Below are 57,671 nucleotides of genomic sequence, written 5' to 3' on the forward strand. Positions count from 1 at the left end.
ACTGTACTTTGTTCCTATATTGTTAATGATCATTTTGCCCATTATTATCTGGATTGCCTGGAACGTAAAGACCGGCAGATATACTAATATGGATGTTTCCAACCGAAGGCAAAGGAAGAGCTTGTATTTTTTCATTGCCGCATGTGTGATCTCTTATCTTCTTTTCAATTATTTTGAGAACGGCTACATTGATTTTGTTATGCTTTTCATCCTGATTTTACTTTTTGCCATGCAGATCAGCAATTATTTTATTAAAAGTTCCATGCATACGGCATTTAATATATTTGTTGCGGCATTATTTTTTGCTATGGATACAGGCATAGGTCTTCTATGGTTGGGAATTGCAATTCTTGTAGGTATTACAAGGATTATTTTAAAAAGACATACCCCAAGGGAAGTCCTGATGGGCGCCGGGATTGCTTTTGTGGTATCTTTTCTCTATCTTTATTGCAATATTCAGTTTCAACATTAAGAATTTTATATGAAAATAAATCATCTTACATCTGCAGAAGAAAACTTAATGAGGCTATTGTGGAAACTCGGATCTTTTTACCTGAAAGACATAATGGAACAGCATCCGGATCCTAAGCCTCACCAAAATACAGTTTCCACTTATCTGAAAATATTGGTTGAAAAGGGATATTTATCCACAGAAAAGGAAGGAAGAATATTCAGATATCATACGGTTGTCCCTTTTGAAGAATACAGAAAATTTTTATTGTCCGAACTTTGCGATCATTTTTTTAATGGTTCAGGCAAAGAAATTTTAAATTTTATGATTCATGAAAATCTTGTTTCTGCTGAAGATCTGAAAGGCTTCAATATCGAAATAACTCCAATACAAAAGAAAGAACCTGATTTTAAATATGCAAATGAAATTCTTAATCCTAAAAAAGACAAAAAGAAAAGCAAGGATAAGAAAAAGAAGAAAAAGAAAGAAAAGGAATAAAATATATTGTAATAAAAAAGCGGCTTCAAATTGAAGCCGCTAGTATTTTTTACCAACGTTTTCCGCCACCGTTACCGCCACGATCTCCACCGCCGTAACCGCCGCCGCTTCTGTTGTTACCTCCGTAACCACCACCGCTTCTGTTGCTACCTCCGTAACCACCGCCGCCTCTGTTTCCGCCTGCGTTGTTACCGAAAGTTCTTCTTGGCTTTTCCTCTCTTGGTTTAGCCTCAGAAACATTAAGTGTTTTTCCGTTGAATTCTTTCTGATTAAGAGCCTCAACAGCCTGCTGACCTTCAGCGTCTTCCATTTCGATGAAACCGAAACCTCTTGAACGGCCAGTTTCTTTGTCTGTAATGATTTTTACTGAAGAAACTTCTCCAAATTCTGAAAATAGATCTTGCAACTCATAGTCTTTAGTTGCGTAATTGATGTTTGAAACAAAAATGTTCATCTGAGTAAAAAAATTAAAAATGTTAAAAATGATTTGGTTTATAAAAGAAAAACAACATAAAGAATGAACAAATATTGATTCCAGATATAAGACAGGTGCAAGATACGATTAATAATTTCATATCAAAACGTTTTTCAAAAAAAATTTAATAAAATTTTCAATCAAAATATAAGTTCGTTAAAAAGTATTAATTCATCATGAAATATTTATGAATATTTACTAAACAAACAATTATCAGCAAAACTTATTTTTAAAATTTAAAGAAGTTTAATAAAAAAAACTATATTCGTAATAAGAAAATTATTCAACAGAATAAAAAATATATATTAACACCACAAATGAAAAAAAAAGTATGCAAACCTCTGTTCTACACTATCTTATAAAAGAACTATATCCCTGATCTTAATTCTTATTCTAGAATTGATATAACTAACTTACCAATACTAATTGCATAATTCAAAAATCAATTGATTTAATCTTTAAAAGCTATTTTTCTATAGCAGTAACAACAATACAATCCGGGAGATTAACGTAGGTTAGATCAGTATCAATAATGCATTGAATATTATGAATAATTATAGTTATTTAAAATTATTAGTATAAATAAATTAGACAATTCATTCTTATTATAGCAGCGAATACCTTTATAATATTAAATAAAACAAACTCTATTATGAAAATTCTAAAAACCAGTACATTATTACTTATTTTTTTATTTGTTTGTACATTCCAAATGACATTGGCTCAAGATCGAATAAATGAAGTTCCAGAATGGATAAAAATGATGGATGATCCAAATGTCAACTATTATCAGGCTGTTAAAAATTTTGATGATTATTGGAAACACAAAGAAAAACCTGTTGAAGAAAAAGAGATTTTCGAAGAGAAAAAATCCAAAATTAGAGAGTATAAAAACGAAGAAGCTCCGAAATATGCTTTTGAGTATAAAAAATTCATGCATTGGAAAATAAAAATTTTGCCTTTTGTTCAAGATAATGGGCGAATTTTAACTAAAAATGAACGTATGGAAATTTGGGAAAAAGAGAGAAAAAATAGAAATATAAATTAATACTTTAAAATATAAATATGAAAATAAAAAACGCAAATAAATTTATTTTTTTATTCCTTCTTATTTCAGCTTCGGTGTTGGCCCAAAACTTAACCGGGAACTGGACACTAAATGGGCCAATTTTATTTCCAACAAATATATCTGGGCAAATTCACGGTATTGGCAGGGTAAGCCAAGTGAAATTTCACCATACTGATTCTCAAAAAATGTATGCCGTAAGTGCATCAGGTGGGCTTTGGATTAGTAATAATGGTGGGAATAATTGGAATAAAACACAAACCGACAATCAGATCCCTCAAGGTAGCTGTTCATCTGTATGCATTGACTACACAAATGATAACATCATTTATTTATCGACTGGTGATTCAAATTATTATTCTGACGGATATGGAATTTATAAAAGTACAGATGGTGGTAATACATGGTTTGCTTCAAATGCAGGAATCGGAAATAGAATGGCGGTAGAAATTTTAATGTCTCCAACCGATCATAATACAATCATTGCAGCTACTACTGATGGAATTTGGAAAAGTACAAACGCTGGACAAACCTGGGTAAATACTTTAGTTGGTGGGGCATTTACAGATATGGCCTATAAAGCAGGTTCCAATAATATTCTTTTTGCTGTGACAGACAGCGAGCTCTGGAAAAGTACGGATAATGGAGATTCATGGTCACAAATTACCAGTGTAAACCCGAATCTGGGTAATGGAGGAAGAATTGCTGCTTCTACAGCAAACAATAATTACATTTACATAGGATTTGTAGGAAGTAATAGTGATACTGGGCAAGGTGGAATAATATATCAATCTACAGATGGAGGAAACACTTTTGTTATAAAAAAGGGGGATGTACAACCGAATTTAAATGGATATCAAGGTGATGAATCTGGACAGGGAAATTATAACTGGGCTATATTTGCAGACAGAAATAATGCAAATATACTTTATGCTTGCGGGCATGCAGTCTGGAAAAGTCTAGATGGAGGAACAAGCTGGACACAACTTACAAACTGGTGGGAAAAATGTCATACCGATATGCACCAAATTATTTCTTCACCTTATGACAACTCTAAACTTTTCAACATTAACGATGGAGGAATTTTTGTAAGTATTGATGGAGGAGTAAATTGGGCTCCAAGTTCTGACGGATTAAGTGCTACTGAAATTTATCACTTAGGACAAAGTAAGTTATCTCGAAATATTGTATCCATTGGAACCCAAGATAATGGCGAAATTTATTTAAACAACAATATTTGGTATTGTAATCGTGGCGGAGATTGGGGATCCAAAGCCTCTTTTGATTTAGTGAATCCCAATACAATATATTATCATGAAAATGCTAAAAGAAAAAATTTAGTCTTAAATAATAACGAAACCTCATATGGATTAACTAATCCTAACAATGAAAATAATTATATTTTCTCCAATTCAAATACAAGTATTGCATTCGTAAGCCAGCAAAATGTTTTAAAGAGAACAAATAATTTATTGTCAGCGAACCCTATTTGGAGTAATGTAAAGACTTTTGTAACCAATATAAAAAGCATTGCTATTTCTCCTGTTAATGATAATGAAATTTATGTTGTATTAGATAATAATGCTGTTTATTATACTTCTAATGGTACAACATTTAACCAGATTTCTGTCACACCTTCCAGCTCTTACAACTATTGTAATATTGTTGTGAACAAAAATAATACTAACATCATCTATATGAGTTGTGGAAGTAGAATGTATCGCTCAACAAACAAAGGAATCAATTGGACGAATATTTCCGGCTCACTTTCCTTTGAAAGTATCTTAAATTTGATACACGATCCCTATTCAACAAATGAAAGCTTCTATATTGCCACACCTCAAGGAGTATACTATAGAAATTCCTCAATGACGGATTGGCAAAGCTTTTCTAATGGTTTGCCTCTGATTGCTCAAATTTCTGATTTGTATGGATATTTTGACGGTACGAATAATAGTGTTTTAAGGGTATCTTTCTATGGAAGGGGTGTCTGGGAAAGTAACCTTTATTCAATAAATAATCTTTCTACTAATGAATTGAATGACGACTCAGGAACTATCAAAATTTATCCAAATCCAAGTACGGATATTATTACCATTGATATCACAAAACCAGAGCTGATGAATACCAAAGCTATTCTCCTAGATATGAGTGGTAGAAAAATAAAGGATATTGATATAAAGCAGCCTATTACATTAATAAATTTCACTAGTTATGCCAAGGGAGTTTATTTAATAAAGTTTAATAATAATGATACTAAAAAAATTATTGTTAAATAACACTAAAATTAAATTTAACCACAAAAGAAAAAGCTTAAAAACTTTATTAACCAATCAAAGTTTAAACAAAGTTTAATAAAAATCGTTAGATTGACTTTACATCTATTTTTCTGATATTTAAGATTCAACTTAATTTCGGATTAAGCAAACCTTAAATAATTCGCCGTCATTTACTTTCCAAAGCTAAATGACGGCTTTTTGTAAAAATAAACACGCCACCAGCTCTCTTAAAGCACTCGTTATAAACTTATTAATACCCCTATCTGTGGTACTCTACTTCGACAATGATCCTTCATCTCAATATTTATAGCTCTAAATTCAATCAGTTAATGATACCGGTTTTAAAAAACACTAAATTTGCAGCGGAAATACATCATTATGAACTATCATACAAGAAAATGGGTAAAACCCGAAGACCTCAATCCCAACCAATCATTATTTGGAGGAAGATTGCTGCAGTGGATTGATGAGGAAGCCGCTCTATACGCCGTTATTCAGCTTGAAAATAAAAAAGTAGTTACAAAATTTATCTCCGAAATTAACTTTGTAAGTTCAGCCAAACAGGGAGATATTATTGAAATAGGCATTGAAGTTTCCTCATTCGGATCTACTTCGCTGACTTTAAGATGTGATGTAAGAAATAAAATGACTCACCAGACGATCATTACTGTTGACAAAATTGTGATGGTAAATCTTGATGAGCAGGGAAATCCTGCACCGCACGGAAAAACAAAAGTTGAGTTTGTAAAAGACCGGCTGAACAGCCAGGATCAGCAATGAAAATTTTCATAAAAAATATGGTGTGCGAAAGATGCATCACTGCAGTTTCCCATATTTTTGACAAGACCGATATTAAAGTAAAGAATATCAGTCTTGGCGAAGTAGAAACGGCATCCGAAGTTTCAGATGAAAAAATTCAGGTGCTGGAAAAACTTCTGGAACAAACAGGTTTTGAGAGGATTAAAGACTCTTCACGTCAACTTATTGAAAAAATTAAAAACCTCATCATTTCAAAGATCAGCGAACTGGATATTGATGAAAATTTTCTTCTGTCGGAATTCTTAAGCAATGAGCTTCACAAAGATTACAGTATACTTTCCAAAACTTTTTCTCAAAATGAAAATCTTACGCTGGAACAGTTTTTTATCCTTCAAAAAATTGAAAAGGTAAAAGAGCTGTTACTTTATAATGAATTTACCTTAACGGAAATTGCCGGAAAATTAGGCTACAAAAGCGTTCAGCATTTATCATCACAGTTCAGAAACAGTACCGGCTTTACGCCTACTGATTTTAAAAAACTTAAAGTTCACAACAGAAAACCACTTGATCAGATTTGAGTTTGAGTGCTTGAGAGTTTGAGCGTATTGGGTAATGGCAACGTTGACCTGATGTAATTAAATTCTATAACACTTTCCAACCTTCTAACCAAATTCTATAAACATTATCCTTAAATTTATAACAACCTTCCAATTACATTTTGGAAATTTGTATCATAATTAAAGGATCATGGAATATCAATATAAAATTCTCGGAATGACATGCTCTGGCTGTCAGAAAAAAATCGCCGAAAAACTTAATAGCCTGGAAGGCATTAAAGCGGACATTAATCTTGAGGAAAGCTCTGCTACTATCATTTCCGATAAAGAAATTGATGTACCTATTTTAAATAAAGCACTTGAAGAAATAGGAAATTATAAACTGGAAGATCCGGCAAGTCCTGATAAAACATTCATTAAGCCACAAGACCGGGTTTCTCCATCTTCCGTATACTATTGTCCGATGGAATGCGAAGGCGAAAAAGTATACTTCCAGCAGGGAAAAAGATGTCCGGTATGTAATATGTACCTCGTCCCTATTGAAGAAAAACAAGCAAAAGATCCTAATTATAAACCAACGTACTCTTCCACAAACCTCCCTGAAAATTTTAAAGATAATATTGGAAAATATTACTGCCTAATGTTCTGTGAAGGAGACAAAGTTTATCCTGACAAAGGCGACTGTCCGGTTTGCAATATGCATTTAGAAGAGATTACAGAAGATTTGGTAAAAAATGAAAATCATTCACATCATCACCATCATAATCATAAGCACGAAGCCCCGAAAGTGACCGATGAAATGGCAGGAAAATATTACTGCCCGATGTTTTGTGAGGGAGATAAATTGTATGATTCCAATGTAGGATGTCCGGTCTGCGGAATGGATCTCGTAAAATATCCTGAAAAAAAGATAGCCAAGTATACTTGTCCGATGCATCCTGAAATCATACGGAACGAGCCGGGAGCCTGTCCGATCTGCGGGATGGATCTTGTTAAAGTCCCGCAAAAAGATGATCATGAAGAAGATGAAACCTATAAGATTCTCAAAAGAAAATTCATTATTTCTCTGGTTTTCACGGTTCCGGTTTTTATTCTTTCTATGGGCGGGATGTTGATCGATTTCCCGTTTTCACATCAGATTCAGGGAATTATTGAATTGGTACTAACGCTTCCTGTACTGTTTTATTCAGGATGGTTTTTAATGAAAAGAGGCTGGGTTTCATTTAAAACATGGAATCTCAATATGTTCAGTCTCATCGCCCTTGGCGTTGCCGCTGCTTTTATTTTCAGTCTTGTGGCATTGATTTTCCCTGAGATCATTCCTCATGAAATCCGCGGCCACAATCATGAAATTCCTTTGTATTTTGAAGCAGTTTGTGTTATTTTAACGTTGGTTATTTTAGGTCAGCTGATGGAAGCTGCAGCGCATAAGAAAACAGGAAACGCTATCCGGGAACTCATGAATCTTTCTGCAGATGAAGCTAATCTTCTCGTAAATGGAGAAGAGAAAAAAGTACTTCTTTCACAGGTAAAGATTGGTGATCTTTTAAAAGTAAAACCCGGAGAAAAAATACCGGTCGATGGAAAAATCACTGATGGAAGTTCTTACGTCGACGAAAGTATGATTACAGGTGAACCGGTTGCTGTAGAAAAAAATGTGAATGACAAAGTATCTGCAGGTACCATCAACGGAAATCAGGTGTTCATCATGAAAGCTGAAAAAGTAGGCGACGAAACTCTTTTATCACAAATCATAAGAATGGTGAATGAAGCCAGCAGAAGCAAAGCCCCAATCCAGAAATTAACGGATAAAGTTTCGAAAATATTTGTCCCTGCCGTTATTCTGGTAGCTGTCCTGACCTTTATACTTTGGCAATTTTTCGGCCCGGAAGGACAGAAAAGTCTTTTTGCATTTGTTAATGCAGTAGCGGTTTTAATCGTTGCGTGTCCGTGCGCTTTAGGTCTTGCCACCCCGATGTCTTTAATGGTAGGAATCGGTAAAGGTGCCAAAAACGGGATTTTAATCAAAAATGCTGAAGCGCTTGAACAGATGAATAAAGTAAATGTTTTAATTACCGACAAAACAGGAACTTTAACCGAAGGAAAGCCATCCGCTGAACATATTGAAGTAGATAGCGGTGACAGAAACTTAATTTTAAAATTAGCTTATTCTTTAAATCAGAATTCTGAACATCCGCTGTCTAATGCGGTTATTAAAAAAGCAAAGGAAGAAAATATTAAACCTGAAAAAGCAGAAAATTTCGAAAATATCTCAGGTAAAGGGGTGAAAGGAAAAATTGACGGAAAAACAATTTATATAGGAAACGAAAGCCTTTTAAATACCTATCAGATTTCAGTTCCTCAGAATCTTAAGCAAAAAGCCGCAGAGATGCAGTCGAAAGCTCATACGGTATCGTATGTTGCAGAAAATGAAAAGGTATTGGGGTTCATAAGTTTTACGGATAAAATTAAAGAAAATGCGAAAAGATCGATCCAACAGTTAATAAGCGAAGGTATTGATGTAATGATGATGACAGGAGATAATGAACATACCGCAAAAGCCGTTGCCGATGAGCTTGGAATAAAACATTTTAAAGCTAATTGCCAGCCCGAAGATAAATTAAATGAAGTCAAAAAACTTCAGCAACAAGGAAAAATAGTAGCTATGACCGGGGACGGAATCAACGACTCTCCTGCCCTGGCACAAGCCAATATCGGGATCGCGATGGGTACAGGAACCGATGTAGCCATTGAAAGTGCTGAAATTACCTTACTGAAAGGTGATATCTCAGGAGTGGCAAAATCAAGGCTGCTCAGTGAAAAACTACTTAAAAACATCAAAGAAAATCTATTCTTTGCCTTTATTTATAATGTCTTGGGAGTTCCTGTTGCGGCAGGATTATTGTATCCGTTTTTTGGAATATTACTGTCACCGATGATTGCAGCAGCGGCAATGAGCGTAAGCTCATTATCTGTGATTTTAAATTCATTGCGATTAAATTCGGTTGATTTAAATAGTAAATAATTTTCTAATCTGTAGAGAAACTTTAAACCAAGAATATGAAAAAAGAAAAGCTATACATTGGATGTTCAGGTTTTTACAATAACGACTGGAAAGGATCGCTGTATCCGGAAGATGCCAAAAGTAAAGACTTTCTTACCTTATATTCTCAGGAATTCAATTGTGTAGAGATCAATTCAACGTTTTATAGAAAGCCGACTGCAAAGACTCTTATAAAATGGACAGAGGAAACTCCGGAAGATTTCAGATTTTTCATCAAAATTCCAAAAGTCATTTCCCATGAAAAAAGAATGAAAGACTGCAAAGAAGAAATTACGCTTTTCTGCGACCATATTTATTCTCATTTGGACAATAAACTTTCGGGATTTCTCTATCAGTTTCCCCCATCATTTAAAAATACGCCTGAAAATTTAAATATCATACTAAACAATATCGACTCAAGATTTTTAAACGTCATTGAATTCCGTCATGAATCCTGGTGGACTGGTGAAATTTTTAATATTCTTAAAGAAAAAAATATCGTCTTTTCCGGTGTCAGCTTTCCGGGAAATCTGCCGGAAGATGTTGTAATAAACCATCCTGATATTCTGTATTACAGACTTCACGGCAAACCGGTTTTATATAAATCTGAATATAGCGAAGATTTCCTCAAAGATTTAGCTCAAAAAATTAAAAAAGCGCAACATAAGACTTTTATATTTTTTAATAATACATGGGGAACTTCAGCCATAAAAAACTCACTTTTTCTTAAAGATATTCTCAAATAATGCGTATTTATTAAAATAAAATTAAAACTTAAATTTTCACATAATCAGGCATAATTTTTGTTAATAATTATTTGGAATTTTTAACATTTTTTAACAATTAAACTCCATTTAATTTTATGACAAAAAACTTTGCGGAAAAGTCTGTAAAAAAGTCTTTTCTAGGGATGTTTGCATTGATGAGTGCAACTTCGATTATATGTAACAGCTGTAATCAGAAAAATGATAAGAGAATCAGAAAAAATGATTCGGAAAGACCATCCCGTCGCAAAAATTGTCCCCAAAATTGATGATGAAAATATTTTAGATCCAGATAAGAGAGTTATTTATTTAACTTTTGACGATGGCCCCAACCGCGGAACGGAAAATCTCCTTAAAATATTACATAAAAGAAATGTCTGCGCAACGGCCTTCCTGGTGGGAAAACATGCCTACGGCAGCAAAAAACAGCAGGAAGACCTTCAGCTTCTCAGAAAAGATAAACTGGTAGAACTTGCTAACCACAGCTTTACGCATGCTCACAACAAATACACCGACTTTTACAAAGATCCGATAGGGGTAATGCATGATTTCGATACGGCTAAAGACAGCCTGAAACTTTATGACAAAATTGCCAGAACGCCAGGAAGAAACATCTGGAGACTGAACAACATTACCGTTACCGACCTGAAAAGTTCTACGGAAGCCGCAAATAGTCTGAAGAAAGCAGGTTACAAAGTAATCGGCTGGGATCTGGAATGGAAACCAACCAACAAGATGGCTTTAAAAGGAGATCATGAAGCCATGCTGAAAAAAGTAGACAGCATTTTCTTTAATGACCTTGAAAAGACTTCCAGACATCTCGTATTCCTTACGCATGATCAATATTTAACAGATGCAGATTCCGTTAATGAACTGGATCTTTTTATTGAGAAGCTCCAAAAAAGCAATCGGTTTGTTTTTAGAAAAATTTCGGAATATCCGGGAATTAATGAAATCCTGAACTGAGATCTTTCTTTAAACTTTATTTGATTTTTACTTACCACATTACTTTTTGCGGTTAAATTTAAATTGACTAGATCTGATTACATTTTAATTTAAAATTCAGAAATTTGCATTTATGAGTATTCATGAAAATTACAACGCTATAAAAAGCCAGCTTCCTCAGCATGTAGAATTGGTAGCAGTTTCAAAAACACACCCGGTTTCTGCTATTCAGGAAATCTATGATCTTGGCCAAAGGGTCTTCGGAGAAAATAAAGTACAGGAGCTTACGGAAAAATACCCGCTCCTGCCAAAAGACATACAGTGGCAACTGATCGGGCATCTGCAAACGAATAAGGTAAAATATATTGCTGAATTTATTGATACCATTCAAAGTGTTGATTCAGAAAAGCTGCTGAGGGAAATCAATAAAGAAGCGGGGAAACATCAACGCAAAATCAAAGTTCTGCTTCAGGTGAAAATAGCGGAAGAAGAATCCAAATTCGGATTGGAGGCCGAAGAAGCGAAAAATATATATCAAAACTACCTCGGCGGTGAATTTCCAAACGTCCTTATCACAGGCTTGATGGGTATGGCAACATTTACCGAAGATAAAAATCAGATAAAGAAAGAATTTTTAAATCTTAAAGAACTTTTTGATGAATTAAATCAGCTTCAGCCTTTAGAAACTTTATCAATGGGAATGAGTGATGACTTTCCGACTGCCATTGAATGCGGAGCTACCTCAGTGCGCGTTGGATCGGCAATTTTTGGCAGAAGAGATTACTCAAAATAGATGATTAGGTATAGTTTTTGCTAATAATTCAATCAAAAAATCTAAATTTGCAACTATGCAAAAAATCCTTATTGTAGAAGACGAAAAAGCAATCTCAGGAGTACTCCAAAGTATTCTTTCCGATGAACTTACTGACTATGAATTTGTAATCGCCGAAGATGGCCTTGAAGGTTATAAACAGGTAGAAAAAGAAGATTTCGCACTTGTGATTTCCGACATTAAAATGCCTAAACTTTCAGGAACAGAACTTTTGAAACAGAGTTTATCCCTAAAGCCGGAATCCACTTTCATTATGATCTCAGGACACGCAGATATCGACTCTGCCGTTTCCTGTCTTAGAGATGGTGCGTACGATTTCATTTCCAAGCCTATCGATATCAACAGATTGATTACCAGCGTAAAAAATGCTTTAGCTAAAGAAAGCCTGAAGAAAGAGAATAAAAATCTTCAGACCGAAAATAAAACGTTAAAGAAAAAGGTAAGCAAGAAATATCAGATGATCGGTGAATCAGCAGGTTTGAAAAAGATTCAGGATATGATCGAGAAAGTGGCCGCATCTGATGCTAGGGTATTGATCACAGGACCGAACGGAGCCGGAAAAGAACTTGTAGCCCATGCTATACATAATCAAAGCGAGCGTGCGAGAGGACCAATGGTGGAAGTAAACTGTGCAGCGATTCCTTCCGAATTGATTGAATCTGAATTATTTGGTCACGTAAAGGGTTCTTTTACAGGAGCTATCAAAGATAAACAAGGTAAATTTGAACAGGCCAACGGCGGAACTATTTTCCTTGATGAGATTGGTGATATGAGCCTTATTGCACAGGCAAAAGTTCTTAGGGCTTTACAGGAAAGTAAAGTATCTCCTGTAGGAAGTGACAAGGAAATAAAGGTGGATGTAAGAGTTCTTGCAGCTACCAACAAAAATATGCAGAAGGAAATTGAAGCAGGAAGATTCAGAGAGGATCTTTACCACAGACTTTCTGTGATTGAAATCTATGTACCACCTTTGGATGAAAGAAAAGAAGATATCAAATTATTGGTAGAACACTTCGCAGGAATCATCTCCGACGAACACGGTACAGCTCCGAAAAAATTTGACGATAAAGCTATCGAAGCTTTAAAATCACTGTCCTGGACAGGAAATATCAGGGAGTTGAGAAACGTAGTAGAAAGGCTGATCATTTTAGGAGGAAATACCGTTTCTGCTGATGACGTTGCAAGTTTTGTAAGGAAATAAGTAAATATTACTTTCAATAAATTATGAAAATTGCAGTATCTCAGGTTACTGCAATTTTTTTTGAATACAACTATTATGAAATTTTTAGATAAAAATTATACGAAAGAATGCCTTACGCTGGCACTTCCTGTCATGCTTACACAGGTGGGTCAGGTTTCGGTAAATCTTTTTGACAATATTATCGTGGGACAATTATTAGGAGCTGATGCGCTTGCTTCCGTTTCATTGGGAAATGCCGTATTCTTCTCCATGTTTGTGCTGGCCCTGGGATTTTCTTTTGCGATTCCGCCTCTTGTTTCTGAAGCACATTCACAGCATGATCATAAGACGATCAATTCAGTTTTCAGTCATGGATTTGTGATCAATATAACCGTCGGAATTGTTTTAATGGCAGTTTTACTTTTAGGAATGCCACTACTCTATCATTCCGGACAGCCTGATAAAATAATCCCTGATACGGTTGATTTTCTAACGATTATGGCAATCAGCATTATTCCTTTCATGGCTTTTCAGACACTAAGGGAAGTTTCTGAAGGCTTGTCGTACACGATTGGCGTCACAAAAGCTACAATTATTGCCAACGTCATCAATATTATTCTAAACTATGTCTTTATTAAAGGTCTTTTCGGAATTCCGCCGATGGGGGTAAAAGGTTCTGCCCTGGCTAGTCTTATCGCCAGAATTTTTATGGTTGTTTTTCTATATTTTGTGCTTTTAAAACAAAAAAAGACCAGACACTACATTAAAGATTTTTCATTAAAGCTTGAAGTTTTTTCAAAAAAAATGTTTGATAAAATGGTACGCCTGGGCTTACCTACAGCACTACAGATGTTTTTTGAAGTCACCGCTTTTGCTGCCGCTGCTTTTATCTGCGGACTAATCTCTGCTCATGATATTGCTTCTCACCAGATTGCCCTGAGTATGGCTTCATTCACCTTTAATTTATGCATTGGTTTTAGTGTAGCCTCTACAGTAATGATCGGCAGAAAACTCGGCGAACAAAATTTTACTGAATTAAGAAAAGTAGGAGTAAACAATTTAAAGATTGCTTTTATCTTTATGGCAATTTGCGGAGTGATATTTATTTTAGGAAGAAATATCCTGCCTACATTTTTCACCAAAAAAGAAGAAATTGAAGTAATTGCACTTGCTGCAAAATTAATGATTATTGCCGCTCTTTTCCAGCTTTCGGACGGGATTCAGGTAACGGCCTTAGGTACACTGAGAGGCATGCAGGATGTAAAAATTCCTTCTATTTATACATTTATCGCTTACTGGATTATTACAATTCCTCTGGGATATTTTCTTTGTGTGACCTTAAAAATGGGCGCCTTCGGAATGTGGATTGCACTTGGACTTGGGCTGACCATTTCTGCCTTATTTCTTGTTAAAAGGTTCTTCAGTTTATCGGAGAAAAGAATCAGAAAAAGTATGGAAGCCAATGTGAAAAGCATTATTTAAAAATCATTATTTCCGCAAAGAATGAATGTACAGACAAAAAGTATAGAAGTCCGACAGCAACATTTTACCCTCACCAATCAAAGGGCATTATTCTGGGAAGAACAGAAAGCCCTGATTCTTTCAGATTTACACATCGGAAAAACGGCACATTTCCGGAAGAACGGGATTGCTTTGGCCAATCAGATTATGAAAAATGATCTTGAAAGGCTTTCTATCCTTATAGAATTTTTCAAGCCTGAAAAGTTTATTGTTGTCGGTGATCTCCTCCATGCGGGAGACAATTCCGATGTAGACGAGTTCTGTGCCTGGAGAAATCAATATAAGGATCTGCATTTTCATCTCATCGAAGGAAATCATGACAGAATTTCAAAAAAGCTGGAATCTAAATTATGTTTAAATTTTAAATCCGAATTGCTTGAAATTGATGATTTTATGCTCATCCACGATTTTGAAAAAAAACACCCGAAATTTCAGATTACCGGCCATATTCATCCTGGATTTGTGATCAATTCATCGGTAAGAAAAATAAAGCTGCCTTGTTTTGTCGTAACGGAAAATCAGATTCTCTTGCCGGCTTTCAGTGATTTCACCGGCCTGGATACGAAAAATCTTCCCAAAAAGGGAAGATTCTATGTATTTACTGATGCGGAAATTTATGAGATTTAACTTTTATTTTAAGATTTTCTTTAAAATAAAATCCTGTTAAAGGCTTCTGAAGCCATATGAACCTGCACCGTCCAGTCATCGGCGGCTTCACTTCCCGCATCGTCGGAGATGTATTTCAGGCAAAGGAAAGGGATATTTTCTTTCATAGCGATCAGCGCAAGCGGATAAGCTTCCATATCAACAATATTGTAATCTTTTTCAGAATGATTCATTTCAAAGCTATCGCCGCTACCGCAAACTCCTTCAGGAAGATCATCTTTTTTAAGTCCATACTCTAGCAACGGCGGAATACCCGATAACGGAGTTTCATACAAGCTAAACCCAAGGCCTCTTACATCCATATCCCGCTGAATAAATTTTGTGCAGCAAACCACCTCACCTTTATGAAAACTTTTGCTGCCGGCAGATCCGAGATTGATGATCAATTTTGGTCTTCTGCGATGAATTTCTTTGGTGAGCTCCATAGCGGCATTCACTTTTCCGATGCCTGTGATGAGTTTATTCTTATTGTTAAAAACTTTTCCCGCTTCGGAATCCAATGCAAAAACAAAAAGGGTTTCATCTAAAGGAAATTGGTGATCATCGTTTATTTTAATCATAGAAAATAAATTTTAAATTAACAGAAGCAGATTATCATTTAAATGCTACAGCCATCTGCATCACATGAATTTTCATTACCTGAAAGGTTTTTCAGAGGAGATACCGTTTCATCGTAAGTCTGTTGAAGAGCACCTGTGAAAAATTCGACCGGCTGCGCGCCGGAAACAGAGTACTTTCCGTTTAAAATAAAGAAAGGCACCCCGGAAATTCCATGATTTCTTGCTTCCGAAAAATCTTTTTGTACATCATCCTTAAATTCTTCTGATGTTAAAGCCTGCCGAGCTTCATTCTTATCAATTCCCAAAGATTCTGCAAGAGCAATAAGTGTATCAATATTCCCAACATTCTTTCCGTCGATAAAATGAGCGATGAAAAGTGCTTCTTCCATTTTATCGGCTATATTGTATTTCTTGGCTAAATGTAATAATTTGTGGGCAGAGAACGTATTGGTTATTAAAGCATTTTCAAAGTTGAACTCAATTCCGGAGTTTTTCCCCATCTGCGATACCTGGCCGATCATTTGCCTGGCGTGTGTTTCCGGAACTCCCTTCTTCTCTTTGAAATATTCAAAAGTAGTTTTTGTTTCATCAGGATGTAAAGTCGGATCAAGCTGAAAACTTTTCCACTCTACTTCCACTTCATCTTTGAAAGGCAACTTTTCAAGTGCTTTTTCAAAATTATTTTTCCCGATATAGCAAAACGGACACATCACATCCGACCATATTTCTATCTTCATACTATTATTTTTTTTAATTGATTTTTAATTATTTAGCTTTCTGTTAAAGATCAGATGAGCCGTCAAAGCCAAAATTCCCATAGACACACCTACAAGGCAAACACCACCCCACTGAGCATACTGCCAGGCAATTGAAGCCAGCCATGTTCCCAAAGATCCGCCAATAAAATAAGATACCATATATACAGTATTGAGCCTGTTCACAGCATTTGACCGGATGAGAAAATAATTGGTCTGGTTCATAATATGACTCGACTGTACGCCCAGATCTATTAAGATTACGCCCACAATGAGCCCCCAATAGGTTTCACCAGCAAAATAAGTAAAAGCCCAGCTTATAAGAACTATGATCAGTGCATAAAAAATGATTCTGTTGAGATCCATTACTTTTTGAAGCTTTCCTACTTTTGCAGCTGCCAAAGCGCCTACAGCACCGGCCAAACCGAAACTTCCTACTACTGACGAACCAGCATTGAAAGGTGGCTTTTCCATGTGAAAAACCAGTGTTGTAAATAAAGCACACAGTGACCCGAAAGCCATAGCCCCGCGAAATGAAGCTAATCGCAAAACAGGTTGAGTTCTGGCAAGGTGAAACACCGATTTCATCAGCTCAGAATATGTTCCTCTGAAGTTCGGATGAAGCTCGGGAAGCTTAAAATATACTGCCAGCCATACCAGGATCATCATCCCGGAAGCTATTCCGAACATCGCTCTCCAGCCCCACATTTCACCAACAATACCACCGATAAAACGGGACAACAGTATTCCGAGAAGCAAACCGGACATCACCAGTCCAATATTTGATGACTTTTCCTGGTCCGAAGAAAGCTCTGCAGCCATCGGAACAAACAGCTGTGGAATAACCGAAGTGGCACCGATAAGCAAGCTGGCGATATAAAGCATCCAAAGCTCTCTGGCAAATGTCATCCAAAGTAAAGCCGCAAATACAAGAAGAAGATCGATGAGAATTAATTTTTTACGGGAAAATTTATCTCCCAAGGGCACAACCAACAAAAGTCCTGCGGCATATCCTAGCTGTGTAAGAACTGAAATTCTACTAGCTGCAGCCTCAGAAACTTTAAGATCTTCGGAAATAAGCGACAGTAATGGCTGATTATAATAAATATTTGCCACGACAAGTCCTGATATGACAGTCATCAGCCATATCACTGTACGTGAAATACTGCCCGGAGAATTCAATTGCATAGATTTTGTTTAAGAATTTGCGAATTTGCAATACAAAAATACTTATTTTGAAATAAAGAAAATGATGATTCCATCGGTTTTAACGATATTTTAAATTGACAAAAAACACGTTCACGAATCAGAATTTATCAGGAAATTTGTAGCATGAAAATCATACCACTAAAAGAAGGAAATTTTTCTACAAATAAAACTAAAGATTTTACCCTTTTAACGGAAGAAAATTCAGCAGTATTGGGAGGAATAAAAATGTCTGTAACCCCTTTTCTGATCATTACAGGAAATGATATCATTCTCCTTGATGCGGGAATAGGCTGGAAAAATGAAACCGGAAAAACAGTAATTTCAGAACTTCTGAAAAAAGAAAATATTAATCCGGAACAGGTCACCAAAATATTGCTCTCCCATCTCCATAAAGATCATATTGAAACGACTATAACCCGCACAGGAAACGGATTTGAAGCAACATTTCCCAATGCTGAAATTTATATCCAGAAACGCGAACTTGGTTTTGCCATGAATAACCGCGGTAATCATTCTTTTGATTTCGACACGCTGGAAAAGCTTATCAAACTCGATAATATTGTATGGATGGAGGAAGACAGCGGGTACATTACTGACGAGATTTATTTTGAGGTAGCTGGTGGCCACACTCCTTATATGCAGGTTTTCTGGATAAAAGAAGGTAATGAAATTGCATTTTACGGTGCCGATGATCTTCCACAGAAATCCTATTTAAAATATCACCTGGCCTATAAAAGTGACTTTGATGGAAGAAAAGCAATGGAACTGAGACTGAATTGGCAAAAAGAAGCCGTTGAAAATCACTGGAAAATTTTATTGTATCATGATCTTGACACGTCTGTTCTTCAGATGTAGAAAGTAAAAAATGGTTTAAAGTTCATTAAACCATTTATAAATATCAACAGTTGATGCTATATTCAGCTTTTTTCTCAATCTGTTTTTTCTGTTTTGAATCGCTTTAGGAGTAACGAATGTATACGTTGCAATTTCCTTTGTTGTTAAATTGAGCTTCAGATAAATACAGAAAATCAGTTCAGAATTTTTTAAATTCGGCTGAATGTCAGACAATTTTTTAAAAAAGTCCGGATCCACTAATCTGAATTTGCTCAACAGACGGGGAGAGTTTTCTTTTGCTAATGCCAAAATCTCATCCTGCACAAAAATCTTTTGGTTTAATTCTTCTAAATTGAATTCAGTCTTTTCGTTTTTCATAATATTTTCTCATCTCTACTAATTCCTGTTGCTTGTCTAAGCTTCAGCACTAACACTCTTCGCATGCAACTTCAATAAGAGCTCAATCTCTGTTTTTTTGAAGTTTTTATTTTTATGCTTGATATTTTATCATTTTGAAAATTGGCCTGCTTTTAGTAGTAATTACGTTTTTCTTGCTTATTGCATTTATTATTAAAATTCTCACAGAAACTGCGATTATAATTTTAGGTAAAGACAAAGAAAGAAAAAATGATTAAAATTTTCCTGAATTAAAATACCACATACATACCACGCCAATTTTTTTTAATGCTGCCGTTAATCCTTTACATCAGGTTGTTTACATAATATTTCAATAATCTGAGAACAAAACTATAGTTTTCTGAATTTGTTTTTTATGATTGTAATCAATAGGAACAAAAAATATGAGTTATATTTATTATGAAATACATAAAGTATTCAATAACAGAGTATAAGCTAATCTGTTATGGTACAGCTATGGTATTCTTCTTTTCAGTGTATTTTACTTAAAATTCAGACGTATTAGCTATTTCATCATTATATCCTAAGAAATAAGATGTACGCAATTCTATATAGTTTCTTCTAAAATAATAGATTATTTTTGTTGAAATAAAAATTTTGAAATAAATGCAAAATCACTCACAATTTTCATTTTTCAATAATGAGAATTTAATGATAAGATGTGTGTGAAAGTAAGGAAGATCAGAGAATTATTTCTTATTAAAATACTTTTAGAATCTTCTCAAAAGTATTAATATTTCTGCTTGTAAACTGATCTTTAAGATTTTTCTTACCTAAAATTTTTCCGAATGTAGAATCGAGTGTATTGCCTTTTGGAACCTGCCAGTAGAAGATATTCTTCACAATTTGCGCTTCTTCGTTTTCTGCCTTTGAAGCTTTTTGGAATTCTTCCATTAAAATATTTTCAATCCCGGAATTTCCTATAAAAGCATAGCAGTGTAAATGATCCTTCTTTTCAAACGGATTTCCTGATAAATATTCTTCCACTTCTTTGTCCGATTTTATGAATAAAAAAGCTTCGTATGAGAAATGATCAGACATGGCTTTTTCAAGAATCTGTTTCAATTCTTCTTCTTTTTTTTCAGATGAAAAAAGTATATTTCCCGAGGCTAGAACTGAAGAAACATCATTCATTCCTGCATTTTTAAAAACCTGGCAAACGTCAGCCATTTTCATATTGGTCCCTTTTACATTGACACCGCGAAGAAATGCACAGTATTTCATTTTTTAGAGTATATAAAGTTTGAGAGAAATGTCTATTGTAGAGATCTAAATTTAACCAAAATTCCATTCCGACCAAAATTAATCAATTCTTTCATATAAATTATAATCTGACCCGGAAGGCTTCAGAATATATATCTTTTCAATTATTTTATAATCGCTTTTCAGATGATCTTTGATTCTGAATTCTTTAACGAGTCTGTAATGCAGTCTGAAATATTCAGCATCTTTTCTTTGGTACAAATCTTCGTAAGAAAGCAGATACTTCGGTTTTCTATTTTTTACAGTATTGATCCAAAAATTCGCCTTATCTTTTTGAATTTCCAGCTGAACTTCTTTATCTACCAAGCCTACTTCATCAATAGTTTTCAAACCCGAAAAATATGGAATATAACCGGCAGGTTCCAGAAAGATCCACTGATTTTTATCCTTTTCATAGGTATTCAAAAATAGGCCTATATGTCTTCTGTAATTCCATTCCCCATTACCTGTTGCTATAGCATGTACTGTCTGAAAAATGAACATCGGAAAGATATAGAACATAATTAATAAAAATAGCCAGAGGTTTTTCTTTGCTTTCTGTTCTAAAATAAAAATCAAAACAGGAACAAAAAGTAAAATCTGAGGAACCCAATAATACCAGTCGAAAAGGCTTTTCTGAGAAATAAAAATAACCTGTTTAATCCATCCGAAAATAAAAATTATCCAAAGAAAATAATTTCTTCTATTTTTTTGTCTGATCAAATAAATAAAGCATAATAACTCAAAAGTAAGGATGATAATCGTAACCGGATTAAAATCTCCCGGAAGCTTCAGCATACCCCAGAAATTACCGAAATTTTGGGTGAAATATTCTATATTCTGGACTAATGTAAAATGATTATCGTAGGCAATTTTTTTAGCAACAATGGTATTATTAATCACTTCTCCGAAATATATCCAGTTGAATCCCAGCACTGCAGCAATTCCTAAAATTCCCCCCAGAATATAAGTCCAGTTGATTTTTTTATTCCAGAAAAGATCAATTAAAAAAACGGTTCCGAGAAAAATTACCGTATCAATTCTTGTAAATAAAATGAAAACCGGTAAGATGATCTGTACCCATTTTTTACCTTTATGAAAGCCGTAATACAACAGCGTCATTTCCAGAAAGAAAAGGATTCCGTACTCCATTCCCAGGATGGAAATTTTTATGGCCGGCGGTAAAATCCCAATCAAAAATATAAATATTGCCTTTTGCCAGTTGTTTTTTAATAATACATGTGAAAGGAAAAAACTACCTATAGTAAAGAGTATGGAATTAAAAATTAAAAGTGGCTCAATAAAATTTTCTTTTCCGAAAATCAGATTGAAAATGTATGAAACGAAAACGTAAAGATGTGTTGTGGAAGCAGAGATTTTTGTATTGCCATTGAATCCGATCACTCCATAATCGAGAAGGTTCTGAGCCACTCTCCAGGTGATAAATGCATCTTCCTGAATATAATGAGTAAATAAAAACAGCAGTTTGAAAATAACCGTAAACAATACGGCATACATCGGGATCTTAAGATTTTTTGTTTCTGACATTGTGCTTCTTTGATCCCACAAATATAATCTTTTAAACTTTTGAATCCCAACATAAAAAAAACGGAACCGAAGTTCCGTTTTAATTTTTTATTACTGTGTTGCCTTAATAATGGCGTTGGTAATCTGGGTTTCCTTTTCTTTCGAATAGGTGGAATCAAAAGGCTCCATCACATCAAACAGATATTGGTAGAATGGTGTGATTTTCTGTACTCCTTCAGATTCATTCATTGCTTTTTCTTTGCCCATTTCTTTTAGATTTTCAACGAATGTATTGAATTTCTTATCGATCGGTTCAATAGATTTAACAAGGTAATCATATGCTTTCTCTTTCTTCCCGATAGTTGTGTAGCCATCTGTAACTGCTGAAACTACCAGAGAATATTCCATCGGTTTTGTTCTGATCTGTCTTCTCAGATAATTTTGATCGGCTTTGCTCAGACTCATGTAATAATCATATTCTTCAAAAATGCCTTTTTTCAAAACTTCTGCGAGCTTCAGTCCTTTGGCTTCCTGTCCTGAAACAATGTATCCATACACCATTGAACTTAATGAACGCGGATCATTATATTTTTCTGCAGGAATTTCTTTCGACGCAAGATCCAGTAATTCCAAAGCTTTTCCTTTTTGTCCCATTGTTGCTAAAGCTGCCGCTGCTCTGCTTGCTGAAGCTCTGTAGCTCATAATGTTGGAAGTCGCTGTTTCGTCAAAATGAGTATTCAGATTTTTAAAATTACCCCATCTGAAATTTTTTACAACGTTATATAATGAATTAGGATCTACTCTACCCATCTCTCCGTCCGGCGTTTGAGGCGTATGGATCGGGATCAGTCGATAGCTGAATCCATCAAACTGAAGATATTCATCAAGATAGAAAATATTTTCGCTGTCATAGATTCCTCCTGAAGAGAAACTGATTGGCTTTTTCCAGTCGAAATTCGCAAGAATATCAAGCATGATCAGATTATTTTTATACAAAGTATTTGCTTTGTAAGTAATCATGATCTGGTTTACGGTATTCGGAAGATCCGCAGCATTGATGATTCCTGCTTTTACTGCATTTTCTTTATTTACAGGAAGAATGAATTTATTAACAGGAAGAATATTATATTTTTCAAATTTTTCTTCCCCGAAATACATTTTAAGAAGTTCATTTTTAGCGGGAGAAGTATATTTAAGGAAGCTTATCGCCTGTTTCATCGTCATTGAATCCTGTGTAAGATACTTTCTGAATTCTGCAAACTCTGTTTCAGGTGCCCCTTGTTCTTTCAACATAGAGAAAAGCCCTTCCCAGTCTGATTTTTTCATCATGTAGATCTGGTCGTTTACACCATCTCTGTAGTCATCATGAGTCAATACACCCGGCACCGGTGCCGCATTATATGTTCTTCTTTTGATCTGATCGATATTCCATGGAGTTGATGCCAGTGTAAAGTTCACCACTTTTACATCATCCCTGAACTGTTCTGTCTCCTGGATAGCCCAAACCGGATACGTATCATTATCCCCATAAACAAATAAGATATCGTTTTTAGGCAATGATTTTAAAACAGAATATCCATAATCATAAGAAGTATATCGGTCGTGTCTGTTGTGTACATTGTAATTCTGGAATCCCATCATAAAAGGTACTCCCAATAAAACAACTCCTGCAACAATATTCGCAGCATTAGATTTTATTTTAGACTGTAGGAACCATAAAATAGCGCCCGCACCAAGGCCAATCCATATGGCAAAAACGTAGAACGAGCCCACCATTGCATAGTCTCTTTCTCTTGGCTCAAAAGGTTTTACTCCCGTATAGAAAATAATTCCCACGCTCATCAACACAAAAATGGAAAGCATGGCATAAAATCTTCCGAAGTCTCTGTTTAACTGGAAAAAGAATCCGATAAGCCCTAAAATTAACGGTAAAAAGAAGAATTTTACTGTACTTTCATTTTTAAACTTGGCTGGCATCTTATCCTGATTTCCCCAAAGTGTATTATCGATGAAAGGAATTCCTGAGATCCAGTTTCCTCTCGTGATTTCCATGTTTCCTTCAAGATCATTCTGACGTCCTACAAAGTTCCACATCAAATATCTCACAAAATAATATCCGTTCTGGAACGTGATGAAATAATCTAAATTCTGTCCCAACGAAGGTCTCTGAACATTCAGAAGATTGTAAGGTCTTACTTTTAAATAATCTGAAGCGGTAATGGTTCCATCCTCATATTTTTTTCTCAGCTCATCAAAAATCTGCTTGGCTTCAGGGCTGTCTGCAACATCTTCATTTGAATAATTAAAGCTGAAATCAGGTGCCCCATACATCGAAATATAGTTGGACATTACATCCTTATCTTCATTAAACATTCTCGGCATGAAGCCTACGTGCGCTTTATTAAAGACGTAATTGAATCTGTCGCCGGTCTTTCTGTATGTTCCGGTTTTTTCGTCTTTTTCGTAAATCTCGCCGGTTTTTTGAGTTTTAAAACTTCCGTCTTCATTTTTCTCAATTCCGTTGGCATCAAGATAAGCCGTATAATTCTGACCATAGATTGTTGGCCAGTCGCCATATTGCTCTCGGTTATAATAATCAAGCATTCCGATCGCATTGTCCGGATCATTAAGGTTCATCGGAGGATTGGCATTGGCCCTGATAGGAATTACCATCCAGCAGGAGAAACCAATCATCATGAAAACGACAGATAAAGCAATCGTCTGATAAACATTTCTCTTCATTTTTCTGGTGTAAGAAATCAGGAAGTAGCAAATCGCAATCATCAGGATAAATGCTGCAATCGTCCCTGAATGGAAAGGAAGACCTAATCCATTAACAAAGAAAATCTCAAGTTTTCCGAACATGGTCATGATCAACGGGAAGATTCCTTTAAAAACAATAGCCAGAATAACTAATGTGATAACATTTGCCCAGATAAAATTTTTCCAGGTAAATTTATATTTTCTTGCATAATATACAAAGCAAACCGCCGGAATTGCGAGCATACACATCATGTGAACACCTACAGAAAGTCCCAGAATAAAGAAAATCAATATAATCCATCTTTCATTGTCTGCCGCCAAATATTCATTTTCCCATTTGGTAATTAACCAGACTAAAAGTGCAATAAACATAGACGCCATGGAATATACCTCTCCTTCTACCGCAGAAAACCAGAATGTATCTGAGAATGTAAAGCATAAAGCGCCTACAATTCCTGCAAAAAGAATAGAAATTTCCTGATGTTTTGTAATTTCATCAAAATCTTTGTTTAAAAGTCTTCTTACGAAATGGGTAATCGTCCAAAACAAAAACAAAATCGTAAACGCACTGAACAATGCGGACATCGCGTTGATCACGATAGAATAATTTTCGCCTTTCCCTAAAGCAAAAATGGCTGCCACAGCACCCACAATCTGGAATAAAGCTGCTCCCGGAGCATGCGTTACTTCAAGTTTTACCGCCGAGGAAATATACTCGCCACAATCCCAAAAACTGAAATTCGGTTCTATGGTGGACAAGTATGTAATAAATGCAATGGCGAAAATCACCCATCCGAGAACGGTGTTCCATTGCCTGAAAGTCCAATTTTTCATAGTATTAAATCAATTACGCGAAAATAAGGCTTTTATATGATTTTAGAGGGTTTTTAACAAAATTTAAAGGTTTTGGCTCACTTTTTGAAAACTTTCCTCTTTGGATAGTGATAGAAAAATAATTTTTATCTATTTTAGAGGTTAGAAATCAAAACAAAAGTTTAGAAATAAATTTATTTTTTTGTATTTTTGCCGACAGATTTTTATTGAAAAATAACAAATAATGAGTAATGTTTACGATAATATACTTGGCCTAATAGGAAATACTCCTATGGTGAAGCTTAACACTGTGACGAAAGATATTCCTGCAACCGTTTATGCCAAGTTAGAATCATATAATCCTGGACATTCCACTAAAGACAGAATCGCACTTCATATTATAGAAAACGCTGAGAAAAAAGGTTTATTAAGAGAAGATTCAGTAGTTGTAGAAACTACTTCGGGAAACACAGGATTTTCAATCGCAATGGTTTGTATTATTAAAGGATATAAATGTATTCTTGCCGTAAGTGACAAAACAAAGCCTGAGAAAATTGCCTATCTGAAAGCCCTTGGCGCAACCGTTTATATTTGCCCTGCGAATGTGCCCGCGAACGATCCGAGATCATATTATGAAGTGGCTAAAAGAATTGCCCTTGAAACTCCCAACTCGATCTACATCAACCAGTATTTTAATGAGTTAAATGTTGATGCCCATTATCAGACCACCGGTCCTGAGATCTGGGAACAGACACAAGGAAAAATTACTCATCTTTTCGCATGCACGGGAACTGGCGGAACATTATCCGGCTCCGCAAAATTCCTAAAAGAAAAAAATCCTGATATTAAAATTATAGGAGTAGATGCTGATGGATCTATTCTTAAAAGTTATCACGAAACAGGAGAAATCCATAAAGAAGATGTTCACCCTTACCAGATTGAAGGAATGGGTAAAAATCTAATCCCTTCTGCCCTTCTTTTTGATAAAGTGGATGAATTTGTAAGAGTAAATGACGAAATGTCTGCCTACAGAACGCGTGAAATCGCTTTAAAAGAGGCCATCATGGGAGGATATACAACAGGAGCAGTTACCCAGGCTTTAATTCAGTATGCACAATCTCATGAATTTTCAGAAAATGATGTAGTTGTTCTGATTTATCCTGATCACGGCTCAAGATATATCACAAAAGTATACAGTGATAAATGGATGGAAGAACAGGGATTCATCAACAATTGTGTTCATAATTATGATGAAGTTTTCAAAACAGAATTCATAAAATAATAAATAAACAATTTATACAAATCAAGCCTTTTGAAATCAGAAAAGGCTTTTTTACTTAAAAATATTAATAAAAATGTTGGATATTTTTGACAGAATAAAAGAAAATCCAGGACCTCTTGGACAATTTGCAGATTATGGTGAAGGGTATTTTATTTTCCCGAGATTAGAAGGACCTATCGGACCAAGAATGAGATTTCAGGGAAGAGAAGTTATTTTCTGGAGTGCTAATGATTATTTGGGAATGTGTAATCACCCGGAAGTTTTGGAAGCTGATGCGAAAGCTGCCGCAGAATTCGGGATGTTTTATCCAATGGGCGCCAGAGCAATGTCCGGAGAAACCGAGCAGCACCTGCAACTGGAAAGAGAACTGGCTGATTTTGTACAAAAAGAATCTGCATATTTATTAAATTTCGGATACCAGGGAATGGTTTCTACCATTGATGCACTGGTTGGAAGAAACGATGTGATTGTTTATGATGTTGATTCACATGCTTGTATCGTTGATGGTGTAAGACTTCACGCAGGAAAAAGATTTACTTACAGACATAATGATATTGCAAGTCTTGAAAAAAATCTCGAAAGAGCAACCAAAGTAGCTGAAGAAACAGGTGGCGGTATTCTTGTTATTACAGAAGGTGTTTTCGGGATGAGAGGACAACAAGGTAAGCTGAAAGAAATCTGTGAATTAAAATCAAAATATAAATTCAGACTTCTGGTGGATGATGCACACGGGTTTGGAACTCTGGGAGCAACCGGAGCTGGAGCCGGCGAAGAGCAAGGCTGCCAGGATCAGATAGATGTATACTTCTCTACTTTCGCGAAGTCAATGGCGGGATTCGGAGCCTTCATTGCAGGTGATAAAGAAATCATCAGATATCTGAAATTTAATTTACGATCTCAGATTTTTGCAAAATCTCTGACTATGCCAATGGTAATCGGAGGCTTGAAAAGACTGGAGCTTTTAAGAACAAGACCTGAAATCAAAGCCAAGCTTTGGGAAAATACACATAAGCTACAGAACGGTTTAAAGGAAAGAGGATTTAATATCGGTGATACCAATACTTGTGTAACTCCGGTAATGATGCAGGGAACTCCGGTAGAGGCAACACTCTTAGTGAAAGACTTGAGAGAAAACTACGGAATCTTCACATCTGTAGTAGTTTATCCTGTGATACCTAAAGGAATGATTTTACTAAGACTTATCCCAACGGCATCTCATACGGACTCGGAAATCAATGAAACCCTGGCAGCTTTTGAAGCAATTCATGATAAACTTGTCAGTGGACATTATAAAGATCAGGAGCAAAAGTTGCTGGCTGAGCAAGGCTTAAGTTTTAAAGAAATTTAAATCGTAAAATATAAAACCACTGAAAACCCATCAGTGGTTTTTTCTAATAATTGATACTCATGAAATGTTTGTGAGTTTTAAAGTCATGAAGTTTACCTAACTTTGCTAAAAATTTAATTGTTGAAAGATCTGCTTCTTATCACTCCCCCATTTACGCAACTTAATACCCCTTATCCTGCAACGGCTTATATTAAAGGTTTTTTGAATACAAGAAATATTTCAAGTTATCAGGTGGATTTGGGTATTGAAGTGATTTTGGAATTATTTTCCAAAACTGGAATTCAGAAAATTTTTGACAAAGAAATTGATATTCAACTTGTTTCGGAAAATTCACAACGGATTTATACATTAAGGGATGAATATATAAAGACGATTGATCAGGTTATTTCTTTTCTGCAGGGTAAAACTCCTACATTGGCCAGGCAGATTTGTTCTATGAATTTTCTTCCGGAAGCCTCAAGATTCAATCAGCTTGATGATATGGAATTTGCCTTTGGGAATATGGGATTACAAGATAAGGCCAAGCATTTGGCTACGTTGTATTTAGAAGATTTGTCAGATTATATCATAGAAAATATTGACTCTGATTTTGGTTTCAGCAGATATGCAGAACGATTAGGCAAAAGTGCTAATTCATTTGATGACTTATACTCAAAATTATCTGGAAATCAAACTTTTATTGATTATTTTACTTTAAAAATTCTTCAGAAAAAAATAGAAATAACACAGCCTAAACTGGTTTGTTTTTCGGTTCCTTTTCCTGGAAATTTATATTCTGCTTTTCGCTGTGCAAAGTTTATCAAAGAAAATTTTCCTCATATCAAAACGGCAATGGGCGGCGGTTTTCCCAATACCGAATTGCGGGAAGTAAAAGATAAAAGAGTCTTTGAATTTTTTGATTTCATTACACTGGATGACGGAGAACTTCCCATAGAACTACTTTATGAAAATATTTGTCATTCTGAACAAAGTGAAGAATCTCAGTTCAAAAGAACTTTTTTGATCGAGAACAGCACCGTTACTTATAAAAATAATTCTGCAAGAAATGATTATAAACAGGCAGAAATCGGAACTCCCGATTATTCTGATTTACAATTAGATAAATACATTTCGGTTATTGAGATTGCCAATCCGATGCACAGCTTATGGAGTGATGGAAGATGGAACAAGCTAACCATGGCCCATGGATGCTACTGGGGAAAATGTACATTCTGCGATATTTCTTTAGATTATATAAAAATTTATGAACCGATCTCGGCAAAAATTTTAGTTGACCGGATGGAAGAATTGATCCGGGCTACCGGAGAAACAGGATTCCATTTTGTAGATGAAGCTGCCCCGCCAGCCTTAATGAGAGAAGTTGCTTTAGAGATTTTGCGGAGAGACCTGGTGGTAACCTGGTGGACCAATATCCGTTTTGAGAAAAGCTTCACTCGTGATTTATGTTTTTTGTTAAAACTTTCCGGATGTGTTGCCGTTTCGGGCGGACTTGAAGTAGCGAGTGACCGTTTACTGAAATTGATTGATAAAGGAATTTCTGTTGAACAAGTGGCAAAGGTTACAAGAAATTTCACTGAAGCCGGGATCATGATTCATGCTTATCTAATGTATGGCTACCCGACACAAACTGTTCAGGAAACGGTGGATTCTCTGGAAATGGTTCGCCAGTTATTCGAAATGGGAATTTTGCAAAGTGGATTCTGGCATCAGTTTGCTATGACCGCTCATTCTCCTGTGGGATTAAATCCTGAAGAATTTGGAGTTACTCCGATTAAACAGGAAATTCTTTTTGCAAACAACGATGTTGATTTTACAGACAAGACGGGAATCGATCATGGGAAATTTAGCTTTGGTTTGAAAAAATCATTGTTCAATTATATGCACGGAATCAATTTTGAACTTCCTCTCCAAGAGTGGTTTGATTTTAAGATTCCAAGAACGACAATTCACCCTGACTACATTCATGATGCTTTACTTGAAGATGATATTTTTACTTTCAAAGGAAATTCAAAAATTGTGTTTTTAGCTAAAAATGTAATCGCTGAGAATCGCATAAAAACAAAAAAGAAATACCAATACCCGTATACAAGAATTACAGTTCACTTAAAAACCAATATTATCAGCATTGATCTTGATTCCTCACATGCAAAATGGCTAATGTCAATGTTTAATCAATACCCTGTTCAAAATCCGAAAAAGCCTACGCTTCAACAACTTAAGGCTCAATTTGAAGAAAATTTTGATGATTTTGAATTGTTCTGGTTTTCAAAACCGATACAGCAACTGAAAGAAAATGGTGTGATTTTGAGTTTGTAGATCTTGTTTTCAAAAATTCATATTTATCGAATTTCTCATTCTACAAGAATTTAGATACCAATTATAGTAAAAATGATATCGAGATTTCTCCGAAATAAAATCTTGATTAAATTAAATTTAAATAATGTAAAATCTCCTGAAATAAATTCCCAGGAGATTTTATGTTTTTTGGCTAAAGCCAACTGAATATTTTATAAAACTAAAACGGGCTAAAGCCCGTTTCTATTAATAATTTATTTTTGAACTCCGTCTTTTGTGACTTCACCTACAATTACCTTTTCCTGAAATTTAATAAAGTTAGGATCCAGAATTGCCATTCTTTCTGCAATAGCTTTGTAAGTCGGAAACTTTAGAATTGACGCCCGGCCAGACATTTCCCTATATAAAGTGAAAGTTTTTCCGCCCGCTGTTTTAATCTGTTTCGTAGTTGTTATGTATTTACCAATATATTTACTGTTGGCATCATAAATTTCAATATCCACAAAAGTTTTATCAGTGATGGTATCTTCAGATCCGAAGCTTACGGGTAAATTTGTAAAATAACCTACTGGTTTCCCATTACTTAGAATTTCTCCTACATTGTTGACCGTGATATTTAATCGGTCTATTTTACTTCTAATTGTGTAAGCATCTTTTGTTTTAGTATCAAGCTTTCTTTTAGGAGAACTTTTAAAAAGCTCATCTAAATTTTTTATATTGATTCCTCTTTCATCAATAATCTTCAGACTTTTTACGCAAGTGTAAGCTGCAGACTTTTCTTCACCAGAAAATGCTGATGGTGAAATATAATCCAACTCAAGTGTTTTATCTTTATTATAAATCCTGTTTAATTTTATATAACTATCTCTTACAGAATCGACAATACTTTTATCAATAAATTCTACGGTATATATTGGAGTCTCTTTAAGATCCATGAAAGTATATACATTGGATTTATTTGAAATTTTTGCAACATGTACTCCTTCAAGAGTAACAATTCCTCTTTTGATTTTAACCGTTTGAGCATGAAACAAAAACCCCAGAATTGCAAATACAATAATTAAACTCTTCTTCATAAAACCAGACTTTTACATAACATAAAAAAAGTGTAACAAAGTTACACTTTCTTGAAAATATATTTAGCTTTTCATTTAATTATTCACAAAGGATGATTCCTTTATTATGATTAAATTCTACAACACCGCTTTTGATAGGATAAGAAAAAACAGAATCTTTCTCATTTTCTTTGGTAAAATATTTATTATACGCTTCATCAACAGACTTTGTGTACAATTTTACTTTACCACCAATCAAAGAAGAAACAATTCCTGCGTGATTTTTCATGATGTGAAATTCACCATTCTTTCCAGGCAATAATACTGAGTCTACTTCTCCTTCAAAAACTACGTATTCTGGTGTTAAAATTTTTATATTCATAGAAACAAATTTGAAATTTGATGTTTGAAATTTGAAATCATGATAGAATCTCAAATTTCAGATCTCAAATTGTTAATTATTTATGCGTTATCAGCTAACATTTTTTGTCCGGCTTCGATCGCTTCTTCGATAGTTCCTTTCAGGTTGAAAGCAGCTTCCGGTAAATGATCCAATTCACCATCGATGATCATGTTGAAACCTTTGATTGTATCTTTGATATCAACTAAAGATCCTGGAATCCCTGTAAACTGCTCTGCCACGTGGAAAGGCTGAGATAAGAATCTCTGAACTTTTCTTGCACGGTAAACAACTGATTTATCTTCTTCAGAAAGTTCTTCCATACCAAGGATGGCGATGATATCCTGAAGTGCTTTATATCTCTGAAGAATTTCTTTTACTCTCTGAGCACAGTTGTAATGCTCTTCACCGATTACTTCAGGAGCAAGGATTCTTGAAGTAGAAGCCAACGGATCTACCGCAGGATAAATACCTAAAGAAGCAATTTTTCTGTCAAGTACCGTTGTTGCATCCAAGTGGGCAAATGTTGTTGCCGGAGCCGGGTCAGTTAAGTCATCCGCAGGTACGTAAACCGCCTGTACTGAAGTAATTGAACCGTTTTTAGTAGAAGTAATTCTTTCCTGCATCGCACCCATTTCAGAAGCTAGGGTCGGTTGGTAACCTACCGCAGATGGCATACGTCCAAGAAGTGCAGATACTTCAGAACCAGCCTGTGTAAATCTGAAGATGTTGTCTACGAAGAAAAGTACGTCTCTACCTTGTCCGCTTTCACCACCATCTCTATAATATTCAGCTAATGTAAGACCAGAAAGTGCTACCCTCGCTCTTGCACCAGGTGGCTCATTCATCTGTCCGAAAACGAATGCTGCTTTAGAATCTTTCATCGCTTCCAAATCTACTTTAGAAAGATCCCAACCTCCGTTTTCCATAGAGTGTATAAAATCTTCACCATACTTGATGATTCCTGATTCCAACATCTCTCTTAAAAGGTCATTTCCTTCTCTCGTTCTTTCACCTACTCCGGCGAAAACTGAAAGACCTCCGTGTCCTTTTGCAATATTGTTAATCAACTCCTGAATCAATACGGTTTTACCTACACCAGCACCACCGAACAAACCGATTTTACCTCCTTTTGCATAAGGCTCAATAAGGTCGATTACTTTGATACCTGTAAATAAAACTTCAGCAGAAGTTGAAAGTTGATCAAATTTTGGAGCTTCTCTGTGGATAGGAAGACCTCCCTCCTTAGAAATATTCTGAAGCCCGTCGATAGCATCACCAACAACGTTAAAAAGTCTTCCGTTTACAGCCTCTCCGATAGGCATTGTAATAGGATTTCCGTATCCGATTACATCCTGTCCTCTTTTAAGACCATCAGTAGCGTCCATTGCGATACATCTTACTGTATCTTCTCCAATATGCTGTTCTACCTCTAAAACTACTTTTTCACCGTTATCTTTTGTAATTTCTAACGCGTCATAAATGCTTGGAACTGCTTCCACATCAGTAAAGACAACGTCGATTACCGGACCAATAATTTGAGAAATTTTACCTTTAATTTGGTTTGCCATTGCTAAATTTTTTCTTGGTGCAAATATAATGATTCTTGCTTAACCCGCAATTGGTAAAAAACAGATTTTTATCATACTTTTACTCAATGTAGCAATATATCAATTTAACAGTTTACCAATTAAATCACTGGTGATAGAAAGAACAGCATTTATATATTGTTAAATTAGTACATTATTATATTGTTACATTAGTTTGCTTATATTTGCAGTCAAAATTTTTCCAGTTTGAAAGTTTTCAAGAATTTTAATGATTATACTTCTCAAAAGCCTTTAGCATTATCTTTGGGCATGTTTGACGGGGTTCATCTCGGGCATAAAAGTATTATTGATGAATTGCTAAAAGTAGGTTCTGAAAACCATCTTGAAACCGCCATTCTTACTTTCTGGCCGCATCCGAGATTTGTTTTCAACCCCAATGAAGATTTGAAGCTTCTCAATACTTTAGAAGAAAAAAAATTCTTAATGGAAAAATATAGTATTGATACTTTATTTTTAAAAGAATTTGATGAAGAGTTCAGAAATCTTACCGGCGAAGAATTCGTAAGCAAGATCCTGGTTGATAAACTTAATATTAAATATCTCATCATTGGTTACGACCATTCTTTCGGCAAAAATAAGAGCGGAAACTTCGAGTTGCTTCAAAAGCTTTCAAAAGAACTTGATTTTGAGGTAGAACAAATGGAGGCCATTAATATTCATGAAAATAACATCAGCTCTACCAAAGTCCGAAATGCTCTTTTAACTGGAAATGTTAAAGAAGCTAATGAAATGCTGGGTTACTCCTACTCTGTTTCAGGAACCGTAGTCCACGGAAAGAAAATCGGAAGAACAATAGGATATCCTACCGCGAACATCGAGACCGATTCTATAAAACTTTTGCCTAAAAAAGGAGCCTATATTGTTGAAGTTTTTGTTAAAAATCAGCAGTACAAAGGAATGTTGAGCATCGGGACAAACCCTACCGTAAATGGAGGAAAGCTAACTGTTGAAGTCTATATTCTTGATTTTGAAGGAGATATTTATGGTGAACAAATTACTGTGAAATTTAGGGATTTTTTACACGATGAAATTAAATTCGAAGGGTTGGAAAAACTGATTGAAAAATTAGACGAAGACAAAAGGTTGACGGAGGAGTTTAAATTTTAAGAATTAAGAATCTCTTCTTTTCCCTTTTTTGTCAAAGAACTGAATACCAAATCATAAGACTGATCGATCATCTTTAAAACGAGTTCCCGCTTTAAACCATCAACCAAAACAGAATTCCAATGTATTTTGTTCATATGGTAGGCGCCTGTAATTTGCGGATATTGCTCACGAAGTTCGGCACTCCATTCCGGATCTGTTTTTACGTTGATTCCCAATGGTTGCTTTTCCAATGCCATTAGTAAAAACATTTTGTTTCCTACTTTCAGGACAAGGGTTTCATTATCAAAAGGAAAACCCTCCGTTACTCCTTTCTTAGCAAGACAATAATCTAAAATTTCGTTGGCATCCATGGTTTGGTTTATGAGCAATAAATAATTGGTAATGAGTAATTTTTTTATTAAAGATTAATGATGATTGATAAATGAGCTTATTTAAAAGTTATCTTTTATCTTTTATCTTTTATCTTTTATCTTTTATTGCTCCAAATTTAGTAAATTTAAGAAGCAAACAACAACTTCGCAAACCAGATTATTATGAAAGCTTTAGTCATCGGTGCTACGGGCGCTACAGGAAAGGACTTGGTCAATCAGCTGCTACAGGATAAAGATTTTGAAGAGGTTAGTATTTTTATAAGAAAACCTGTTGATATTCAGAATGAAAAGCTGAAAGTACATGTCGTAAACTTTGAAAATCCTGAAGAATGGAAAAGCAAAGTACAAGGTGATGTAGCTTTTTCATGCCTGGGAACAACATTAAAAGCCGCAGGAAGCAAAGAAGCTCAAAGAAAGGTTGATTTCGATTATCAATACGAATTTGCCAAAGCAGCAAAAGAAAACAACGTTACCGACTATATTCTTGTTTCAGCCTATGGTGCTAATCCGAAATCTAAAATTTTCTATTCTAAAATGAAAGGAGAATTAGAAGAAGCTGTTAAAAAACTTCATTTTGAGAAAATAACTATTTTCAAACCGGGTATGCTGGAAAGAAAAGATTCTGACAGAACAGGTGAAGTCCTGGGAAGCCGGATTATAAAATTTGCCAATAAACTGGGACTTTTGGAAAGTCAGAAACCATTACCAACAGATGTTTTAGCGAAAGCTATGATTAATTCATCTAAAATAAAAAGTAATGGGTATTCGAGTATAAAACTGGGAAATATTTTTTGTTTTGCAGAAAAATAACTCAATAATGGAACAATGTACAAATGTAACAGTGTAACAATTCCAAATTGGTAAATTGTCACACTGTTATATTGTTAGATTAAATAATTACAGTTATTTCAGATATTTTGTAATTGCCTCGTCAGTAGGTTTTGTAGTACTTACAAAAGAATCGATTAATTTTCCGTTTTCGTCAATTAAGAATTTGGTGAAATTCCAAAGAATGGTTGTATTTTTTACTCCGTTTAAATCTTTTTCTGTTAAATATTTAAAGATCGGAGCTGTATCATCGCCTTTTACAGAAACTTTAGCGGCCATAGGGAAAGTTACTCCGTAATTTTTCTGGCAGAAAGCACCGATTTCTTTATTGGTTCCCGGTTCCTGTCCTCCGAAATTGTTGGCAGGAAATCCTACTACAACCAGCTTGTCTTTATATTCCTCCGAAACTTTTTCAAGATCAGCATATTGTGGGGTGAAACCACATTCTGAAGCTGTATTGACAATCAGTATTTTTTTTCCTTTAAAATCTGCAAAGTTGATTTGCTTTCCTTCTTCCAGGGCATCAACTTTAAAATCATAGATTGATTTTCCCATAAGTTCTTTGGTTTTGGCTTTTGATACATCACTTTTTTTCTGAGCACAACTGTTGAAGAATGCTACAAAAGAAAGGAGCAATAAAAATATTTTTTTCATAACTAAATTTTATTTTATTTAAACTTGAATGTGTTAGCCGGAAAAACTTTATTGATATCAACCCTATTGATAAGCATTACGTAATCTCCGTCCTTTTTGGCGCTTGATGATTCAATTCTGAAAGGCATAAACAAATTTCCTACCTTTTTATAGTCAGAATATATTAAAGTTTCATCTTTTTTAATTTCTTTTAAAAGCATATAGTCTTTTGTATCGAAATAATAGATGTTCTTATTAACGTTTTTTGTTAATTCTACTTTATGACAGTAAACATTTCCTATTTTTTCTTTTCCGAGATATTTGGCTTCAAAACCTTTGCTTTCCCAGTCGATAAAATCATTATCAAAACTTTCCGGGGCATAATCGGGATATTCCTGAACTTTATTGGCAGCATAATTCATGGCATACCCTTTAGTTCCGTCGTATCCTTCAATGGCAGTGTCTTTCCCTCCTATGGTGATCACTGTCTTTGTAAGGTTCGGGCGTTGCTGATAAATCTTTATGGGATATTCATCTTTAATTCCCAGAATCACTTTCCCCTGAAGCAATACAGAATTTAAAAGTTTCCAATTGGTTAATCCTCCGGACAATTCGATGTTTTTATCAATAATTTCTTTTGCAGTCTGCGCAAAAAATGATTGTGAAAATACCAGGACGAAAACTAAAAGTAACTTCTTCATTAATTTTATTTATAAATTCAAATATAAGATTTATTAATTTACCAGTGTATCAGTTTAACAATTTACCAATCAATTCGATAATAAATTCCTTGCTTTCTCCAGATCTTCCGGCGTATCGATTCCTACTCCTATGAAATTGGTTTCTATCATCTTGATTTTCATACCATATTCAAGATAGCGGATGCATTCGATTTTCTCAGCAATCTCCAGAGGTTTCATTTCCAGTTTTGAGAACTGTATCAATGCATGCTTTCTGAAAGCATAAACGCCGATATGTTTAAAATATTCAACATTATAGGAAATTTCGCGGTGAAAAGGAATTACAGAACGGCTGAAATACAGAGCAAAACCATTATTATCCGTAATAACTTTTACATTATTCGGATTTTCAATTTCTTCCTTATCGTGAAGTTTTATTTTTAAAGAAGCTAAAGAAATTTCCTGGTTTTCATCGTGATGAAAAACTTCAATTAATTGTTGTAAAGGCTCTAATTTCAAAAATGGCTCATCTCCCTGAACATTAATCACAATATCACAGTCAATATTTTGTACGGCTTCTGCAATACGGTCACTTCCTGTTTCGTGCTGCCCGGTCATGACTGCTTTTCCGCCGTTTTTTGTAATTTCATTAAAGATAATTTCCGAATCGGTAGCCACAAATACTTCATCAAATAATCCTGTTTCCACAACATTCTGATACGTTGTAGTGATAACAGTCTTCTCTCCTAGCATTTGCATCAGCTTAGCAGGAAAGCGGCTTGCCTCGTATCGTGCGGGTATGACTGCGATGATTTTCATAAAAAAGTGTATCAATGTAATAATGTAACAGCCTAACAATAACTAATTGTACATTGTTAAACTGCTACATTGATAAATTTATTTAAGATTGTTCAAAGCATCTTCCAGCTTCGGCATCATAACAGATATTTCTTCAGTAGCCAAACCTCCTACCGAAGCTCTGAACCAAGGCTCAGATTTCTCTTCTCCGAAAGCAGAGAAAGGAACCAGGGCAACTCCTGCTTCATTGATTAGATAAAATACCAAATCTGAAGAATTTTCAATCACTGTTCCGTCAGGTTTTGTTTTTCCGATATAATCTAATTTAATGGTAAGATAAAGCGCTCCCATTGGTTCGATACTATCAACTGTAAGACCTTTTCCTTTCAGATCCTGGATTCCGGCATGAAGAACTTTTAAGCTTTCTTCCAGTTTTCCTTTAAAATCTTCAACGAAAGTATTTACTTCTTCTGGATTTTCATAATATTTTGCGGTGGCTTCCTGTTCTGGTTTTGGTGCCCATGCCCCAACGTGTGTTAAAAGGGCCTTCATTTTATCCATAATATGAGCCGGACCGAATCCCCAGCCTACACGAACTCCAGTCGCAGCAAGACATTTGGAAATACCGTCGATGTAAACCGTGTATTCTTTCATTTCAGGGAAAAGAGAAACAGGATCTACGTGTTTTGCACCAAAAGTAAGGTTAGAATAAATCTGATCATACATTAAGTAAAGCGGCTTTTCATCTTCACCTCTTTTTTTATTTTCAGCTAAAACCAATTCGCAAATTTCTGAAAGCTGTTCTTTAGTGAACATCGTTCCTGTCGGGTTTAATGGCGAACAAAGTGCCAATAAAACAGCACCATCAAGATGTGGTCTTAAATCGTCTGCAGTAGGAAGAAAATTGTTTTCAGGAGTTGTTTTCACTTCTATAGCGTCTGCTGAAGTAAGATATGCATAGTGATTATTATTCCATGAAGGAATTGGATAAACTACTTTATCTCCTTCGTCAACGATTGTTTTATAAACCGCATATATTAATGGTCTTGAACCAGCTGTGATCAAAATATCATTTGGAGAATAATCCAGATTCCATCTTGTTTTAAGGTCTTTGGAAACTTCTTTTCTCAAAGATAAAAGTCCGTTAGCAGGCGGATAATTTGTCAGATTATTCTGATAAGCTTTCTGAATTTCCTCCTTCAGTTTTGCAGGAATCGGATAAATATTAGAATTAAGATCACCAATCGTAAGGTTAGCAATCTCCGCTCCTTTTGCCTTTAAATCATTTACTTCATTACCAATTTTTACAATTTCAGAACCGATCAGGTTCGCCGCTAATTTTGAAACTTTCACTTTATTTTTATTTAAATTTATTTTAATGTATAATAGTCTGGCAATGTATCAATTTAACAATGCAACAATAATCGGTAAACTGTTAGATTAATACATTGTTACATTTAACTGAGTTGTAAATCTTTCCTTACCTCCTGAATTTTTTCTTCCAGAGATTTCAGTTTTTCTCTGAAATCTGCTTCAGAGGTAATTGAATCTTTTACAGAGATATAAAATTTAATTTTTGGTTCTGTCCCCGAAGGTCTTACACAAACTTTTGTGCCGTCCTGGGTATAATAAATGAGTACATTCGATTTTGGAATGTCATTCATTACCTGTTTTTCATTTTTGGAAACGATGAAATTCGTTTGCTCTTTAAAGTCCTTCACTTCTTCAACCTGCGATCCTGCCAATGATTTCGGCGGATTTTCGCGGAAATTTTTCATCATGTTCTGGATCTCTTCCGCACCGTCTCTTCCTTTTCTTACCAGATTCACCAAACCTTCATAATACATCCCGGTTTCCTGATAAATTTCAATAAGATATTGATACATCGTTCTTCCGTTCGCTTTGCACCATGCTGCGATTTCACAAGCTAAAACAATACTTCCGCAAGAATCTTTATCACGCACGAAATCTCCTGTCATAAATCCGAAGCTTTCTTCACCACCGCAAATGAACTTTTCTTTTCCTTCCACATCGCGGATCATTTTTCCGATCCATTTGAAGCCTGTTAATCCAACTTTACACTGAACCCCGAATTTTTGAGCAATGTCAAAGAAAATATCCGAAGTTACGATGGTAGAACCGATGAATTCTTTTCCGGTAATTCTGCCCTGCTTTCTCCATTCATTTAAAATATAATAAGTCAGGATTGTATTGGTCTGATTTCCATTTAATAATTCGATTTCCCCATCAAGATTTCTTACGGCAATTCCAAGACGGTCTCCATCCGGATCTGTTCCGATTACGATATCAGCATTGGTAATTTTTGCGAGATCCATTGCCATTTCCAGCGCTGCCGGTTCTTCAGGATTCGGAGAATCAACAGTCGGGAAATTTCCGCTAGGGATCATTTGCTCCTTCACCAGATCGATCTTCTTAAAACCCGCTTTTTCCAGAGCTTTAGGAACTGTCGTATACGTTGTCCCGTGAATCGAAGTAAAAACGATATTTAAATTTTCTTTTCCAACATTTTGATACGTAGAGTTTTCGATGCATGCATCGATATAAACATCATCCTGCTCCTCCCCGATCCATTCGATTAAATCGTCATTTCCATTAAATTTGATTTCTTCAAATTTTACAGAATAAACTTCATTAATAATTGCTTCATCATGTGGCGGAACTATTTGTGCTCCGTCATTCCAATATACTTTATAGCCGTTATATTCCGGTGGATTGTGAGAAGCTGTCAATACAATTCCTCCATGGCATTTTCTGTTTCTAACGGTAAAAGACAATTCCGGAGTCGGTCTGTGATCTTTGAAAAGCAGCACTTTAATTCCGTTTGCAGTCAGTACATCAGCTACCAGTTTTCCAAACTCTTTTGAATTATTTCTTACATCATAAGCAATTGCCACTTTGATTTCTTCGTCAGGAAATTGCTTTAACATATAATTCGCAAGCCCTTGTGTTGCTTGACCTAACGTGTATTTATTTAAACGATTGGTTCCAACACCCATAATTCCTCTCATTCCTCCTGTCCCGAATTCTAATTCTCTGTAAAAAGAATCTTCAAGGTCAGGCGAGTTGCCGTCAATTAATAATTGTACCGCATTTCTTGTTTCTTCATCAAATGAGTCGTGTAACCAAAGTTTTGCTTTTTCTAGTGTTGTCATATGTGTATTTCGTGTGTATTTTTGATTTGAATTTAGAGGAATGAAGGACGAAAATATTTTACCTTCAAATTCACTACTTCTAACCTTATTATTAAATTTTTAATTTTTAAATATTATAATATTTTGGATTTTATGAAGTTAAATTAAAATTTCATTATTTTGAAAAATTCTGAAGCAAATTAAATTTTGAGTGATGAAAACTTCCAGCTCCCAACATCCATCACCCTACATTTAATCCAGTTTTTTATTCTCCACTTTTGTACCTTTATCAATTTTAAATGCGCGGATCGGATCATTATAATACGTAAATTTCGCCGTATTCTTAATATGTCCTTTTAACGAATCTTCCACATTCACTTCTGCATAATTTCCGTTTTTGGAGTCAATATTCAAATTTTCAATTTTCCAGTAAGGTGCAATCAAACTTGCTGTATCAGAGATTTTTATTACTGCATCTTTAGTTTGTCCCAAAAAATTAGCCCTGCTCCGGTTTTGCATCTCAATTTCTGCCCTTCTTGTGTTTACAGAACCCATAAATGTAGCGTAATTTTTTAAATTAAGCCTAAAATTGTCGGTCTTAATTTCACTTGAAATGTTCATTTCTACCGAATCTGAAATAGCAATTTTTTCCAGATTGTATTTTGAATAAATGGTAATATTATAAAAATCTACGCCCTTAGTTCCGCGCTTTTCTTTGATAGACAGTGTTTTGTCTTTTACATCAACATCAAGATTATCAGCTACATTCGGATACGTTTCAATCTCAACGAAATTTTTTGCTCCTCTTGCATAGAAAACCCTGAACTTACCTTCAAGATCAAGGTTTACAAATTCTGAAACATCTACGTCCTTCCTTTCAATATTTCCTTTCGGAGAAACCTTTCCACAGGAAACTACCGCAAGCAATAATAATGCATAGAATGTATTTTTCATTTTAACTACATATTTAACATTTATTCATTTTCTATTGATCCTCCATAAATAATAAAGCAATAAAAACTGCCGATATTAATATTCCGATAATAAGAGGAATCCAGATTGACTTTTTATGATATTGTTCTTCATTAGGAAAATATTTTGGAAAAAAATAATACGCCAAAATATAGCCTCCTGCAAAACCCCACAGATAAGCATAAGAACTTTTTGGGTTTTCCAGCATCATTCTTACAACCAACTGGATCACTGTCAATACAACAGAAAATCCTAAAACAATATATGCTTCGGTTTTCTTCTTAGTTTCTATTAAGTTTTTGTATAACATAACTCCACCAAAAAGTGTTGAGAAAAACATAGAAAAACCTAAAATAGATTGCTTGGAATAAATTTTGGGTAAATTATCTTCCATACTAAATTACCTCGTCAATATTATAATTTTTATGTTCTCTATTGGTTCTGATAATCATTTCGCCTAAAAACCCTGCCACGAAAAGCAAAGTTCCCATAAGCATCATAGTGAGAGCAATAAAAAACCACGGATTGTCTGTAATTAAATGTCCGTAAATTCCTCTGGCAACATCAATCAGCTTTGAAATTCCCAGCCAAAGCGCTGAAAGAAAACCTACAATAAACATCAATGTTCCTACAGCTCCGAAGAAATGCATCGGCCTTCCGCCAAAACGACTTACAAACCAAAGGGTTACCAAATCCAGGAAACCTCTGATAAATCTTTCGGTTCCAAATTTAGAAACTCCGTAAGGTCTTGCCTGATGCTGAACCTCTTTTTCCGTAATTCTCCTGAAACCCGCATTGGCAGCCAATACCGGAATATAACGGTGCATATCTCCATACACGTCGATGGTTTTTACTACTTGTTTTTTGTATGCTTTTAAGCCGCAGTTGAAATCGTGAAGATAAACGCCTGAAACTTTTCTGGCTGCTGCATTGAAGAGTTTCGACGGTACATTTTTCGTCATGACATTGTCAAAACGCTTCTTTTTCCATCCGGAAACGATATCGTAATTTTCATTTACAACCATTGAATATAATTCCGGTATTTCTTCCGGAAAGTCCTGGAGATCAGCATCCATAGTAATAATAACATCACCGTTTGTTCTTTCAAAAGCAGCATGAAGAGCCTGAGATTTACCGTAATTTTTAGAAAATTTAATGGCATGGATCTGTGGATTCTGAACTTTAAGATTTTCAATAATACTCCATGACAAGTCTGTGCTTCCGTCATCTACAAACCAGATCTCATAGGATAAACTGTTGGATCTGCAAACATTATCAATTCGTGAAAAAAGCTCTTCCAGAGAAGCTTCTTCGTTTAATAACGGAATAACTATAGATAAATTCATTTAATTCTGATAAAAAATTATTCTTTAATTTCTGTTTCCTGATAGATTGTTTTTGTTCTGAAAAACGCTCCGAAAAACAACGACAAAACTACGTAAAATATAAGTATTGCCGCAAAATATCCTGAAAAATGACTTGCGGTAAGCATATCTTTTCCTTTAACTGCCTCCGGCGTAAAACTTTGAAGTCTTTCTTTGTATTTCTGATCGAGCTCATCAATATCTTTCTGATGCTTTAAAATCTTTCTGGCAGAAGTATATTCTTTATCAAGTTCCGATTTTTGTCTTGTTACATATTGATAATTGAGCAGTTTTTTTGCGTCGGTATCCACAAAATTCAGGAAAGCATATATACTTAAGATCGATAAAATTCCACCGATAAACATCGGAACGAAAGCTCTCATAAACGCATCTTTAAAACTTACCACTTTATGACTGCTCCAATATGATTTCACAGACCAGAAAGCTGCTCCGGCATAAATGATCGGTAATATGAAAGCATTGGCTTTCAGAGAAATATCAAAATATTCAACTCCTGAAAAGAAGTAATACACTACGAAAAAGACGATCATCGTAGCTCCAAATAATAAAATTCCTAAGGTGGAAGGGCTTTTTGTCATATTCAAATTTTTAGAAAATTTCTGAAAAATTATTGCTCTTAATCTCAGCAATTTAGCATCATTAAAGGCTTTTTTCGATTAATTTTCTTTAATAACACTTTTAATTTTATAAAATATTCCTATCTTTGCAACGGCAAGTCCTAAACAACCAGCTCCTGAGAATCCTCCAGGGTGGGAACGCAGCAAAGGTAATCGGTCGTAGCGGTGTGATTTAGGTAGCTTGCCATTTTTTATTGGCTTAAATTGAAGAGAGGTAATTTGAAAATTATCTTTTTTTGTTTTTAAAGCATTCAGCACTTTTTCCATTCTGATTTTCAAATTACCTTTCAACATTTATTTAAAATTCGAACTCCTCTCCCAGTTTTGGTAAAACAAGTTCAACATTTTTGTCTGCAAAATGCTTTAATGCGCTTTCGTGGTTAATTTCAATTGCTGGGAATGTATCGAAATGGCATCCGATTACTTTTGGTGTTTTCAATAATTCTGCCGCTGCAAAAGCCGCTTTTCTTGGACACATTGTGTAATGGCTACCGATCGGAAGAATAGAAAGGTCTAAATTTCCATACAATCTTGGAAATAACTCCATATCAGCCATTACGCCGGTATCTCCCGCCATATATAAGTTTTTACCCTCAGGAAGTCTGAAAATATATCCTACAGGAACACCTCCATAACTTCCGTCCGGAAATGAACTTGTATGATGCGCAGGAACCATTGAAATTTTAAGATCATCAATTTTTGCCGATCCTCCTAAGTTCACATCGTCTGTATTTTTAGCGCTTTTAAAATATCCACAGATTTCAGGCACTGCAATAATCGTTGCCTCAGGATAATGCTGCAAAACTTCTTCAACATCTGCAATGTGATCTCCGTGCGCGTGAGTCAGTAAAATGTAATCGATTTTTTGGGCAGAAATATCAAACCCTGATTCTGCTTTTTTATAGTTGTAAAAAGGATCTGATAGAATCGTTTTATCTTTATAGGTGAACAAAAAACAGTTTTGTCCTAAGAATCTTATTTTCATTTTTAATTTATTTTGAATATTATTTTAATTGAGACGCTTCGACAAGCTCTACATGACACCAATACTTGCTACTTTATCCTAATGAAAAAAGTTAAGTCCTAAAGCAGTAAGAACCGCCATCATAAAAGTCATGATTCCCACTTGTTTTAAGAATGGATCAAGTTCTCTGGGATTTTTTACGGTCATTATTTTTCTTCTGATCTTCATCAAGGGAAACATCAGAATCATAACGATGAACACATAATAATTCTGAGTCTGGAAAAAGCCATTTACTCCCAAAAACAGTAGAATTAAAATTAACGGAAGATTTAACAAAATCATTTCATAAATCATCGCATTTTTAAATCCGATTCTTAAGGCAAAACTGTTTTTTCCGGATAATTTATCACTTTCAATATCCCTCATGTTGTTCAGGTTTAAAACCGCCATACTCATCATTCCGATCGCCGTCCCCGGCAATAAAATATCCCAGCTGAAAGATTTCGTAAACAAGAAATAACTTCCGCATACAGAAACCAATCCGAAGAAAATAAACACGAAAACATCTCCCAGTCCCATATACCCGTACGGTTTTTTACCAACCGTATATCCGATGGCTGCTAAAATACTTGCAACACCAAGACCTATAAAAATGTAAAATTCATTCATATAGTCAGGGATAAAGGCAACATATAAAAGCGCAACGGTGGCTACAAAAGATAATATTGAAAAAATAATTACCGCATTTTTCATCTGTTTAGCCGTAATCTTTCCTGAAGCGACAGCTCTGGATTCTGCTTCCGTTACTCTCTTAGCATCTGTTCCTTTTACCCCGTCCCCGTAATCATTGGCATAATTTGATAAAATCTGGTACAACAAAGTCACCAAAAGTGCCAATGCAAAAATTCTCCAGTCCCATGTTCCGCCTTCGCCATATAATCTCCATTTGGCAATGAAAGCGCCCATGATAATTCCACTTAAAGAAAGCGGTAGTGTTCTAAGCCTTGCAGCTTTTATCCAATCAGTCATAGTTTATAGTAATGAGTAATTGGTAATAAGTAATGCCGTTATTGCTGATTACTTATTACCAATTGCCTATGTTTAAGATATCCATTGATCTTCACCGAAATTCGGTTTTCTTTTTTCAAGGAATGCATTTCTTCCTTCCTTAGCTTCTTCCGTCATATAAGCTAGGCGTGTTGCTTCCCCTGCGAAAACCTGCTGCCCAACCATTCCGTCGTCGGTAAGATTCATTGCAAATTTCAGCATTCTGATCGACGTTGGTGATTTAGCTAAAATTTCCTGCGCCCATTCGTAAGCCGTATCTTCCAGCTCAGCGTGAGGAACAACTTTATTTACCATTCCCATTTCGAAAGCCTCCTGAGCGGAATAATTTCTCCCTAAAAAGAAAATTTCGCGAGCTTTTTTCTGTCCTACCATTTTTGCTAAATAGGCAGAACCGTAACCGCCGTCGAAGCTTGTTACGTCAGCATCAGTTTGTTTGAAAATAGCATGTTCTTCGCTCGCTAATGTTAAATCACAAACTACATGAAGAGAGTGTCCTCCGCCAACAGCCCATCCCGGAACTACCGCAATCACAACTTTCGGCATAAAACGGATCAGTCGCTGAACTTCCAGAATATTCAATCGGTGTCTGCCATCTTCACCCACGTATCCCTGATGTCCTCTTGCTTTTTGATCACCTCCACTGCAGAAAGCCCAGCCACCATCTTTCGGACTTGGTCCTTCTCCCGAAAGAAGTACAACACCTATCGAAGGATCTTCGTAGGCATCATAAAAAGCATCGTACAATTCTGAAGTAGTTTTAGGTCTGAAAGCGTTACGAACTTCCGGTCTGTTGAAAGCGATTCTTGCGACACCATTACATTTTTTATAGGTAATATCTTCGTATTCTTTGGCGGTTTTCCACTCGATCATTGTTGTAAAAATTTTTCCCAAAGATACGGAATTGCACAGAATTTTAACATTGATTTCTAATGATAATGCCTGGAAAAATTTAGTTTTAATAATAAAAATTAAGCAAATTCAATTTTATGATTAAACATCAAACAAAATTAAAACGAAATTATTTAAAACTTAATTTTTAGCCATAAAAAAAGACGCTTATCCAGCGCCTTGATTATTTGTAAATGCTTATCATTAAAGCATTTTAAGATTGTTGACTTCCTGTTCTGTAAGAATCCTCCAATGTCCTCTTTTGATATTTTTCTTCGTAAGTCCTGCAAACATCACCCTGTCAAGCGCTTCCACTTCATATCCTAATCTCTGGAAAATTCTTCTGATCACACGGTTCCAGCCAATATGGATTTCTATTCCGACTTCATTTTTAGGTTTTCCTTCGATAAAAGAAATCTGATCTACCACTGCCACACCTTCATCCAGACGAATTCCTTCAGCAATAAGCTTCATGTCTTCGTGGGTCAGTTTTTTATCTAAAGTCACGTGATAAATCTTTTTTGCATCAAAAGACGGATGGGTAAGCTTTTTCGTCATATGACCGTCATTCGTTAAAAGGATAACTCCTGTTGTAGAACGATCTAGTCTTCCTACCGGAAATAAACGGTAAGGTGAAGCATTTGCTACAAGATCCATTACTGTTTTTCTCGCTTTATCGTCTTTGGTGGTAGAAATATAACCTTTTGGTTTATTCAGAAGAACATACACCGGTTTTTCAGGAGTAATATTTTGTCCGTCAAATACCACTTTATCGGTTTTCTGAACCTGATATCCCATTTCGGTTACCACTTTTCCGTTTACCTCAACAAGTCCCTGTGTGATCAGCTCATCGGCTTCTCTTCGGCTGCATATTCCGGAATTGGCGATGTATTTATTCAGACGGATCGTGTCTTTGTGTACATCCTTTTCAATTTTGCTCAGTCTTCTTTTCTGTACGAAAGATTTGTTTTTATCTTCGCGGTTTTCGGTCCCGGGTCTTTTTCCGTATTTCAGGCTGCCTCTTTCGTATTTATTTCTGGTATCGAAATTGTTGGGTCTGCTTCCTCCTCTTTTCGGTGCAGATTTCCCGAAAGTTTTTTTGCCTTCCCCCGCACTGGTTATAAAAGGTTCCTGTTCAGTTTTACCATATTTCTTATCCATTCGAGCCTGGTAACTGGTGTCACCGCTTCTTCTCGATTCCGAATTTCTCTCTCCTGCTTTTGGAAATGATTTTTTAAAAGGTTTTGATTCTGAAGAATTTCCAGATCTGGAAGCACGAGAATTATCAGAATTTTTCTTGGTTGAAATTCTTGGTCTCTTTGGTCGTTCTGAATTATTATTATCTCTGCTCATTCTAAAAATTTCTGCAAAGATAGTATATTTAATAACGAGTTAAAAATTAAGAATCATAACTTTGCATATCGTCTTACGATTAACACAACAGAAAATCTGAAAATGATAACAATATTAAACGACAATTTTTCGCAGCTAAACGATTTCTTACATACCAAATCCTTCAGCAAAATCTTTATTCTGGTTGATGAAAACACCCATGAATACTGTCTTCCGATACTTCTGGGAAACCTTGAAACGGATCTCGAATTTGAAATTCTTGAGATTGAACCGGGCGAAGAAATGAAAAATATCCAGACGGCCAACCAGCTTTGGGAGATTCTTACAGAAATGCAGGCAGACCGTAAAGCGTTAGTAATCAATCTTGGAGGTGGCGTAATTACTGATATGGGAGGTTTTGTGGCTTCTACCTATAAAAGAGGGGTACAGTTTATCAATATCCCTACTACTCTTTTATCGATGTGTGATGCTTCCATCGGCGGGAAAACCGGAATTGATCTGATGCATTATAAGAATATGGTAGGAACATTTACTTTCCCGGAACAGATCTTTGTATATCCGAAATTCCTGGAGACACTTCCTTATAAAGAACTGAGAAGCGGCTTTGCTGAAATGTTGAAGCATGGATTAATTGCAGATGAAAAACATTGGGAAAACCTTATTCATATTTCTAAACTTGATTTTGAGGCGGTCATTCCTCATATTTCTACATCCATGGAAATCAAACAGGATATTGTTCAGCAGGATTTTCAGGAGAAAAACATCCGCAAAACTTTAAATTTCGGACATACGATCGGGCATGCGATCGAAAGTTTGTGCCTGCACCAGGGAAATCCAATTCTTCACGGGGAAGCTGTCGCTATGGGAATGATTACGGAAACCTATCTTTCTTATTCGGAAGGGCTGATTTCTGAAGAAAACTGCACTACCATTATTGAAAACATTCAGAAATATTATCCTTATCTGGATATCAGTGATTTTAAAGATGAAGATATTTTTGAGCTGCTCATCAATGATAAAAAGAATACAGACAGTAAGATCAATTTTTCATTGATTTCAGGAATTGGTTCATGTACGTATGATTACCAATGCAGCAGAAAAAAAATCGCTTTATCGATAGAATATTATAGAAAATTAAATGATGCTCAACTCTAATTTTAATTAAAAATTTACTTTAAAATTCACTTTTTTGACAAAATTGTCAATTTAGATTATTTCTAAACGCTTGTTCAAATTATTCCATAAATATTTAATTATCAGATAAATAAAAAATTAAGTATTCTATAAAGAAGGGCTTTTTATACTGACTTTTATCATGCTTTATTTTTTTGGCAAGCAATTTGAAAGATACTCCCCGTCAAATAAGTTTGACAGTAGTAAAATTTAAAATTAGAAAAAGTAAATTATTAAAATTAAAGTTATGAAAAAGTTAATCTTAGGAATCGCTCTTACAGCTGGTTCATTAGCATTTGCTCAGACTACAACAACCACTTCTACCTCATCTGCTTCACCTGTAGCATTTGGTATTAAAGCAGGTATGAACGTATCTTCCCTAACAAATGAAAGCGGATTAGATGATCAGGGATCTAAAATTGGTTTTAACGCAGGTGTATTTGCAAACATTCCGGTAGCTACTTCTTTCAGTGTTCAGCCGGAGGTTTTATACTCTCAATATGGAGATAAATATGACCAAACTATCGCAGGAACACGTTATTCTAGCGCAAGACATTTAGATTATATTACTGTTCCGGTAATGTTACAATATAACATCATTCCAAATCTTTATGTAGAGGCAGGTCCTGAATTCGGTTTCATGGTTAATGCAAAGAATAAATTAAAGAATGAAACAGATAACAATACAATTAATGAATCTGGAGACTACAAAGACAGCTTAAACAAATTTAACTTTGGTATCGGTCTTGGTGCAGGATATTACTTTACAGATAATATCGGTATTACAGCTAGATACGTTGCAGGTCTTACTGATATTGCTAAAGACAGACCAAGTAACTCTGACGCTATCAGAAACAACCTTTTCCAGGTTGGTTTAGCATTTAAATTCTAGGAATTAAACAATTTTGATTTCAATACGAAAAAGGTCAGGTTTTATAATGAAACCTGACCTTTTGACTTATTTAAAAGTTATTATTAATTAAATAACTCAATCTCTTCTCCTTTTCCTACAGGATATTGTTCTGTGAAACATCCGAAACAGTGATTGGCAGAGCCTAAAATCTCTTTTAAGTTTTCAACACTTAAAAACTCTAATGAATCTACACCCAAATAATCTCTGAGTTCTGCTGTCGTCATATTGGCAGAAATAAGATCGTCTTTGGAAGGCGTATCAATTCCAAGATAACAAGGCGCAATGATTGGTGGAGAAACACTTCTGAAATGTATTTCTTTAACACCGGCATCCTTTAAGATCTTAACCAGTCTCTTGGAAGTAGTACCACGAACAATAGAATCATCGATGATAACAACTCTTTTGTCCTTAATCTCTGAAATAATAGGATTCAGCTTAAGATTTACTACTCTTTCTCTCATTTCCTGAGTAGGAACAATAAAGCTTCTTCCGATATACCGGTTCTTAATCAAAACAGGACGGAAAGGTATCCCCGAAGCCTTGGCAAAACCAATTGCAGCAGGAACTCCTGAGTCCGGAACTCCAATAACTACATCTGCTTCTACCGGAGCCTGATGCCAGATCTTCTCACCTGATTTTTCTCTGATTTCGTAGACATTGATATTTTCAAGCGAAGAATCGGGTCTTGCAAAGTAAATATATTCGAATGAACAGATTCTTTGCTTTCCTTTTTCTTCATCAGCCATGTATGAATGAAGTTTTCCCGGCTCATTTTCGTTGGTATAAACGATTTCCCCCGGCAAGATATCACGAACATACTGAGCGCCTACAGCATCCAACGCCACAGACTCCGATGCAACAACATAAGATTTTTCATCTATTGCTCCCAACACAAGAGGTCTGATCCCGTTGAAATCTCTGAAAGCAAAGAATTTATTTCTCGTCATTCCTACAACCGAATACGCTCCCTTGATCTTCTCCATGGTCATCTTGATAGCGCCACGAAGACCCAAATCAAGATTTTTCTGGATGAGTCTTAAGATCACCTCAGAATCGGATGTTGCCCTGAATACTACTCCTTCCGCTTCCAGTTCTGCCTTCAGCTCTTTTGCATTGGTGAGGTTACCGTTGTGCGCTATCGAAAGAATAATCTGATCATATTCATTCTTCGCAAAGAAAGGCTGGAAGTTATATTTCTTCTTATCTCCTGCAGTCGTGTAGCGGGTATGCCCGATGGCAGAATTTCCCATAAAAGTTTCAGGATCCGGGATCTCTTTATAAACATCCAAAACGAGACCCTCATCTTTCATATTGGTAATTTTTCCGTTTTTCAAAACAGAAATACCACATGCTTCCTGGCCTCTGTGCTGTAATGCAAAAAGCCCGAACTGTGAAAGTGAAAACGTATCAAGATCATTATCAGAATACATTCCGAAGATACCGCACTCCTCATTCGGGGCGTCCAGTCTTTCTTCTTCCTGCGTTCTGAAAAGATTTCTTCCGTAGGTCTGTGTTTCAAATTGTTTTAAATATTCACTTTTATGAATGTCTAAACTTTTCATTTCTATTTTTTCTAAATTTTGATGATGGAAGCTGGGAGCTTGAAGTCTGAAGTTTACAACTAAACTCCTTTTTTTGCCGATAAACTTCCAGCATCGAACTTCTGGCTTCTAGCCTAATAATTATTTACCTAAAGCTTGTTTCAATCTGTTGTAGATCTCCACATACGCTTCAGTAACTTCGCCAAGATCTCTTCTGAATCTGTCTTTGTCCAGCTTCTTCATCGTATCTTTGTCCCAAAGTCTGCAAGTGTCTGGAGAGATCTCATCTGCTAAGATGATTTCGCCGTCTGAAGTTTTTCCTAATTCTATTTTAAAATCAACCAAGATGATATTCATTTTGTCGAAAAGATCAATCAGGATTTCGTTGATGTCTGAAGTCAGCTCATACATTTCATCAAGCTCTTCATATGTAGCCGCACCTAAGAAAACTGCGTGGTGATCGTTGATAAGCGGATCTCCCAACTCATCTTTCTTATAGCAGATATCGAAGATAGTAACCGGAGATTTGATTCCTTCTTCTACTCCTAATCTCTGAGCCATACTCCCGGCAGAATAGTTTCTTACCACCATTTCCAAAGGAATGATTGATACTTTTCTTACCAGCTGCTCTCTTTCGTTCAATTGTTTAATGAAATGAGTTTTGATCCCTTTTTCATTTAAATATTCAAAAATAAGAGTCGTGATCGCGTTGTTCATTTCTCCTTTAAGATCTACAGATCCTCTTTTCTGAGCATTAAATGCAGTAGCATCGTCTTTGAAACGCACGATTACCTGATCAGGATTGTCGGTTGCAAATACTTGTTTTGCCTTACCTTCGTACAACATTTCTTTCTTTTCCATTTCTAAATTGTCTTTATTAGATTTATATTTATTTGATTACTATTCCTGTTAAAACTGCCATTCCGAAGCTGAGAAGCGTACCGATGAGTACATATTCCGTGAGCTTTCTTTGCTTGGCCTGTGCAAGATCGCTGAATCTGAACACCGATTTTGCGGCAACCATAAAACCTACTCCTTCCCAATGTCCTACCATAATAAAAGTAAATACAAGAAGACGTTCCAGAATTCCTATATATTTTCCAGCATTTGATAAAGAGTCGGTTTGGATATTACCAACTGTTTCCGGAGCGGGTGTCCATGATGACAGCAATATCCTTATGATTAAAGAAGCAGGCGTCGTTAAAAACAAAGCTGCTCCTACTATTTTTAATATATTAATATCTTTCAGAAAATTAAAGTTGAACTCATTATAATAAAAAGAGATTCCTGTAATAACCAATACATGCAAAGCCTGATCAACAAAAAACCAGCTTTTCTTATTCTGAATGGTTTGAAAACTCAATTTTGCGGCATCAATAATAAAATGGGACACACCTACTAAAACGGCTACCCACCAAAGCTGAATATCCCAAAGAAAGATGAGACTTAGAACGGTATGGATCAGTACGTGAATGTACAGATACACGCTTTTCAGTTTTTTGCTTTCTTTGTCTGCAACCCATGAATCTGGCTGAAGAATAAAATCTCCAAGTAAATGTGCCAATATGAGTTTAATAAAAATCATGCTTAGAGTTCTGAAATTTTCTTTTTGAAGTACTGATTGGTTTCCACTATTAATTCGTAGTTGGCACGCTTCAGTCTCTGGCTTACCGAGGACTGTGAGATCGCAAACTTTTTCGCAAGGTCTTCCTGCGTGATTTCCTTATTCATAATCATTTCGTGAATGATCTCTGCCGTCGCCATCGTCCAGTTGTCAAAATCTTTAGATGACCATTTCAGTAAAATGTTAAGATCCCGGTCTACAGAATCATTTGAGGTTTTTACAGATACCGTATGGCCGTCATTTTTAAGATCGTTGAGAAGTCTTCCGGAATGAACATACGCCGTTCCGTTGGATTCCGTGATCTTATCGGAAGAGAAATTTTCTTCACCGATACCGATGCCCATTCTTACATCCAGATTTTCCTGGCTTTTGATTAATGATTTTATGGCTAAGAAACGCCAGAATACTTCGTCGATATTGCATTTAAACTGAAACTCATCTCCTCTGTAGATTTCCCATGTATGGGGAGCACTTCCCCAGTTTTCGAGAAGATTTTTAAGTTTGGTGATCCAAACTTCCGTATCCGCTTGTTGTGAATTTATAATATCTCCGGTAATGACCGCTATCATTCTGCAAATATAAGCATAATTACTTATAAACAAAAAATATAAGGCGATGGACTTATAGATAATAAGTATTGGTAAATCTGCTTATATCAATTTTATTTGCTATCAATATTTTATGTCTGCTATTCATAGTACCCACCAATACCCTAGCCTTGATTGCAGCGGCATCCTTTTGGGTTGCGGCCGGAGCCAAGCGGAGGCCGTAACCCAAAAGATACAGCGGAAAGCAAGATTAAGCTCCTGAAAAAATAAATTCTTTACTACAGAAATTCCAGATTTACCCTTCATTTTTAAACCCCTGCTTATGATCCGTCAAACTCCTGCTTAAGAGTTTACCAACTCTTGCTTAAGAGTTGAGCAACTTGTGCTTAAGAGTTAGGCAACTCTTGCTTAGGTTTTTGTCAACTCTTGCGCAGGAGTTGAAAGACTTGTCAGTAAAATGTTGTTTTTTGAATATAAACTTTACGTATTGCCTTCTAAAACAATGGGTTAAAAAACACTTAATAAAGGATGATTTAATCCACATTTGGAATCGTGACGGGATTACGGCTGCGGATTTTTCCTGTTGATAAAATAGTACACCGGAAGCCCAAGTAGCACCAACACGAAGCCCGGCCATGTATACTGCTGCTTGTAGATGAGCAATAAAATACAGAAGACCGTTCCTATTAACAAATAGATAACAGGCGTCACAGGATACAGCCATGTTTTGTAAGGTCTTTCCAGATCAGGTTTTTTAAATCTTAAATAAATAACCCCGAAAACGGTAATCATATAGAATAAAACAATGACAAAGGAAATCATATCGAGAAGGTTTCCGTACTGCCCGCTAAGGCATAATAATGAAGCCCAGATTCCCTGCATCCAGAGTGCATTTTCCGGAACCTCATTTTTATTGTTCTTTTCGGCCTGCCTGAAGAACATTCCGTCTTTTGCCATGGTCTGAAAAACCCTTGCTCCCGCCAGAATCAGTCCGTTATTACATCCAAACGTGGAAACCATCACAAGAATAGCAATGATAACGGTTCCGGCGCTTCCAAAAATGAAATGTGAAGCGGCAACGGCTACCCTGTCATTTTCGGCGAAGGCAATGGAGTCTCTGTCGAGCGCATTCAGATATACATAATTAACGGCAATATAAAGAATCATCACGGCTGTTGTTCCGTAGATCATTGATTTCACCACATTCTTTTTCGGATTTTCGATTTCTCCCGATACAAACGTTACGCTTTCCCATGCTACGGAACTGAATACCGAGCCTACCATCGCTGCGGCAATTCCACCTAAAAGGGTCATTCCGCCGATAGGCTCCCAACCTTCTTTCAGGAAATTACCAAAAATATCTTTTTTAAGATTATTAAAAGATTCGTATCCGAAGCTGAAATTTTCAGCAAGATGAGAAATGTCTACCAGAATAAATCCTGCAGCAATAAGTCCCAACAATGCAATAATCTTTGATCCCGTAAAAACGTTCTGAAGCAATTTACCACTTTCCACTCCTCTTGTATTGATGTATGTAAGCAAGAGGATGATCGCAATGGCCAGTATCTGGATCCATGTGATTTTAAATTCACCACTTTGAAATATCGGGGCCGCATCATTTAATGCCGGAACCAGATAGGCGGTAAATTTACCGAAAGCCATAGCCACAGCAGCAATCGTTCCGGTCTGGATTACTGTAAAAAGTCCCCATCCGTACAAAAATCCCATTCTTCTGCCGAAGATTTCTTTGAGATAAGTGTATTGTCCGCCTGCTTTAGGAAATAAAGCTGAAAGCTCACCGTAGCTTATCGCTGCAGCAACTGTCATGATTCCTGTTATGACCCAGACAACAATCAGCCAAAAGCCCGATCCGAGGTTGCGCATCATATCAGCGCTTACAATGAATATTCCGCTTCCGATCATTGAACCCATTACCAGCATAATGGCATCCCAAAGTTTTAGTTTTTTCTGCATAGTGAAGTATAGGCTTCAAATATAAATAATTATAGGATTAGTTTGTTTTAAAATTATGACGGAGTTGTCTTAATTGTTTTTAATGCAACGTGCGCAAAGGTTTATTGAATAAAAAGGAGCATATTTTCCGTTAGCGAAGGCGTTCTACTCAGCAAAGGCTTTAAGTATAATATGCTGCTATCATTTGCTGAGTGAAACGCCCTTGCGAACGAATTATGCAGGATGATTATCCATTTCTTTGCGAACTTTGCGCTAAAAATTGGGGCGCGCGGATTTTTAACACAAGGAGCGCAAGGGTTATTGAATAACGATGAGGATATTTTTTGAGCGCAACGGCATTTCATTCAGCAAATGATAGGTGTAGTATGCATAACGTTTTTGCTGAGTGGAACGCCTTTGCGAACGGGTTTCTGCGGGATCATTGATTATTTTTCTTTGTGGACGTTGCGTTAAAATTATGTATTATGAGTATTTTTTTACGCTGAGTTCGCAAGTTTTTTTGAATAACGAGGGAGTATATTTTTGAGTGCTAAGGCATTCTACTCAACAAATGCTTAAGTATAATACATTGCTATCATTTGCTGAGTGCAACGCCCTTGCGAACGGAAAATATGCAGGATGATTGCCTATTTCCTTGCGCACGTTGCGTTAAAAATTATGCCTCATGAGTATTTTTACGCGAAGGACGCTGGGATTTGTTGAATAATTTTGTGACTATTTTTTGAGCGCAACGGCATTTCATTTAGCAAATGATAGCAGTGTATTATCCGTAACGCCTTTGCTGAGTGGAACGCCTTTGCGAACGGATTTCTGCGGGATCATTGATTAATTTTCTTTGTGGGTCTTGCGTTAAAAATTATGCATTATGAATATTTTTAACGCTGAGTTCCCAAGTTTTTTTGAATAACGAGGGAGCATATTTTGAGTGCTAAGGCATTCTATTCAGCAAAGGCCTTAAGTATAATATGCTGCTATCATTTGCTGAGTGAAACGCCCTTGCGAACGAATTATGCAGGATGATTATCCATTTCTTAGCGAACTTTGCGCTAAAAATTGGGACGCGCGGATTTTTAACACAAGGAGCGCAAGGGTTATTGAATAACAATGAGGATATTCTTTGAGCGCGAAGGCACTCTGTTCAGCAAATGATAGCAGTGTATTATGCGTAATGTCTTCGTTAAGTGAAACGCCTTTGCGAACGAACTATGAAGGATGATTGCCTATTCCTTGCGCGCGTTGCGTTAAAAATCAGAAATCTACCGTCCGAAAAACAACCTGCTTTTTATCAAGTTTTCAGTGATTTATCATTCAGATTTTATTAGTATTTTTGGAAAAAATATTAAAAATGAAATTCAAATCATTATTATTGGCAGTTGCAGTAAGTTTTTCCACTGTAGCTCTTGCACAGGAATCAAAAAAATTCGGTCCACCGGCTGGAAATGCTCTTGTAGGTGATACTTATGGCAGCGGAGTTGCCTCAAAGGCAGAATCGAAAGCCATCTCTGTAGATAAGCTAAGCAAAAAGCTGAAAAAAGACAATAAGAAAGTCGAAAATGTTGCCGTAAAAGGAAAGGTAACAGATGTTTGTGATAAAAAAGGATGCTGGCTGACAATTCAGACGGAAGACAATTCTCAGTTCTTTGTTAAAATGAAAGATTACGCTTTCTTCGTTCCAACTGCTTTGAAAGGTAAAAATGTAGTATTAGAAGGTACTGCAGAAAGAAAAGTAACTTCTGTAGATGAACAAAAGCATTATGCGGAAGATGCCAAAAAACCTCAGTCTGAAATTGATGCTATTACCACTCCGAAAGAAGAGATCAGATTTGTAGCCAACGGAATTAAGGTGGTTAACTAAAAACTGTTATTTAAAACACTTATAGCTTTTGATTTAAAAAAATTAAGAGCTATCAGCATAAAAACTAAAGCGGAACCGGTG

The 57,671-nt window shown here is 35.7% G+C and carries 52 protein-coding genes and 1 other RNA gene (1 of these 53 cut by a window edge); 23 read left to right on the plus strand and 30 right to left on the minus strand.

All coding sequences use genetic code 11. The features are described 5' to 3' along the window. Both AC3WV0_RS04025 and AC3WV0_RS04030 read left to right on the plus strand, forming a co-directional pair. Positions 1-472, plus strand: the 3' portion of a protein-coding gene (locus AC3WV0_RS04025; RefSeq protein ID WP_488844200.1) for a phosphatase PAP2 family protein. 131 nt of this gene lie to the left of the window's left edge; the window shows 472 of its 603 coding nt (coding positions 132-603); its start codon lies off the left edge, out of view; it ends in the stop codon at positions 470-472. 9 nt (positions 473-481) lie between these two features. After that, positions 482-949: a BlaI/MecI/CopY family transcriptional regulator gene (locus AC3WV0_RS04030; RefSeq protein WP_488844202.1), complete on the plus strand. Its 468-nt coding sequence runs from the start codon at positions 482-484 to the stop codon at positions 947-949. A gap of 49 nt (positions 950-998) precedes the next feature. On the opposite strand, the gene rbp is transcribed toward AC3WV0_RS04030, so the two are convergent. Then, positions 999-1,403: an RNA-binding regulator gene (gene rbp, locus AC3WV0_RS04035; protein ID WP_090000856.1), complete on the minus strand. Its 405-nt coding sequence runs from the start codon at positions 1,401-1,403 to the stop codon at positions 999-1,001. A gap of 673 nt (positions 1,404-2,076) precedes the next feature. On the opposite strand from rbp, the gene AC3WV0_RS04040 reads away from it, so the two are divergent. The 11 genes from AC3WV0_RS04040 to pdeM all read left to right on the plus strand — a co-directional run bounded on the left by AC3WV0_RS04040 (position 2,077) and on the right by pdeM (position 14,997). Further along, on the plus strand, positions 2,077-2,472 hold the full coding sequence (locus tag AC3WV0_RS04040; RefSeq protein WP_488844204.1) for a hypothetical protein: 396 nt from the start codon (positions 2,077-2,079) through the stop codon (positions 2,470-2,472). Between the two features lie 17 nt (positions 2,473-2,489). Then, entirely contained in the window at positions 2,490-4,769 is a 2,280-nt protein-coding gene (locus tag AC3WV0_RS04045) for a T9SS type A sorting domain-containing protein (protein ID WP_488844206.1), read from the plus strand. A gap of 378 nt (positions 4,770-5,147) precedes the next feature. Beyond that, the gene (locus tag AC3WV0_RS04050) at positions 5,148-5,549 is read left to right on the plus strand and encodes an acyl-CoA thioesterase (protein WP_488844208.1); all 402 of its coding nucleotides are present in this window, start codon (positions 5,148-5,150) and stop codon (positions 5,547-5,549) included. Next, positions 5,546-6,106, plus strand: coding sequence for a helix-turn-helix domain-containing protein (locus AC3WV0_RS04055; RefSeq protein ID WP_488844210.1), 561 nt, complete (start codon positions 5,546-5,548; stop codon positions 6,104-6,106). Before AC3WV0_RS04050 ends, AC3WV0_RS04055 begins: the two co-directional genes overlap by 4 nt. Before the next feature lie 169 nt (positions 6,107-6,275). Further along, positions 6,276-9,110 carry a heavy metal translocating P-type ATPase gene (locus AC3WV0_RS04060; RefSeq protein ID WP_488844212.1) on the plus strand — a complete coding sequence of 945 codons (2,835 nt, stop codon included), beginning with the start codon at positions 6,276-6,278 and terminating at the stop codon, positions 9,108-9,110. Positions 9,111-9,145: 35 nt separating this feature from the next. Continuing rightward, a complete protein-coding gene (locus tag AC3WV0_RS04065; protein ID WP_488844214.1) occupies positions 9,146-9,874 on the plus strand; it encodes a DUF72 domain-containing protein in 729 nt (242 codons plus the stop codon). 219 nt (positions 9,875-10,093) lie between these two features. Then, complete coding sequence (locus AC3WV0_RS04070) at positions 10,094-10,858, plus strand: polysaccharide deacetylase family protein (protein WP_488844215.1); 765 nt, start codon at positions 10,094-10,096, stop codon at positions 10,856-10,858. 112 nt (positions 10,859-10,970) lie between these two features. Next, positions 10,971-11,630 carry a YggS family pyridoxal phosphate-dependent enzyme gene (locus AC3WV0_RS04075; protein ID WP_488844217.1) on the plus strand — a complete coding sequence of 220 codons (660 nt, stop codon included), beginning with the start codon at positions 10,971-10,973 and terminating at the stop codon, positions 11,628-11,630. Between the two features lie 55 nt (positions 11,631-11,685). Next, entirely contained in the window at positions 11,686-12,870 is a 1,185-nt protein-coding gene (locus AC3WV0_RS04080; protein ID WP_488844219.1) for a sigma-54-dependent transcriptional regulator, read from the plus strand. A 75-nt stretch (positions 12,871-12,945) separates the two neighbouring features. Next, a complete protein-coding gene (locus AC3WV0_RS04085) occupies positions 12,946-14,331 on the plus strand; it encodes an MATE family efflux transporter (RefSeq protein ID WP_488844221.1) in 1,386 nt (461 codons plus the stop codon). A gap of 21 nt (positions 14,332-14,352) precedes the next feature. Then, positions 14,353-14,997 (plus strand): ligase-associated DNA damage response endonuclease PdeM, encoded by a 645-nt coding sequence (pdeM, locus tag AC3WV0_RS04090; RefSeq protein ID WP_488844223.1) that lies wholly within the window; start codon positions 14,353-14,355, stop codon positions 14,995-14,997. A 20-nt stretch (positions 14,998-15,017) separates the two neighbouring features. Here the strand turns inward: pdeM and AC3WV0_RS04095 are convergent, their stop codons facing one another. The 3 genes from AC3WV0_RS04095 to AC3WV0_RS04105 are packed head-to-tail and all read right to left on the minus strand — an operon-like array spanning position 15,018 to position 17,539. Next, entirely contained in the window at positions 15,018-15,596 is a 579-nt protein-coding gene (locus AC3WV0_RS04095; RefSeq protein ID WP_488844225.1) for a 5'-methylthioadenosine/S-adenosylhomocysteine nucleosidase family protein, read from the minus strand. A 38-nt stretch (positions 15,597-15,634) separates the two neighbouring features. Then, a complete protein-coding gene (locus AC3WV0_RS04100; RefSeq protein ID WP_488844227.1) occupies positions 15,635-16,333 on the minus strand; it encodes a DsbA family oxidoreductase in 699 nt (232 codons plus the stop codon). Between the two features lie 24 nt (positions 16,334-16,357). After that, complete coding sequence (locus AC3WV0_RS04105) at positions 16,358-17,539, minus strand: MFS transporter (RefSeq protein WP_488844228.1); 1,182 nt, start codon at positions 17,537-17,539, stop codon at positions 16,358-16,360. A gap of 144 nt (positions 17,540-17,683) precedes the next feature. On the opposite strand from AC3WV0_RS04105, the gene AC3WV0_RS04110 reads away from it, so the two are divergent. Further along, the gene (locus tag AC3WV0_RS04110) at positions 17,684-18,415 is read left to right on the plus strand and encodes an MBL fold metallo-hydrolase (protein WP_488844230.1); all 732 of its coding nucleotides are present in this window, start codon (positions 17,684-17,686) and stop codon (positions 18,413-18,415) included. Positions 18,416-18,430: 15 nt separating this feature from the next. Here AC3WV0_RS04110 and AC3WV0_RS04115 read toward each other — a convergent pair whose 3' ends face one another. The 4 genes from AC3WV0_RS04115 to AC3WV0_RS04130 form a co-directional block, all read right to left on the minus strand. After that, positions 18,431-18,772, minus strand: coding sequence for a helix-turn-helix transcriptional regulator (locus AC3WV0_RS04115; RefSeq protein WP_488844232.1), 342 nt, complete (start codon positions 18,770-18,772; stop codon positions 18,431-18,433). 738 nt (positions 18,773-19,510) lie between these two features. Next, positions 19,511-20,035, minus strand: a complete 525-nt coding sequence (locus AC3WV0_RS04120) for a DUF1697 domain-containing protein (protein ID WP_488844234.1) — start codon at positions 20,033-20,035, stop codon at positions 19,511-19,513. A gap of 78 nt (positions 20,036-20,113) precedes the next feature. Continuing rightward, entirely contained in the window at positions 20,114-21,601 is a 1,488-nt protein-coding gene (locus tag AC3WV0_RS04125) for a DUF8728 domain-containing protein (protein WP_488844235.1), read from the minus strand. Between the two features lie 90 nt (positions 21,602-21,691). After that, entirely contained in the window at positions 21,692-25,177 is a 3,486-nt protein-coding gene (locus AC3WV0_RS04130) for a glycosyltransferase family 117 protein (RefSeq protein WP_488844237.1), read from the minus strand. A 223-nt stretch (positions 25,178-25,400) separates the two neighbouring features. On the opposite strand from AC3WV0_RS04130, the gene AC3WV0_RS04135 reads away from it, so the two are divergent. The 3 genes from AC3WV0_RS04135 to AC3WV0_RS04145 all read left to right on the plus strand — a co-directional run bounded on the left by AC3WV0_RS04135 (position 25,401) and on the right by AC3WV0_RS04145 (position 30,102). Next, positions 25,401-26,438 (plus strand): PLP-dependent cysteine synthase family protein, encoded by a 1,038-nt coding sequence (locus tag AC3WV0_RS04135; RefSeq protein WP_090000838.1) that lies wholly within the window; start codon positions 25,401-25,403, stop codon positions 26,436-26,438. Between the two features lie 73 nt (positions 26,439-26,511). Further along, complete coding sequence (locus AC3WV0_RS04140; RefSeq protein ID WP_488844239.1) at positions 26,512-27,786, plus strand: aminotransferase class I/II-fold pyridoxal phosphate-dependent enzyme; 1,275 nt, start codon at positions 26,512-26,514, stop codon at positions 27,784-27,786. Between the two features lie 120 nt (positions 27,787-27,906). Beyond that, positions 27,907-30,102, plus strand: coding sequence for a B12-binding domain-containing radical SAM protein (locus tag AC3WV0_RS04145; protein WP_488844241.1), 2,196 nt, complete (start codon positions 27,907-27,909; stop codon positions 30,100-30,102). Between the two features lie 233 nt (positions 30,103-30,335). On the opposite strand, the gene AC3WV0_RS04150 is transcribed toward AC3WV0_RS04145, so the two are convergent. From AC3WV0_RS04150 to atpD, 3 genes are all read right to left on the minus strand, one after another. Next, positions 30,336-31,157: a hypothetical protein gene (locus AC3WV0_RS04150; RefSeq protein ID WP_488844243.1), complete on the minus strand. Its 822-nt coding sequence runs from the start codon at positions 31,155-31,157 to the stop codon at positions 30,336-30,338. A 79-nt stretch (positions 31,158-31,236) separates the two neighbouring features. Next, entirely contained in the window at positions 31,237-31,518 is a 282-nt protein-coding gene (locus AC3WV0_RS04155) for a FoF1 ATP synthase subunit delta/epsilon (protein WP_066436270.1), read from the minus strand. An 80-nt stretch (positions 31,519-31,598) separates the two neighbouring features. After that, positions 31,599-33,107, minus strand: coding sequence for a F0F1 ATP synthase subunit beta (atpD, locus tag AC3WV0_RS04160; protein ID WP_488844246.1), 1,509 nt, complete (start codon positions 33,105-33,107; stop codon positions 31,599-31,601). 225 nt (positions 33,108-33,332) lie between these two features. Between atpD and AC3WV0_RS04165 the strand changes: the two genes are divergently transcribed. Further along, entirely contained in the window at positions 33,333-34,253 is a 921-nt protein-coding gene (locus tag AC3WV0_RS04165) for a bifunctional riboflavin kinase/FAD synthetase (RefSeq protein ID WP_488844248.1), read from the plus strand. Here the strand turns inward: AC3WV0_RS04165 and AC3WV0_RS04170 are convergent. Next, a complete protein-coding gene (locus tag AC3WV0_RS04170; protein ID WP_488844250.1) occupies positions 34,250-34,603 on the minus strand; it encodes an MmcQ/YjbR family DNA-binding protein in 354 nt (117 codons plus the stop codon). The two genes, AC3WV0_RS04165 and AC3WV0_RS04170, sit on opposite strands and share 4 nt — an antisense overlap. A 183-nt stretch (positions 34,604-34,786) precedes the next feature. Between AC3WV0_RS04170 and AC3WV0_RS04175 the strand changes: the two genes are divergently transcribed. After that, positions 34,787-35,434, plus strand: coding sequence for an NAD(P)H-binding protein (locus AC3WV0_RS04175; RefSeq protein WP_488844252.1), 648 nt, complete (start codon positions 34,787-34,789; stop codon positions 35,432-35,434). Positions 35,435-35,527: 93 nt separating this feature from the next. On the opposite strand, the gene AC3WV0_RS04180 is transcribed toward AC3WV0_RS04175, so the two are convergent. From AC3WV0_RS04180 to AC3WV0_RS04220, 9 genes are all read right to left on the minus strand, one after another. Continuing rightward, positions 35,528-36,106, minus strand: coding sequence for a glutathione peroxidase (locus AC3WV0_RS04180; protein WP_090000831.1), 579 nt, complete (start codon positions 36,104-36,106; stop codon positions 35,528-35,530). Positions 36,107-36,120: 14 nt separating this feature from the next. Next, positions 36,121-36,786, minus strand: a complete 666-nt coding sequence (locus AC3WV0_RS04185; RefSeq protein WP_488844254.1) for a histidine kinase — start codon at positions 36,784-36,786, stop codon at positions 36,121-36,123. A gap of 69 nt (positions 36,787-36,855) precedes the next feature. Continuing rightward, complete coding sequence (gene kdsB, locus AC3WV0_RS04190) at positions 36,856-37,584, minus strand: 3-deoxy-manno-octulosonate cytidylyltransferase (protein ID WP_488844256.1); 729 nt, start codon at positions 37,582-37,584, stop codon at positions 36,856-36,858. A 78-nt stretch (positions 37,585-37,662) separates the two neighbouring features. After that, positions 37,663-38,916, minus strand: coding sequence for a pyridoxal phosphate-dependent aminotransferase (locus tag AC3WV0_RS04195; protein ID WP_488844258.1), 1,254 nt, complete (start codon positions 38,914-38,916; stop codon positions 37,663-37,665). Positions 38,917-39,020: 104 nt separating this feature from the next. After that, entirely contained in the window at positions 39,021-40,736 is a 1,716-nt protein-coding gene (locus AC3WV0_RS04200) for a phospho-sugar mutase (RefSeq protein WP_488844260.1), read from the minus strand. A gap of 231 nt (positions 40,737-40,967) precedes the next feature. Continuing rightward, positions 40,968-41,669, minus strand: coding sequence for a GIN domain-containing protein (locus tag AC3WV0_RS04205; RefSeq protein WP_488844262.1), 702 nt, complete (start codon positions 41,667-41,669; stop codon positions 40,968-40,970). A 31-nt stretch (positions 41,670-41,700) separates the two neighbouring features. Continuing rightward, on the minus strand, positions 41,701-42,081 hold the full coding sequence (locus tag AC3WV0_RS04210; RefSeq protein ID WP_488844264.1) for a hypothetical protein: 381 nt from the start codon (positions 42,079-42,081) through the stop codon (positions 41,701-41,703). Position 42,082: 1 nt separating this feature from the next. Then, the gene (locus tag AC3WV0_RS04215; protein ID WP_488844266.1) at positions 42,083-43,033 is read right to left on the minus strand and encodes a glycosyltransferase family 2 protein; all 951 of its coding nucleotides are present in this window, start codon (positions 43,031-43,033) and stop codon (positions 42,083-42,085) included. Positions 43,034-43,050: 17 nt separating this feature from the next. Further along, the gene (locus AC3WV0_RS04220; protein ID WP_488844268.1) at positions 43,051-43,650 is read right to left on the minus strand and encodes a DUF4199 domain-containing protein; all 600 of its coding nucleotides are present in this window, start codon (positions 43,648-43,650) and stop codon (positions 43,051-43,053) included. Positions 43,651-43,781: 131 nt separating this feature from the next. Here AC3WV0_RS04220 and ffs point away from each other — a divergent pair. Continuing rightward, positions 43,782-43,879, plus strand: an RNA gene (gene ffs / locus AC3WV0_RS04225) — signal recognition particle sRNA small type. A gap of 108 nt (positions 43,880-43,987) precedes the next feature. Here the strand turns inward: ffs and AC3WV0_RS04230 are convergent. The 4 genes from AC3WV0_RS04230 to AC3WV0_RS04245 form a co-directional block, all read right to left on the minus strand. Continuing rightward, complete coding sequence (locus AC3WV0_RS04230; protein ID WP_488844270.1) at positions 43,988-44,674, minus strand: metal-dependent hydrolase; 687 nt, start codon at positions 44,672-44,674, stop codon at positions 43,988-43,990. Between the two features lie 78 nt (positions 44,675-44,752). Then, positions 44,753-45,682, minus strand: a complete 930-nt coding sequence (gene menA / locus AC3WV0_RS04235; RefSeq protein ID WP_488844272.1) for a 1,4-dihydroxy-2-naphthoate octaprenyltransferase — start codon at positions 45,680-45,682, stop codon at positions 44,753-44,755. Positions 45,683-45,754: 72 nt separating this feature from the next. After that, positions 45,755-46,591 (minus strand): 1,4-dihydroxy-2-naphthoyl-CoA synthase, encoded by an 837-nt coding sequence (locus AC3WV0_RS04240; RefSeq protein WP_002979196.1) that lies wholly within the window; start codon positions 46,589-46,591, stop codon positions 45,755-45,757. Between the two features lie 222 nt (positions 46,592-46,813). Further along, the gene (locus tag AC3WV0_RS04245) at positions 46,814-47,962 is read right to left on the minus strand and encodes a pseudouridine synthase (RefSeq protein ID WP_488844274.1); all 1,149 of its coding nucleotides are present in this window, start codon (positions 47,960-47,962) and stop codon (positions 46,814-46,816) included. A 102-nt stretch (positions 47,963-48,064) separates the two neighbouring features. Here AC3WV0_RS04245 and aroB point away from each other — a divergent pair, with 102 nt between their 5' ends. Next, positions 48,065-49,117, plus strand: a complete 1,053-nt coding sequence (gene aroB / locus AC3WV0_RS04250; protein ID WP_488844276.1) for a 3-dehydroquinate synthase — start codon at positions 48,065-48,067, stop codon at positions 49,115-49,117. 265 nt (positions 49,118-49,382) lie between these two features. Further along, the gene (locus AC3WV0_RS04255) at positions 49,383-50,027 is read left to right on the plus strand and encodes a porin family protein (protein WP_090000818.1); all 645 of its coding nucleotides are present in this window, start codon (positions 49,383-49,385) and stop codon (positions 50,025-50,027) included. Between the two features lie 83 nt (positions 50,028-50,110). Here AC3WV0_RS04255 and purF read toward each other — a convergent pair whose 3' ends face one another. The 5 genes from purF to AC3WV0_RS04280 all read right to left on the minus strand — a co-directional run bounded on the left by purF (position 50,111) and on the right by AC3WV0_RS04280 (position 55,735). After that, complete coding sequence (gene purF / locus AC3WV0_RS04260; RefSeq protein WP_090000817.1) at positions 50,111-51,610, minus strand: amidophosphoribosyltransferase; 1,500 nt, start codon at positions 51,608-51,610, stop codon at positions 50,111-50,113. A gap of 120 nt (positions 51,611-51,730) precedes the next feature. After that, positions 51,731-52,450 (minus strand): phosphoribosylaminoimidazolesuccinocarboxamide synthase, encoded by a 720-nt coding sequence (purC, locus tag AC3WV0_RS04265; RefSeq protein ID WP_042722941.1) that lies wholly within the window; start codon positions 52,448-52,450, stop codon positions 51,731-51,733. A 28-nt stretch (positions 52,451-52,478) separates the two neighbouring features. Then, complete coding sequence (locus AC3WV0_RS04270) at positions 52,479-53,174, minus strand: DUF3307 domain-containing protein (protein WP_488844279.1); 696 nt, start codon at positions 53,172-53,174, stop codon at positions 52,479-52,481. Positions 53,175-53,176: 2 nt separating this feature from the next. Beyond that, on the minus strand, positions 53,177-53,782 hold the full coding sequence (locus tag AC3WV0_RS04275) for a SatD family protein (RefSeq protein ID WP_090000815.1): 606 nt from the start codon (positions 53,780-53,782) through the stop codon (positions 53,177-53,179). Positions 53,783-54,322: 540 nt separating this feature from the next. Next, on the minus strand, positions 54,323-55,735 hold the full coding sequence (locus tag AC3WV0_RS04280; RefSeq protein WP_488844281.1) for an APC family permease: 1,413 nt from the start codon (positions 55,733-55,735) through the stop codon (positions 54,323-54,325). A gap of 1,345 nt (positions 55,736-57,080) precedes the next feature. On the opposite strand from AC3WV0_RS04280, the gene AC3WV0_RS04285 reads away from it, so the two are divergent. Continuing rightward, positions 57,081-57,590: a DUF4920 domain-containing protein gene (locus AC3WV0_RS04285; protein WP_488844283.1), complete on the plus strand. Its 510-nt coding sequence runs from the start codon at positions 57,081-57,083 to the stop codon at positions 57,588-57,590. Positions 57,591-57,671: the final 81 nt, after the last annotated feature.

The sequence above is a fragment of the Chryseobacterium sp. 27AL genome, from assembly GCF_057815395.1.

What these genes read in the sequence shown, in the direction of transcription:
- AC3WV0_RS04030 (WP_488844202.1), top strand. Translation starts at nt 482, where the DNA reads ATGAAAATAAATCATCTTACATCTGCAGAAGAAAACTTAATGAGGCTA.
- rbp (WP_090000856.1), bottom strand. Translation starts at nt 1,403, where the DNA reads ATGAACATTTTTGTTTCAAACATCAATTACGCAACTAAAGACTATGAG.
- AC3WV0_RS04040 (WP_488844204.1), top strand. Translation starts at nt 2,077, where the DNA reads ATGAAAATTCTAAAAACCAGTACATTATTACTTATTTTTTTATTTGTT.
- AC3WV0_RS04045 (WP_488844206.1), top strand. Translation starts at nt 2,490, where the DNA reads ATGAAAATAAAAAACGCAAATAAATTTATTTTTTTATTCCTTCTTATT.
- AC3WV0_RS04050 (WP_488844208.1), top strand. Translation starts at nt 5,148, where the DNA reads ATGAACTATCATACAAGAAAATGGGTAAAACCCGAAGACCTCAATCCC.
- AC3WV0_RS04055 (WP_488844210.1), top strand. Translation starts at nt 5,546, where the DNA reads ATGAAAATTTTCATAAAAAATATGGTGTGCGAAAGATGCATCACTGCA.
- AC3WV0_RS04060 (WP_488844212.1), top strand. Translation starts at nt 6,276, where the DNA reads ATGGAATATCAATATAAAATTCTCGGAATGACATGCTCTGGCTGTCAG.
- AC3WV0_RS04065 (WP_488844214.1), top strand. Translation starts at nt 9,146, where the DNA reads ATGAAAAAAGAAAAGCTATACATTGGATGTTCAGGTTTTTACAATAAC.
- AC3WV0_RS04070 (WP_488844215.1), top strand. Translation starts at nt 10,094, where the DNA reads ATGATAAGAGAATCAGAAAAAATGATTCGGAAAGACCATCCCGTCGCA.
- AC3WV0_RS04075 (WP_488844217.1), top strand. Translation starts at nt 10,971, where the DNA reads ATGAGTATTCATGAAAATTACAACGCTATAAAAAGCCAGCTTCCTCAG.
- AC3WV0_RS04080 (WP_488844219.1), top strand. Translation starts at nt 11,686, where the DNA reads ATGCAAAAAATCCTTATTGTAGAAGACGAAAAAGCAATCTCAGGAGTA.
- AC3WV0_RS04085 (WP_488844221.1), top strand. Translation starts at nt 12,946, where the DNA reads ATGAAATTTTTAGATAAAAATTATACGAAAGAATGCCTTACGCTGGCA.
- pdeM (WP_488844223.1), top strand. Translation starts at nt 14,353, where the DNA reads ATGAATGTACAGACAAAAAGTATAGAAGTCCGACAGCAACATTTTACC.
- AC3WV0_RS04095 (WP_488844225.1), bottom strand. Translation starts at nt 15,596, where the DNA reads ATGATTAAAATAAACGATGATCACCAATTTCCTTTAGATGAAACCCTT.
- AC3WV0_RS04100 (WP_488844227.1), bottom strand. Translation starts at nt 16,333, where the DNA reads ATGAAGATAGAAATATGGTCGGATGTGATGTGTCCGTTTTGCTATATC.
- AC3WV0_RS04105 (WP_488844228.1), bottom strand. Translation starts at nt 17,539, where the DNA reads ATGCAATTGAATTCTCCGGGCAGTATTTCACGTACAGTGATATGGCTG.
- AC3WV0_RS04110 (WP_488844230.1), top strand. Translation starts at nt 17,684, where the DNA reads ATGAAAATCATACCACTAAAAGAAGGAAATTTTTCTACAAATAAAACT.
- AC3WV0_RS04115 (WP_488844232.1), bottom strand. Translation starts at nt 18,772, where the DNA reads ATGAAAAACGAAAAGACTGAATTCAATTTAGAAGAATTAAACCAAAAG.
- AC3WV0_RS04120 (WP_488844234.1), bottom strand. Translation starts at nt 20,035, where the DNA reads ATGAAATACTGTGCATTTCTTCGCGGTGTCAATGTAAAAGGGACCAAT.
- AC3WV0_RS04125 (WP_488844235.1), bottom strand. Translation starts at nt 21,601, where the DNA reads ATGTCAGAAACAAAAAATCTTAAGATCCCGATGTATGCCGTATTGTTT.
- AC3WV0_RS04130 (WP_488844237.1), bottom strand. Translation starts at nt 25,177, where the DNA reads ATGAAAAATTGGACTTTCAGGCAATGGAACACCGTTCTCGGATGGGTG.
- AC3WV0_RS04135 (WP_090000838.1), top strand. Translation starts at nt 25,401, where the DNA reads ATGAGTAATGTTTACGATAATATACTTGGCCTAATAGGAAATACTCCT.
- AC3WV0_RS04140 (WP_488844239.1), top strand. Translation starts at nt 26,512, where the DNA reads ATGTTGGATATTTTTGACAGAATAAAAGAAAATCCAGGACCTCTTGGA.
- AC3WV0_RS04150 (WP_488844243.1), bottom strand. Translation starts at nt 31,157, where the DNA reads ATGAAGAAGAGTTTAATTATTGTATTTGCAATTCTGGGGTTTTTGTTT.
- AC3WV0_RS04155 (WP_066436270.1), bottom strand. Translation starts at nt 31,518, where the DNA reads ATGAATATAAAAATTTTAACACCAGAATACGTAGTTTTTGAAGGAGAA.
- atpD (WP_488844246.1), bottom strand. Translation starts at nt 33,107, where the DNA reads ATGGCAAACCAAATTAAAGGTAAAATTTCTCAAATTATTGGTCCGGTA.
- AC3WV0_RS04170 (WP_488844250.1), bottom strand. Translation starts at nt 34,603, where the DNA reads ATGGATGCCAACGAAATTTTAGATTATTGTCTTGCTAAGAAAGGAGTA.
- AC3WV0_RS04175 (WP_488844252.1), top strand. Translation starts at nt 34,787, where the DNA reads ATGAAAGCTTTAGTCATCGGTGCTACGGGCGCTACAGGAAAGGACTTG.
- AC3WV0_RS04180 (WP_090000831.1), bottom strand. Translation starts at nt 36,106, where the DNA reads ATGAAAAAAATATTTTTATTGCTCCTTTCTTTTGTAGCATTCTTCAAC.
- AC3WV0_RS04185 (WP_488844254.1), bottom strand. Translation starts at nt 36,786, where the DNA reads ATGAAGAAGTTACTTTTAGTTTTCGTCCTGGTATTTTCACAATCATTT.
- kdsB (WP_488844256.1), bottom strand. Translation starts at nt 37,584, where the DNA reads ATGAAAATCATCGCAGTCATACCCGCACGATACGAGGCAAGCCGCTTT.
- AC3WV0_RS04200 (WP_488844260.1), bottom strand. Translation starts at nt 40,736, where the DNA reads ATGACAACACTAGAAAAAGCAAAACTTTGGTTACACGACTCATTTGAT.
- AC3WV0_RS04205 (WP_488844262.1), bottom strand. Translation starts at nt 41,669, where the DNA reads ATGAAAAATACATTCTATGCATTATTATTGCTTGCGGTAGTTTCCTGT.
- AC3WV0_RS04210 (WP_488844264.1), bottom strand. Translation starts at nt 42,081, where the DNA reads ATGGAAGATAATTTACCCAAAATTTATTCCAAGCAATCTATTTTAGGT.
- AC3WV0_RS04215 (WP_488844266.1), bottom strand. Translation starts at nt 43,033, where the DNA reads ATGAATTTATCTATAGTTATTCCGTTATTAAACGAAGAAGCTTCTCTG.
- AC3WV0_RS04220 (WP_488844268.1), bottom strand. Translation starts at nt 43,650, where the DNA reads ATGACAAAAAGCCCTTCCACCTTAGGAATTTTATTATTTGGAGCTACG.
- AC3WV0_RS04230 (WP_488844270.1), bottom strand. Translation starts at nt 44,674, where the DNA reads ATGAAAATAAGATTCTTAGGACAAAACTGTTTTTTGTTCACCTATAAA.
- menA (WP_488844272.1), bottom strand. Translation starts at nt 45,682, where the DNA reads ATGACTGATTGGATAAAAGCTGCAAGGCTTAGAACACTACCGCTTTCT.
- AC3WV0_RS04240 (WP_002979196.1), bottom strand. Translation starts at nt 46,591, where the DNA reads ATGATCGAGTGGAAAACCGCCAAAGAATACGAAGATATTACCTATAAA.
- AC3WV0_RS04245 (WP_488844274.1), bottom strand. Translation starts at nt 47,962, where the DNA reads ATGAGCAGAGATAATAATAATTCAGAACGACCAAAGAGACCAAGAATT.
- aroB (WP_488844276.1), top strand. Translation starts at nt 48,065, where the DNA reads ATGATAACAATATTAAACGACAATTTTTCGCAGCTAAACGATTTCTTA.
- AC3WV0_RS04255 (WP_090000818.1), top strand. Translation starts at nt 49,383, where the DNA reads ATGAAAAAGTTAATCTTAGGAATCGCTCTTACAGCTGGTTCATTAGCA.
- purF (WP_090000817.1), bottom strand. Translation starts at nt 51,610, where the DNA reads ATGAAAAGTTTAGACATTCATAAAAGTGAATATTTAAAACAATTTGAA.
- purC (WP_042722941.1), bottom strand. Translation starts at nt 52,450, where the DNA reads ATGGAAAAGAAAGAAATGTTGTACGAAGGTAAGGCAAAACAAGTATTT.
- AC3WV0_RS04270 (WP_488844279.1), bottom strand. Translation starts at nt 53,174, where the DNA reads ATGATTTTTATTAAACTCATATTGGCACATTTACTTGGAGATTTTATT.
- AC3WV0_RS04275 (WP_090000815.1), bottom strand. Translation starts at nt 53,782, where the DNA reads ATGATAGCGGTCATTACCGGAGATATTATAAATTCACAACAAGCGGAT.
- AC3WV0_RS04280 (WP_488844281.1), bottom strand. Translation starts at nt 55,735, where the DNA reads ATGCAGAAAAAACTAAAACTTTGGGATGCCATTATGCTGGTAATGGGT.
- AC3WV0_RS04285 (WP_488844283.1), top strand. Translation starts at nt 57,081, where the DNA reads ATGAAATTCAAATCATTATTATTGGCAGTTGCAGTAAGTTTTTCCACT.